Source organism: Micrococcoides hystricis, assembly GCF_042434215.1.
Lineage (GTDB): Bacteria > Actinomycetota > Actinomycetes > Actinomycetales > Micrococcaceae > Micrococcoides > Micrococcoides hystricis.
In genome coordinates this window covers 1-56,399 of sequence record NZ_JBHLUB010000003.1, presented here as the reverse complement: position 1 = coordinate 56,399, position 56,399 = coordinate 1, and the positions used below count along the sequence as shown (strand labels likewise).

Genomic DNA, 56,399 nt, shown 5'->3' with positions numbered 1-56,399 from the left:
CACTGAACCGTTCGACCGTTCGCACCAGCACGACCCAGCGTCCAAGACACCCCCTTCACACAACCCCGACCTAGGACCTCAGCACACTCAGCCTCTGCCACGCTATGGGGCACCCACCGAACAAGAGTCTGCATGGGGCCAACGCTCTGGCGAATACCAGTACGGTCACCACCAGCCAGAGACGGTTCAGCACCACCAATACCAGCAGAACCGCAATGGCGATTCACCACAGTCGGGCAAACGCTACGGGGTCGGCATGGTCGTCGGGTCCGCCTTGCTCGCAGGCCTGATCGGGGGCATCGGTGGTGCCGGTGTTGCGACTGTGATTTCGAATCAGAATGCTACCGGGTCCTTGGGGTCTCAGCCGCAGACCCTGAACATCAACAATCCGGAATCGGTGACTCCCGTTACCGCCGCTGCAGCCAAAGCTGCCCCGTCGGTCGTGACCATCTCCGTGGTGCAAGGACGCAACAGTGGCTCCGGTTCGGGGGTTGTGATCGATGACGAAGGCCACATCCTCACCAACAACCACGTCGTGACCTTGGGCGGTCAAGCAGACAGCCCTCAGATCCAAGTCAAAAGCGCCGACGGCAAGGTCTATAACGCCACTCTGATTGGCCGGGACTCGTACTCGGATCTTGCGGTTCTGAAAGTAGAAGATGCAGACCTACCTGCCATTGAAATGGCCGAATCTGCCAACCTGAACGTTGGTGACGGAGCCATCGCTATTGGTGCGCCACTAGGACTCGACGGAACGGTCACCGATGGCATCATTTCTCGACTGAACCGCACGATCAGCGTCCAGTCAGCAGCATTGCCGGGAGAAGATGGTTCCGATCCGGAAGAGTCCGGTCCGAACCACTTCGACTTCCGGATCCCTGGTGTGGAAACACCACATTCTCGAGGTTCGATCGCGATCAACGTTATTCAGACCGATGCCGCCATCAACCAAGGTAACTCCGGTGGTGCGCTCTTGGACGGGCAGGGCCGATTGATTGGCATCAACGTCGCGATTGCATCTTCCGGTCAGAGTGAGAGCGCCGGCAACATTGGCGTTGGCTTTGCGATCCCCATCGATTACGCCAAACGTATTGCAGAAGACATCATTCAGCACGGCGAAGCTTCCCACGGTCTGCTCGGCGTGACGGTGCGTCCGAAAGCGCCACAAAGCGCCGATACCTCTTCGCACTTCTCCGTGGGAGCGGAAGTGGTCCAATCGATTTCAGGTGGGCCGGCCGATAAGGCAGGTTTGCGCAGCGGCGATGTCATCACGGCGGTAGGGGACCGACGCGTCGAAGATGCGCTCACGTTGAACGCCGCGGTCCGCGAATATCGGGCCGGTGACGAAGCCGAAGTACGCTACCTGCGTAACGGACAAGAGCGAACGGCGAACGTGACACTGGCCGATCTAGCGGATCAATAAGCCAACAGGCGGAGCCTGTCCGGTTCGCGCCAGTTACGGGCGAACATCCGGATGAGCGCCGCTCCGATATGCTAGTAACCGAGCATTTTCATCTTCCATGAGGAGCGCGATTTTGCGTTTTGTAGTGTTAGTCAAATACGCCCCAGACACTCAACTGGACCGACACATTGACCCGGCGACGCGTCGGGTGGACCGTGCCGAATCCATCTTGTCTGAGTTGGACGAACACCCCATTGAAGCCGCCCTTGCGATGAGTGAGGCGCTCGGCGGGCCCAAGGCCGGGCACGAGGTCATTGCGTTGACCATGGGCCCGGACAAAGCCGTCAACGCCGTGAAAAAAGCTCTGCAAATCGGTGCCGACCGTGGCGTTCACTTGAGCGCCGAAGAGCTGCAAGGCGCGGATGTCACCATGACTGCTGCCGGCTTGTCCGCAGCGATCAACGCCATCGGCGGAGCAGATATGGTGTTGACCGCGATGAGCTCCACGGACGGACAGACATCCCTGCTGCCACCGGCGCTCGCGGCCACCATGGGCCTGCCGGTGTTGACCGAGGCCATCGAAGTCTCCATGCCGGATGAAGACCATGTCCAGATTGTCCGTGATGAGGACGGTTCTTTCCTGACTATCCGCGCGCAGCTGCCAGCTGTTGTGTCCGTGACGGACCGGGCCAATGAACCCCGCTACCCGGGCTTTAAACAGATCATTGCCGCCAAGCGCAAGAAAGTTCAGACCCTGGGTCTTGCCGATGTGGAACTGAGCCAGCAACAGGTGCCGGTGAGCGTTTCATTGGCGGCGCCCCGTCCGGAACGTACCGCCGGAGAGATTTTCCACGATGAGCAGGCCGGTATTGAGGCCGTGCTCACCGTACTGGAAAAAGAACAGTTGCTTTAGTAGAGAATTCGCGACGATAAGGCCGAAGAGAAACTTATGACATACGTGTGGCAACCGAGCAGCACCGATGTACTTGTGTACGTGCGCTGCCATGAAGATGGACGCTTGGAGAACGCTTCCCTCGGGACTCTGCAGAAAATCCAAAAACACGGGCTAGAACCGATCGTGATTTTGAATCGTCCCGTTGGTTCCACGGTTTCGTTGCCCGGCAACGTCAAAGCCGTCTACGCTCCGGATTCAGACATCAGCCAGAGCTTCCTCACCGGGGAACTTGCTTTGATCAAGCAGGTGCTGGCCGCACTGATCCCAGACATCACCCAGCTGGTCGTTTTTGCCAGCGGTAACACCAGCACCGACTTGGCCGCCATGTTGGCGGTGCAGCGGGGCGGGGCCGTGATCACCGGCGTGCAGAAGATCGCGTTCGAAAACAACGAACTGTTCCTGCGGAAATACGTGCTGGGCGGGACCTGGCAAACGGATTCATCGCCGCAAACCAACTTCGCGACCATCACGCTGCACGCCAAGCCGATTCCGGGCCAAGAGATGCACACCATGACGGTTTCAGCGATTCCTGTGACGCTCAACGGCGGCCCACAGATCATCGACCGGAAACCGCAGCCGGTCTCCGAGCGCCCCGAACTCACCGAGGCCGCCGTCGTGGTGACCGGTGGTCGAGGAACCAACGGGGACTTCAGTGTGGTGGAAGACCTCGCCGACTCGCTCGAGGCTGCCATCGGTGCCACCCGCGATGCAGTCGATGAAGGCTGGGCGGATCACAGCATGCAGGTCGGACAGACCGGAAAAACCGTGTCCCCGCAGGTCTACATTGCCGCAGGTGTATCCGGTGCCATCCACCAGCGCGTGGGAATGGACACTGCCGAGAACATCATCGCCATCAACTCCGATGAGGATGCACCCATCTTCGAGATTGCCACCGTCGGAATCGTCGGGGATCTCTTTGATGTTCTTCCTGAACTCACCGAACGGATCAACCAGCGGAAGACCTCTTAACCATGAGCAACATTCCACTCACTAGCGTTGCCGACTTTGTGGCCAAAACCCAGACAAAAAAGGTGCTGGTCATCGTCGCGCACCCGGACGATGCCGACTTCGGTTCAGGGGCCACCGTGGCCGCCTTGGTCGACGCGGGTGTGGAGGTGAGCTACTGCGTTGTTACCTCCGGGGACGCCGGGGGGTTCGAAGACGATGGACAAGATGTCATCGCGGAGCGGCGTGAGGCTGAGCAGCGAGCCGCCGCCGATGTGTATGGGGTCGGGAACATTCACTACCTGCGCGAGCGGGACGGCTTCGTAGTGCCGAGCTTCGAGCTGCAAAAACAGCTCATCCGGGTGATGCGCACCGAGCGCGCAGACACAATCGTGACCCAGCACCCCGAACATTCGTGGACCTCTTTCCAACGTTCACACCCGGATCACATGGCGGTGGGCAAAGCCGTGGTTCAGGCTGTCTACCCGGCAGTGGAGAACCCCTATGCTTTCCCGGAGCTTCGGTGGGACGAAGGACTCGAGCCCTACCGGGTTCACCAGCTGCTGATGATGGCGGCCCCAGACCATCTGGTCAATGTTGCATTCGAGGTCACGGACTACGTTGACGCGAAAATCAACGCCCTGCTCGAGCACGCCTCCCAGCACCCTGATGTGCCCAAGATGAAAGAGTTTGTCCGCAACAAGCTGCGCCAAACCTACGAAGACATGGGCGGCATCGAAGAAGGCGCCGCAGAGACCTTCCAGCGCGTCGTGGTGAATTCTCCCGAAACCATCGCCGGCTTCTAGCGCAACGGCCGGACGTGCTCCCGACAAACGCTCACTCTAGAGATTCATCAAGATCAGCACGACGGCAACAATTACCAGCAGCAGTGCTCCGATGATCGCCAGAGCTGTCTTGCCCTTGCGTCCGGAACCCTGCCGCGCTGGGGTTTCGGTCGGGCGATCGTCAACCTCTCCAGGATCAGGCTGACGACGGGCTGGCGGCTGCGGGGCCGGCTCGAGTTCAGCGATCTGCGCGGCAATATCCTCACGCAGGCTTACCGGCACATCGGCATACAAGTTCTTCACAGCGGTGGCTAGCGCGACAATGCCCTGCCGGTACCGGGCAGTGAATTGCTCCTTGGTTTCTGGATCGACCGAGGCAAGCGCGCGGTCCATGGCCTCGCGCTCGGTAGCGTTCAGTGCTCCGGTGGCCAACAATTCGGCCCACGGCAACAGCAAGCCATGGTTCAGGTCCTCAGCAAGATTCGCGCCGAACTGGCCTGAAGCCTGTGGTTTAGAATCATCGCGGGCGAAGTAGTGTTGCTGGACCTGTAGTGGGTCGTTGAGGACCTCGGGCTGCTCATCGATCAGGCGAATGACCATGATGCGCAAACGTGACTTGATGGTGCCCACGGAGGCGCCGGTCTTCTCCGCCATCTGGTAGTAATTCAGGCCCTGCAAGTACGCCAAATTGAAAGCCTCTTGGGCGGTGGCGGGCAGTGACTCTACGATCCCAGTCAGACCTTGCGGGACTGTCACCACCGGTGTGGGCGGACGTTCAGTCATATACGCGGAGGCCACCTGCGGAACTCGCGGTTCAGCCTGATCTTCCGCGTTGTATTGGGTGACAAGTTGTTGGTGGGCGTAGGCAAAGAACGCGGCTTCCCACTCGGCTTCAGTATCAACCGGCCAATCGTCGAGCTGGTGTGAATTCACCCAGAGGTTAGTAAAGACTTTCTTGAGGGCTTCTTCGGGGGTAGGACGGTCGAAGCCCGGCACATCTTCTTGTTGAACACTGGAACTAGACATGGTTTTAGCCAAGGCATAGATCGGTGCAGACGTGCGGGTGTAGAGCTCCATCAAAGCATTTGGGGCTTCCTCATGGCGTCGAACCAACATATGGCAGAGGACCGAGAAAGGTAGCTCGTGGGCTGAATCCAAAGTGCTCATAGTATTCACCCTAAAGCACCGGGACCACTAGAGCCGGTAAAGCCATGCTGACGCCACGCCTCATAGAGCACAATCGAGGCGGTGTTAGCTAAATTCAGGGATCTGCGAGCCGGTAACATGGGGACACGCACCAACTGGGTCACTTCAGGCCGGGTCTTGACCTCGGCGGGCAAACCGGTGGACTCTTGGCCGAAGAGCAGAACGTCCCCGGCACGGTACTGGATCTGGGTATAACTGGTCGTGCCTTCGGAGGTGAACGCGAACAACCGTGCCGGCAGCAGAGCAGCCAAAGCAGTGTCCAGATCCGGGTGAACCGTGACGACGGCGAGGTCGTGATAATCCAATCCGGCCCGGCGAAGGTGCGCGTGATCAAAGTTGAAACCCAGCGGCTCGACCAGATGCAATTTGGCGCCGGTGACGGCTGCCAACCGGATCGCATTTCCGGTGTTGCCGGGAATCTCCGGGGTGTGGAACAGGATGCGGAACGGGGCGGAAAGGTTTTGGCTCACGAGTCTTTATTCTATGCCCGCTAGTTGGGCGATCAGGCCGGTATCCAGGGTGTGCGGTTGCGGTCCCTCAGCAAGGAACAGAACCGCATCGGCGACCGCAGTCGCCAGATTGGCTGCGGAAACGAGTTCGTGACCCCGCCCAGCCGGGGCACTGACGGTAGGCCGCTGGGAGTCCAGCGCAGCGGTCACCGCGATGGCTCGGGCGATCGAGTTCAAGGATGGACAGGCTTTCTCGAAGGCTCGGCGGGCGGCAGCCATTTGCGGCAAAACGATCCGCCCACGCTCTGAAACTAGGGCGTGGTCCTGATAACGGTACCGGGCGTCGGGGACACTAATCGGGAAAAATAGTACCGCCCGATACCCACTGACCAACACCTGGGGGATCCGGTCTGTGCCGGGAAGCTTCACGGAATTGACCAACCGGGCTGCCGGCAGGGGGCGTGGGACCCGGTGGCTCAGCGCAGCAACGGTGAACCGTTCGACTTCGGCTTGTTCCTGACGGGATCGAGAGAACCCTCCGAAGAAACCTGGCTGATATGTCTCCCCGAAAGAAAATTCGTTCAGCAGTCCCGTCAGGAGTGCGGAGCCCACGATTGTCGGTTGGATGGTAGTCGGCTTCGTGGAGCGTTTGCCATCGGCGGCCCGCTTCCGGCTTGGTCGGGACGCAGGTTGCTGCGTCGGTTCAGAACCAGATGCGGTCTTGCGGGCGCGCTGCAGCGCCCCGTAGGCGGTCTTGACTGCGATGAATTCTCGGGCCGATCCGCCAGCATCGGGGTGGGCCCGACGCAGCGCTTGTCGGTAGGCTTTTTTGACTTGCGCGTCGTCAGCGCCGGGGCTCAGACCGAAAAATTCGTAGGCCTCAGCTTCCGTCACCGGCGCCGCCGGTAGCTCAAGAACAACATGTCATCGGCTTGTAAGATGCTATCGAGCCGAAGATTTCGGGGACCGTGGGTGAAGGGGTGATCCCCTGCATCGGCAATGCGACGCGGCCCTGACCCGACCAGCATCGGTGAGAAAGTCAGGCAGAGCTGATCAACCACGTCAGCGGCCACGAATCGAGCAAAAATGGATGGTCCGCCCTCAGAGTGGATAGCCCGATGTCCTGCCTTTTCGATAGTTGAGAGGACTTTGTGCGGGCTCAATTGCGGGGTCTGACCTTGGTGGACGACAGCCTTGCCCTCTAACGCGGCAAGATCTTCTTCGGCCGCCTGGGTGGTGGTGAAGACCATGGGCGGTACCGGGGACTTATCAAAGAACTGCGGGTATTCGTGGGCAATGGAAGCCGTCGTGGTAAGAACCGCGATCGCCGGGTGTGGGGACAAACCGCGTTCACGTCGCCACTGCACGCCAGCGTCGGAGATCAAGGACCCAACATATTCTTCGGCCATGATGGTTCCAGAGCCCAACAACAAAACGTCTGCGTTCCAGCGCAGCACCTGCAGCAGGCGCTTGTCGGCGTCTGAGCCGAGTCCGCTTGAATGTCCCCTGACGGTGGCCGCCCCGTCCGCAGAAGACACAAAATTGAAGCGGCACCAGCGACGGTCCGGGAATGTGTAGTGCTCTAACAATTGATTGTCAGAGAACGAATCGAGGGCTTTGATAGTCAGAGTGCTCATGTCACAAACTTTGCGTCGCCGGAATATTCTTCTCTTTCATATTGTGGCGTAAATAGCCTACTTTCCACCAGCCACGCACCGGAACCAAGAACATCGGTCTTCCGGTGAGGGCACTAGACTGGTAGCTGTGATGAAAGAGCCTCGCCAGACCTATCTAGATCATGCAGCAACCACCCCGCTGAGGCAGGTTGCTCAACAGGCGTGGCTAGAACATCAATCGACGGCCAACCCGTCCTCGCTACATTCGGCGGGGCGAACGGCCCGACATCACCTCGAGCAGGCACGTGAGCAAATCGCTGCCCTTGCAGGAGCAGAACCTGCCGAACTGATTTTTACCTCCGGCGGAACCGAGGCCGATAACTTGGCGTTGAAAGGTCTCTACCTTGCCCGTCGCACCACGGAACGCAACGCCATCCTCTTGACCGGGATTGAGCACCTCGCGGTGCTGGAGACATGTCAGTACCTTGAGACCCAGCACGGCGCGGAACTGGTCTTCGCCCCGGTGGATGCCGAAGGTGTTGTTGATCTTGAGGCATGGGAACGGTTACTCAGCCAGCACCGGGACTCCTTGGCCGCGGCCACACTCATGTGGGCTAACAACGAAGTCGGGACGATCCAGCCCGTCAAAGAAGCTGTCGCGCTCGCGGCTCAGCATCGGGTCCCGGTCCATGTCGATGCCGTTCAAGCGTTCGGTGCCATCCCCGTGAACTTCGCGGATTGTGGGGCCGCGACGATGGCCGTCTCGGGCCACAAGCTCGGCGCCCCGGTCGGGGTGGGCGGACTGTTTGTGCGCCGAGACATCACCCTGCACAGTGTCTCCCAGGGTGGGGGACAAGAGCGCAAGATCCGCTCCGGGACCATGAACGTGGCCGCCGCCGCAGCTTTCGCGGCAGCCGCTTCCGAGGCGGTGGCCAACATGAGCCAGACCGGTAAGAAACTGGTGGAGCTACGCAATCGACTCATCGAGGCGATTCAAGAAGCCGTCCCAGCGGCACGGCTCTGCGGTCCAGCCGATGAAGACGGCACCCAACGGCTCCCCAACAACGTGCACTTCATCTTCCCCAACTGTGAAGGGGACTCATTGCTGTTCATGTTGGACATGCAAAAGGTATACTCGTCTACCGGCTCAGCCTGTACCGCGGGGGTTCCGAAACCCTCACACGTGGTACTGGCGATGGGCAACTCAGAAGCCGATTCCAGAAGTGTGCAACGGTTCACACTTGGGCATGATTCGACCATTGCCGACGTTGAACATGTAGCGGCAGTCATCGGTAGCGCGTATGAACACGCCCGGCAAGCCGGCATGGCCGCACAAACCGCGCGCATCAAGACCGCATCAGATGGTTGGTAACCACTGTTCGCGGCAGCCAGAGAATTCCAAACTCGAAGGAGTACATCCGTGAAGGTACTAGCTGCAATGAGCGGCGGCGTCGACTCAGCAGTGGCGGCCGCCCGCGCCGTCGAAGCCGGGCACGAAGTCGTTGGCGTGCATCTGGCCCTCTCCCGCATGCCTGGAACTCTGCGGACCGGGTCCCGTGGCTGCTGCACCATTGAAGACTCCTCTGACGCGTGGCGGGCCTGTGAAAAATTGGGCATCCCGTACTACGTGTGGGACTTTTCGGACCGCTTCAAAGAAGACGTCGTTGACGACTTCATTTCCGAGTATGCGGCCGGTCGAACCCCCAACCCCTGCATGCGCTGCAACGAGAAAATCAAGTTCGCCGCACTGCTAGAAAAAGCCATCGCCCTCGGCTTCGACGCCGTCTGCACCGGCCACTATGCAACAATCACACGCGATGAACAGGGCAATCCTGAACTGCACCGTGCCGCTGCGTGGGCCAAAGACCAGTCTTACGTTCTTGGCGTCCTGACCAAAGAACAGCTCGAGCACTGCATGTTCCCGCTGGGGGATACCCCGTCCAAGGACCAGATCCGTGCTGAGGCTGAGCAGCGTAGGTTGAGTGTCGCAAACAAACCCGACTCGCACGACATCTGTTTCATCCCTGACGGGGACACCCGCGGCTGGCTGGCCGAACACGTTGATTTGCAAGACGGGACCATTTTGGATCAGGACGAAAACCCGATCGGCATGCATCGCGGTGCTCAAGCCTTCACCGTGGGCCAGCGCAAAGGGCTGAACCTGAATCGACCGGCGCCCGATGGGAAGCCACGCTTCGTGCTCGAGGTCCGGCCGAAGGACAACACGGTCGTGGTGGGGCCGGAAGCCCTCCTGTCGATCGATCAGATCCGAGGCATCAAGGTTTCCTGGGCAGGAGTACCGCTGCCAGAAGTCGAGACCGGTGAATCGTTCGCCTGCCACGTGCAGGTCCGTGCCCATGGGGACCCCGTCCCGGCACATGCCCACGTTGAACTCGATGAGAAGCAACGCCAGATTTTGGTTGTTACCCTTGATGAAAAGATGCGTGGCGTCGCTCCCGGTCAGACCGCGGTGATCTATCAGGGGACCCGTGTCCTCGGCCAGGCGACGATCGACTCGGCCCGGTCCTCAGCTTGGCAGGGTGCTCGCTCCGGCAGCGCTTCATAACGAAAGAGACGTTCAGATGACAACAAACCCGCACCCGAACTACGATCCTCGAGCCACCTCGCTGGCGGATGTAGACCCGGAGATCATTGAACAGCTTTACGCCATCCGCGGCTCCATCGACAACATTGATGCGGCCCTTGTGTTCATGTTGGCTGAGCGTTTCAAAGCGACCCAGCGGGTTGGGCTGCTCAAAGCCAAGCACGCGCTTCCCCCAGCTGACCCGGCTCGAGAAGACGAGCAGATCGCACGCTTGAAACAGCTGGCAGAGAAAGCTGATCTGGACCCTGAATTTGCCGCGAAGTTCCTGAACTTCATTATCGAAGAGGTCATTCGACACCATCAGGCGATCGCGGATGGCACCCCATGAGCCAAACGCAGTTCATCCATCACGGCCTGTTTCCGGGCACCGAACCGGACGGATACTACCGTGAACAACTGGAAACGTGTGAGAGCGCACCGCTGACGCTGGTGACCCAGCCAGAACGAGGCCCCGGCTCCGACATGGTCGGACGCTCGCTGGCATGGCTACGCGGACTACCAGTAGAACTGCAACCCTACGGATGGCGCCTGTCCCAGAAAGCTGGAATCGACCAACGTCGTATTGACGCGGCTTTGCACACCGACCTCGGGGCCCTCGCCGACGTTCTATCCGCAACCGGTGCCGAGAAGTTGGGCGCGCTAAAAGTGCAGAGCTTCGGGCCGTTCAGTTTGGCAGCCAGTGTGCACCTGCCCTCAGGTGAGAAGGCCATCAGTGACAGCGGTGCGGTGGACGAAATCGCTACCGAGCAAGCCCACGTCACAGCAGAGCAGCTGTACAAGCTGGCTAGGGAGTATGGGGTGACAGAGCTCTACCTAGAGATCTTTGAACACCAGATCGGCAACGTGCTCACCGGTGCGATTCCGACTGCCTCCGGGTTCGAACGGTACCGCGCACTGGATGCAGAACTTGTTGATCGACACTGGAGCACCTTCAACCAGGTGCTCACAGCAAGCGTGGAATCGGATCAGGGACTGCAAATCAAGACCGTGCTTAACCTTGCCGGTTCCAGTTCGTGGACAAAGCGGGTGAGCATGCTGCCGCAGAAACCTGCCGAAACCGGGTGGCGCTTCGACGCTGCCACGGGGGCGAGATTTGCAGAGCTCACCAAGCTTGCCGACCAAGCAGGATTTTCCGGGATCTACGTGCCGCATCAATTGTCGCCGCAAGACTGGGAACACATTGCCCAGTGGCTCGAAGCAGACAAGCATGTGCTCCTAGGTGCCCCCATTGGCCCAACTAGCACGGACATTTCCTCCGTGGCTACAGAGTTGACTGAACGTTGGCGCCAACAGGGCTTGCCCGCGTCAAGACTCGGCCAGGCGCACGTGGCCAGCATGGCTGAAATGCAGAACCTTAACCACGCGGCGCACCAGTCGGTGATCCGCAACGTGATCAACCTGACTGATGCGCTGCAACAGCTAAGCGCTGACGGGTTCTAGCGCTGACCCGCACCCGGGGGAGGATAATGCCCTGATTGGTGGGCGATGATCTGGCCCGGCACATAATCATCAAAGGCCTCTTGCGCCTGCACATCACCGGCGATCGCTCGTTGGAGCAGCGGATCGGAGAAGCTCCGCTCGGCCAACTGTAGGTGGAGCCCTTCTTTGCGGAAGCGCAGATCCAAATACATGTTGTTGAAAGCCAAGAACATGAACAGCGCGATGATCGTGCTCAAAAAGGTCTGCGCCATGGTCAACACAATCTGCAAGATGGCGTAGTTCAGGCTCCACGCAGAGCTAACTTCAGCACTGGTGGATGTGAATTCTGTCTCCAACCCCGCACTCGGGATTGAAAACACCAAGCTGATCAGCTGGGTGGCAAATGACACGATGACCGTCAACAGCAGATACGTGCCAAAAACCGGCCAATAGCGACCGCGAATCAGAGTCCACGACCGCTTCAAAGCGGCAAACGGACCCATGCCTTCAAGCACAATGGCCTGAATGACGAAAATGAACCGAACCACAATGAACAGTGACAGGAACGAAACAAGGATGATGAGGACGATCCACATGATCACGGCGACCGCGAAGGTCGCGATTGCCCCACCAACCTCACCTGTGGCCAAGTCTTGGGTAACTGCGAGATTGATGGCTTCGCCAATGATCAGTGCCAGCGAGGCAAAGAATAGTCCCAACAGAATCGTGCTGAGGACCCAGTAAAACAGGGCCAGCAGAGTCAACCGACCCAGTGCTGGTTTCAGGAAGCGGAACCCTTGGGCGAACGTGGTGCGTAGCCCCATGGCATGTCGCGAGCTCACCGCAACGGTCGCGGCTTGGGCCAAGATCTGGAACACGACCAGTGGCAGCAAGATGACCACGCTGATGAGTCCGATAATCAGGATCATCCAATTGACAAAGCCCAGCTCAACAAGATCCGCCTCGTCGTTGACATTGCTGAACTGACCGAAGAACGCCCAATTGTTGGCCCCATCGATCATGATCACCACAGCAATGAGAGCCGCCATCAACAGGAAACCAAAAATGCTGATCACCGCGGGCAAACCAACGGCAGAACCGAAATTCTTCGTGATGTTTTGCCAACTGGCTGAAAAGACTTGGCCTAGGCCAAAGGGCGCCAACGGCACTGATCCCGGCTGTGGAGGCGGGGGCGGAAGCTGATATGAGGGGTACGGCTGCTGACCGGGGTTCTGTCCGTAGGGGTTGGGCTGAGGTTGGTAGTGACTCACTGGAATCTCCGATCTGAGCTGATCGTTCCTGGGACGAAGGTGGCGGTCGTCTGCAATGCGCGCGGGTCACCGTTGCGGGCGGACGCCAAGGTTGGTTCATTCAAAGCCAGCGGCATCAACTCGTTTAGCAGACCCTCCTTGCGGAAGCGGTTGTCAGCGTAGAGCAACGTGGTTACCGGCAACAGCGGAGTTGTCGTCAACCACGACACAGCTGCGCTGAGCCACACCACGACCCCCGTCGCAATGCTGATAGGTCCAAAAAGTTCGGTTGGCTCCGAGACCGCAAACCAGCTGCCCACAAACATCATGAGCACCAGAATGATGACAGCCACCAGAATGCCGACGATGACACTGAGGACCAGGCTGGCCAAGTACAGGGTGCCCAACACCTGCCAATAGCGTCCGGTAATCAGACGCCACGATCGGCCCATGGCGGCGAACAAATTTTTGCTTTCCAACACCATGCTGGGCAACACGTGAATGAAACGGACCAGCAGAAGAATGAGCGCGATCTCCAGGGCATACGCACCGAAGGTGAACAGTGTACTCGCGAACGCGGTGGTGGTTGAATAAGCGGCGGCGCTAGCGGGATCAGTGAACTCGGTGGAAAGTGTCAGTTCAATAAACCATTGCGAGGCCCACGCAGTGATAATCACTGCGGCGACCCCGACAACCCAAGACAACAAACCTGCCAACAGAACGCGGGGCAGATGAGGTTTAGCCAGTTTCCACGCATCTGAAGCCTTCGTTGGGAGTCCTAAGATCCCGCGCATGGTCGGCGCCACCGTGAGAGTTGCGCCGATGAGTACGCACATGGTGTGGACCAGCAGACCGATTGAAAACCAGATCACCATGTCTTGCAGGCCCCACGCCAAAAGCGCATCGGCCTCGGAAGCCGTGATGTCCCTCGTTGGGTCCGGGCCGATCACGTACGCGGAAAAACCATCGAGGAAACGTTTCATCCAAAAGCCGATGCTGACGGCCAGCGCGATGCTGCCGATCATGAACCACAGGTTCGGCAACCAAAACATAGCCACCGGGCTTTTGGTCATGGTGCGCCACCCGCCGGCATAAACGGTAGACAAAGACTGAAAAGTCAGAGGGATGGTGCCAACTTTAGGAGCAGGTGGGGGAGCAACGTGCGGGGGAGGGACCGACATATGAACTGTTCCTTGCTGATCGTAGCGATTAAGGCTGTCCTGTTATGCCAATCCTATGCATTGGCTCGCCGGTACAGACAACGAAGAACAGAACAGTGAATGTATAGACTAGAGAAAGATCTGCACTGCGCAGAACTATTACACACTCGTTTCACAGGAGGTCCGCGCGAGCGTGAAGGACAAGATTCTGGTCGTCGACGACGACGAAGCTCTAGCAGAAATGATCGGCATTGTGTTGAACAATGACGGATTCGAGCCAGTATTTTGTTACACCGGCTCCGAGGCCTTGGAAACGTTTCGCGCCTCCAGACCAGACTTGGTTCTGCTTGACCTGATGCTCCCGGGCATGGACGGCATCGAAGTGTGCCGGTTGATCCGTCAAGAATCAGACGTCCCGGTGATCATGTTGACCGCCAAATCAGATACGGCAGATGTTGTACGCGGTCTTGAATCTGGGGCCGACGACTACATTCCCAAACCTTTCAAGCCTGCCGAACTGGTGGCCCGTGTCCGGGCCCGCCTGCGTGAAGGCGATCAGAAATCGACCGAGGTGCTCTCGGTCCGGGACATCAACATTGACGTCGCAGCCCACCGGGTCACACGCGGGGAAACAAACATCCCACTCACCCCGTTGGAATTCGACCTGTTGGTGACACTGGCGCGCAAACCGTGGCAAGCCTTCTCCCGGGAAACACTGCTCAAAGAAGTCTGGGGCTATGACGACGAGGCCGACTCCCGACTGGTCAATGTCCACGTTCAGCGGCTCCGGGCGAAAGTCGAAAAAGACCCAGATTCGCCCGAAATTGTTCTCACCGTCCGCGGAGTAGGGTACAAAGCTGGACAATCCTGATCATCCCAAGGAACTGAAACGGGACCGTAGCCGACGCTCGGAGCGGTCCCTTCAGCGTGCCGAACGCTCGCGGACAGGGGGAAGCACTCAACGCGTCCGCCTGTTCCGACGGCGGCGGAGCCTGGAGTCTGATCCCTTCACCGAAACCATCACGATCCCGAAAATTCAGTCGGATCCCATCACCGGCCAACAGGTCATTCAACTGCCCGCTGATGCTGTCATCGTCGAACCTCAGCAACAGCAAGAACTGACCGGCTGGCCACGGGTCAAGCACTTCATCAGCCAGTGCGCAAAGAACATCGTGACCGGACGAATCGCCGGCGTGATGGTGGAACGGTGGAATACCTCACTGCGGTTCCGCACGGTGTTGACTACCACGGTCTTGATGCTCACTGGTATCGCCTCCCTGATGATCTTCTTGTCCAACCAGATTGCCGGTGGACTCTTCAACGAGCGTTTCGAGCAGCATCAAATTGAGGCGACCCGGGGACTGTCCCAAGTCGCGAACACTTTCTCTTCGGCTGCGGTGACGGACCGGGCTACGACCACGGCGTTGGCGACAGACACGTTGTTGCGGCTTGAAGGCGATGGCGCCTCGATCAGACGCGACTTCATTCTCAGTCCCTTGCCCGGCGCCCAGAATCTGTATGTGGGCACGCTCGCTTCCTCCGGGCTGACCACCAAAGCAATTCCGTTCGAACTGGCTGAAAAAGTCCAGAACGGCGACGGGGTCTACTGGCAGTCGATCGGCATCACCCGAGACACCCAGACCGTGCCCGGCCTAGCCTTCGGCACCAAAGTCACATTGCCGCCAGGCAACGTCTACGCCTTATATCTGATCTACGATCTGTCCTCGCTGCAGAAGACCATGGACTTCATCAACTCTGTGATGTGGTTGGGAACCATCGTCTTCATGGTCATGACGATCGCGATCTTCTCCTACGTCACACGATCGGTCATCAAACCCGTCTCGGTGGCCGCAAACGTGTCTGAAGAATTGGCCGCCGGGAACCTAGACCAACGTATCCCGGTGACCGGCACGGACGAGTTGGCCCGACTTGGGACCTCCTTTAACAAGATGGCCAACTCCCTGCAGCAGCAGATTAACCAGCTGGCCACGCTCTCAGCCATGCAGCAACGTTTCGTCTCTGATGTCTCCCATGAGTTGCGCACACCGCTGACCACGGTTCGGATGGCTGCGCAGGTGCTCTATGACTCGCGGGACGAGTTTGATCCGATCAACGAACGCTCCGCAGAGCTGCTGTTTAACCAAGTCGAACGCTTCCAACAACTGTTGGCCGACCTGCTGGAGATCTCTCGCTTCGACGCCGGTGCGGCTTTCCTCCACGTGGAACCCCGCGACATGCGGGAAATCGTGGTCGAGGTGCTCAACCACGCCGAAATCCTTGCCAGCGCAAACAAGTGCAAACTCTCGTTGATCACCCAAGGCGATGACTTCGCCGCTGAGCTGGATGACCGACGTGTCGAACGAATCACCCGCAACCTCATCAACAACGCCATCGAGCACGCCGAAGGCAACCCTGTTGACGTCATTCTTGGGGCCACCGACACCAACATCACCCTTGCCGTCCGCGACTACGGACTGGGGATGGACGAAGAAACCATGGCCCACGTCTTTGATCGATTCTGGCGGGCGGACCCGGCACGGGCTCGGACCACCGGTGGCTCTGGACTCGGTTTGGCGATCGCCAAAGAAGACACGCAACTGCATCAGGGACGCCTGGATGTCTGGGCCGAACCAAGCTACGGTGCGTGCTTCCGACTGGTCCTGCCACGCAGCCAAGATGTTCCCGCCGGGGCTCCCGCCTTGGAACTGCCACCAAACTATCGGTTGATGGACCGCCAGCAGTCGGACACGTGGGAGATCTCGCTCACCGAACTAGAAGAATCCCTCAGAGAAGCGGGGGAGGACGATGACCAAGCGTAACGTCGGCGGGCTGCTCAGCCTCATCCTCGCTTTGGCGTTGATCCTGACCGGATGCGGCAAGATCCCTACCTCCGGACCGGTCGGCCAATCCGACTCAGGCACTGCGGGCAGGGACGTCAGCGCCTACAACTTCAACCCAGATCCGCCGGCAGAGGGCGCAAGCGCCGAGGAAATCGTGCGCGGCTTCCTCACCGCGGGCACCGGTCCGGCCGAAGACTACCGGGTCGCACGCGAATATCTCACCACGGATTTGGCCACCGAATGGAACCCCGTCGAGCAAACCTTCGTGTTCAAAGGTGAACCGAGCATCACACCTAGCGCGGAAGAAGGCGAGTTCAACATCCAGCTTGAGCTGGACTCCCTCGTTGATGCCAACGGCATCATGACCAAGGTCCCGGAAGAATCAACGCGCGCACTATCTTTCAAGGTCGATGAAGTCGAAGGCGAGCAGCGCATCGTTGACGCGCCGGATGGCACCATGATCCACATCAACCAGTTCCCGGTGCTGTTTTCCTCCCAAAAGCTGTACTTCTTCGACCCGACCTACGAATACTTGGTCCCGGACGTCCGCTGGTTCGTTAACCGAACCGGTATCGCGGCCGCCGTGGTCGGTGCCTTGCTGAACGGGCCCGCCCCATACCTCAGCTCGGCCGTAACTTCCGCGTTCCCGGACGGAACAGAGCTCTCGCGCTCGTCCATCCCGGTGGAGGCCGGGGTAGCGGCGGTGGACTTTGACCCGGCCCTTTTTGAGAACACCTCCGCCCAGACCCGGCAACGCATGCAGCAACAGTTGTTGGCTTCGCTGAACCAGCTCACCTCGATCCAAGACGTCGTCTTGATGTCCGATCAACGCGAGGTTGGCTTGGGCCGGGACGGCACCAGCGAACAGCTGGCCGAGCAAGACCNAGCCGGTGCCGATCGCGGGAATGCCAAATGTTCGACACACCAACCCCCGCTACCCGGCCATGGATGTGCGCGGAACGGTGTTCGCGTTCCTGAACCGGGAACGAACCCAGCTGTACACCATCAACGAAAACCGCAGTCTTGCCGCTGCCGTAACCGGACAAGAACTCACGTGGCCGACCATTGATAACTCCGGCTGGGTGTGGACCGTCAGCAACGCAGCCAGCACGCCCTTGATCAGTGCCGTGCCGGTCCACGAGGTTGACGGGGTCACCCGAAACGTCAACGCCAGCTGGCTGGCCGACCGCAACGTGCTCTCCTTCAAGATCTCAGCCGACGGCGCCCGAGCCGCAATCGTGGCTAGCGACGAAGACGGCAACAACCTCTACATCGCCGGTGTGATTCGGGACTCTGAAGGGGTGCCGAGGGGGTTGACGAACCCGACCACGTTGCAAACAGAAGGTGACGTCAACTTCGTCAACTGGGCCTCCGAAACCAAAGTGGTTGCCGCCGATGTGGGCGGTGCCGAGCGGGTTACTGCTGAAATCGTGGGACTTGACGGCAAGAACGAAGCCCTGCGCCCGCTGCTGGGTATGACCAACCTGTCAACTGGCCCAGGCGAAGACTCGGTCTACGCCGAAACAGACGAAACGGTTTACCTGCGCGTCGGCTCGTCGTGGCGAGCCCAAGAAACCGAAGTCTCAGACCTCAACTACCCTGGATAGTTGCACACCGCTCCACAGTAGCGGGCGATCAGAGACCGTCTCGCGACTGACAACACCCCACACTGGGCAAATGAAGAGCTGCGGAATCCTGCTCCGACGTTGGATAGCTGAAACATTGGATCTGCTCTTGCCAACCGAGTGCGCAGGCTGTGAACAACCCGAAACCACTTTGTGTTTGGCCTGCCAAGACCTCATAGAGCAGATGCTGGCCGAACCCAGCGAGGTCAGCGACCACGCCACCGCACTACCGGTCCTTCCTTTTGCGCCCACAGCCTCCGATGACCTCCAGGAACCTCCCGTCTTGCCGGTCTACGCCGCGGGCACATATACCGATGAACTGGCAGGGATCATTTGGGCCATCAAGGAGCGTTCCCGACCTCGATTGTGCCGCTACTTTGGCCCCGGATTTGGCAGAGCCATCACGGCAGCACTCCAACACGAAACAGCACCCCAACATGAAACAGCACAGCAACGATGCATCCTGGTACCAATACCCACTGAAGCCAGCTCGCTGCACAAAAGAGGGTTTTGGCCGCTAGCTCAGTTCCTCAAACATGTTGACCTGTCCGGGCCTGCCTACCACTTGCTGGAGATTTCCCAATCCCCCAAAACCCGTCGAAGCGGTGCGCAAAAGCTGCGTAACAAGAGCGCCAGAGCCAGCACCCTCCGGGGACGCTTCCAGATCAATGACGTCCTGGCCGACAGCTTGAGAGCACGTCCGGTAGTGCTCGTCGATGACGTCCTCACAACCGGTGCCACGTTGGCGGAAGGCTACCGGGTTTTGACGGCAGCAGGCTTCAGCGTCAGCGCAGCGGCTGTGGTCGTAGCAACACCAGCTGGTGGTAGAACACCAGTGTTACCGAGAAATCAGCTAACGGGTGAATCACCGTAAAATGTGCCCCTACTCAGAGCAAAACAATACAGAAATCCTTGGCGTTTCGATAAAGTAAAAGTACAGCCGGTACCAGAGAGTACCGGCAAGGTCTTCGGCGACTGAGAGGAGGAATCTTTTCAGTCGCTGTTGTGTATTCCGACCCAAGGAGGAACCATGACCATGGATGTCAGCTTCATTGGCCGCAACATCACGATTTCCGATCGCTTCCGCGAATACGCTGAGGACAAGTTCGACAAAGTCGAGCAGCTCAGCAACCGCGCTCAACGGCTGGATATCAAGGTCACCAAGGAAGCCCACGCTCGGGTGGCATCGACCGCCATCACGGTGGAGCTCACGGTTGTCGGCCGCGGCAAGGTCATTCGGGCTGAAGCACAAGCTGAAGATAAATTTGCTGCATTCGATCTGGCCTTCGGCAAGTTCATGGAGAGACTGCGTCGGGCCCGTGACAAGCGCAAAGATCATCAGGCACGCGGACGCGGTAACTCTGTAGCAGAAGCAACGGCATCCCTACCGGTCGTCGACACCTCCGTCCCACTGAGCGAAGCGCTTAAGAGCGAGGACGATGGTCAGGACACCGAGTTCTACGATGATGTAGCCCCGGTGCAGATCCGCCGCAAGGTGTTCCCAGCTCAGCCTATGACCGTAACTCAAGCGGTTGACGCCATGGAATTGGTCGGTCACGATTTCTTCCTCTTCGTCGATGCCGAAACGAATCGGCCATCGGCTGTCTACCGCCGTAAGGGCTGGAGCTACGGCGCAATCAGCCTTGACCCGGATCACCCAGATGCACAAGTGGTGGAAGAAGAAGTCGCTTACCAGACTAACTAACTGAGTCATAGCCAACAGGGGCCACCGCCACCGGTGGTCCCTGTTGTGTGTCTATTCAAGAAACAAACTAGACTTGTGTTTTGCGCACAGACCCGACATTCAGGATGGGAGCCAACAGGTGGCATCTTTTATCGAACGTATCCTCCGCACCGGTGAAAAACGGATTCTCAAGCGGCTACGGGGATACGCGGACGCCATCAACAACTTGGAGCCCGAATTCCAGAAGCTCAGCGACGCAGAACTCCGCGCGGAAACGGATAAATTCCGTGAACGCATCAACAACGGGGAGAGCCTCGATTCCCTGTTGCCAGAAGCATTCGCCACCGTACGCGAAGCCTCCGTTCGAACCCTCGGCCAGCGCCACTACGACGTCCAGCTCATGGGTGGAGCGGCCCTCCACCTCGGCAACATCGCCGAAATGAAGACCGGTGAAGGTAAGACTCTGGTCGCTACCGCGCCGTCCTACCTGAACGCACTCTCCGGTAAGGGCGTCCACGTCGTCACCGTGAACGACTACTTGGCCGAATACCAGTCCGAACTCATGGGCCGTATTTTCCGGTTCCTAGGAATGTCGACCGGCGTCATCCTCGCCAATCAGGATCCGGCCACCCGACGTGAACAGTACCTGGCCGATGTCACCTACGGCACCAACAACGAATTCGGGTTCGATTACCTGCGCGACAACATGGCTTGGTCGCTGGATGAGATGGTTCAGCGCGGACACAACTTCGCCATCGTCGATGAGGTCGACTCCATCCTCATCGATGAGGCCCGTACACCGCTGATCATCTCTGGCCAGGCTGACGGGAAGATTAACCGCTGGTACCCAGAGTTCGCCAAACTCGTCAAGCTCCTCGTCAAGGACGAAGACTACGAAGTCGACGAGAAGAAAAAGACCGTCGGCGTTCTAGAATCCGGTATCGAAAAGACCGAAGACTACCTCGGCATCGACAACCTGTACGAGACCGCGAACACCCCGCTGGTCCAGTTCTTGAACAACGCCATCAAGGCTAAAGAACTCTTCGCCCGTGACGATGACTACGTGGTCATGAACGGCGAGGTCATGATCGTGGACGAGCACACCGGTCGTGTGCTGGCTGGCCGTCGTTACAACGAAGGCATGCACCAAGCGATCGAAGCCAAAGAAGGCGTCGAAATCAAGGCCGAAAACCAGACCTTGGCCACCATCACGCTGCAGAACTACTTCCGTCTGTATGACACTCTCTCCGGGATGACCGGTACAGCCGAAACCGAAGCGGCTGAATTCATGAGCACCTACAATCTTGGTGTTGTGCCCATCCCGACGAACAAACCCATGGCACGCGTGGATCAAGCTGACCTAGTCTACAAGAACGAAATCGCCAAATTCGATGCGGTCGTTCAAGACATCGCTGAACGTCACGCCACCGGTCAACCAATCTTGGTGGGTACGACCTCGGTCGAAAAGTCCGAGTACCTGTCCAAGAAGTTGGCCAAAGAAGGCATCCGGCACGAAGTTCTGAACGCTAAGAACCACGCGCGTGAAGCCGCGATCGTCGCCCAGGCCGGGCGCAAGGGCGCCGTCACGGTCGCGACCAACATGGCCGGTCGAGGTACCGACATCATGCTCGGCGGTAACGCAGAGTTCAACGCGGTTGATGAGATGAACCGCCGGGGCTTGGACCCAGAAGAACATGCCGAAGAGTACGAGGCACTGTGGCCGGAAGTCCTCGAGGCTGCGGAGAAAGCGGTTCAAGCAGAACACGAAGAAGTACTGGAACTGGGCGGCCTGTACGTGTTGGGTACCGAGCGCCACGAATCACGCCGTATCGACAACCAGTTGCGCGGTCGTGCCGGACGTCAGGGCGACCCTGGCGAGTCCCGCTTCTACCTGTCACTGACAGATGACTTGATGCGTCTCTTCAACCCCGGCGCGGCCCAGCGGATCATGAACTCACCGGGCATCCCGGATGACATGGCACTTGAATCAAAGCTGGTGACCAACGCGATCCAACGTGCCCAAGCGCAGGTGGAGGCGCGCAACACCGAGCAGCGTAAGAACGTGCTCAAATACGATGACGTCATGAACCGGCAGCGCGAAGCCATCTACGGGGACCGCCGGCACATCCTTGAAGGCGATGACCTGAAGGAAAAAGTCGAGTTCTTCATCGAAGACTCGATCAGCGCCATGGTCAACCAGTACACCCAAGTTTCCAAGAACCCTGAAGAGTGGCACCTAGACACACTCTTCACGAACTTGGAGCAGTTGTACCCGGTTTCCATTACTAAAGAAGAGCTCATCGAAGAAGCTGGCGGCACCAACCGACTGTCGGCGGACTTCATCAAGAATGAGCTGCTATCCGACGCCAAGATCGCGTACCAAAACCGTGAAGAATACTTGGGTGAGGAAGCCTTACGCGAGCTGGAACGCCGGGTAGTGCTGTCCGTCATCGGTCGACGCTGGCAGGACCACCTGTACGAGATGGACTATCTGAAAGAAGGCATCGGTCTTCGCGCCATGGCCCAACGCGACCCGCTGGTGGAATACCAGCGCGAAGGGTACCTGCTCTTCGAATCCATGATGGAAGGAATCCGTGAAGAGTCGGTCGGCTACTTGTTCAACTTGGACGTGAAGCCAGCCGAACAACAGGCGACCTCGTTGCCCGGTGTCACTGATGCCCGCGGCTCAACCATGAACCAACCACTGAACGTGGAAGGCCTAGAGGCCCCAACCCAGCGTGGCTCGTTACGATTGAGCGGCCCGTCCGACAGTAGCGATGGCCCCGAGGTTCGTGTGGAGAAAGCTGATCAAGGTACTGAGCCGAGCCCAAGCAACAAGACGGCTCAGCGCCAGCAACCTCGCAAGAAATCTGCGAAGAAGCGTCGCCGGTAGCGTCAACCGATTTCAAGTTCGGTAATTTGCCATCGACGCCGTGAGTTGAGCTTCAACTGCATGGCGACGGCCCGCACTCGAGTGGCGTCCCTCATCACTACGCTTAACTCGATGCAACGGGCGTGGATATGGCATTGATGTACTGAGATGACGCTGGCTCGCCGATAGGCAAGTGATTCTTTGCCTTGGCGTTCTTGGCGGTGACGGTGCCGAGTGATGATGCCGTAGCGATGCATGAACTCTTCGTAACCGTCAAGATCAAACCATGAGCATAGCTGGGCGACCGGACGTTCACCCGCCAAAATCTGAAACAGCGCGAGTGTGAAAGTCCGGCCCAGCTTGTCTACCTCTGCGTGCATTTGCTCGGTGGTTGGCACCGCGGTGAGCCGTACAGAAGGTGATACTTTCTGGCTGGGTTGGGACAAACAGAAATCAGTCATGGGATTGACGTTAGCTAGAAGTCGTTCGTCTAAGCCTGCATGATGTTTGACCGGTGTAAGCGACATGGAATCGTCCTTTAGCTAGTTTCGGGTGTTTGTAGCACCATGCCGGGCATGATGAGATTCGGGTTTGGGCCAATAGCTTTCCTGTTGACGTGGTACCACTGCTGCCAACGCGCTTGAATGCGTGCTTCCGTGGCATCAGGTCCAAGCTCTTCTTGCGCAATCGACCACAGGGATTGGCCCTGCACCACGACGTGGGTGGTCTCCGACTGAGCACGACGTGGCTGCTCGGGATGCGGCGCACCTGGCGGGGATGGTCTGCGCGGACTCGGTGCAGACTTAGCGGAGTCCGGAGAAGGAACGGGACGAGGAGCTGCGGATCTGGATTCCTCAGGCCGCGGTTCTGCCCGAGTAAGCTTCTTGGCTGACTCTGTCTGGGACGGTGTTGGCGTCAGAGTTGTTACCGGACTTGGGGCAGGCTGCGGCAGCCGGTCCGACTCTGGAGTCGACTGCCGTGAAGGAGCAGCACTCGGCTCTGCGGGAGAAGGCTCTGCCACATGCGCATCTGATGGATCCGGTGAAGGTTCATGCGCAACAGAGTCTGCGGGCTCCTTAGCAGGTGTATTTTCAACCGGTGCCGAGCTGGCGGGCGGAGCTTCCGCGCTATCAGAGAAGCCCAGATCCACTGCTTGAGCCGGACCGGCCAGCAGCGTACAACCAACAACAGCCGCGACCAATCTTCGAACAAATGCTGGACTGAGACCGGCGATGGCCGTTCCGGCCTTGTTCAGACCGATCCACTTCAGTGCATGAGAAGCGGCAGCCAGAACGATCGATGCTAAGAGCCAGACACATATCAGAGCGCCCAGCAGGCCGAACACGAGGCCAAGCAGATGGAAAATTTGATGATGGGTGGATTGGGCCGCTGAATAGGTTCCGATGAAGTACAGGCCCGAGAAACCGAACAACAAGCCCACCGTCGTGCCAGACAGGAGCAGAAGTCCATCCTTCAGTGCTTGTCTCATGTAATCCCACTTTGTACTGTTTGACGCTGTTTGATAATGTTTAATCAAATTTAGATGTGATCGACATCATTTGTCTAGGGTTGCTGGCTCAGCTGTGGAAAGTGGGTTAGAAGTTACACATGCGTTGGGAACGACTATTCGCTGATTTGGAAGCTCAAGAGGCCGGCCAAGCGCTACGCCAGCAAGAGTCGAACATTGCCGAAATGTCTCGACTCTTAGCTTCCGAAGGAACGCTGCAAGAAAACCTGCTGGACCAGGTGGGGCAACGAGCTCATGTGCACGTGGCCGGACGGGCCGGCGTGCAGCACCTAGAGGTGACCGGGGTAGGTAAAGACTGGTTCTCCGGCAGAGAAAATGGGCGCGAGGTTCTCGTGCAGAACCGCCATCTGGTTTCTGTTGAGCCGAGCGCCGAGAGTAAAGGGAATGCAGGTAGAGATCCGCGGGTGTTGACCGTTGGTTTTCGTTCGACCTTGCGTGAGCTTGCTCGACAACGAGTCATTGTCGAGGTTTCCACGCTCGTGCCGGAAGTTCTTTTCACCGGCACGATCGATCGAGTCGGTTTAGATTTCTGCGTGCTATCACAGCACGATCCGGACGAATTCAGACGCGCCAGGGCCATCCGGGCGGTTCAGTGGTTAGCGCTAAGCCACATCACGCAAGTGAGTTCGTGGCGATGATGCCGCTTCTAAAGCTCCGTCTGCTGGTGTTCTTGAGCTAGCAGCTGAGCCTGTTCTTGGTGCTTACGTTCAATAAAGTCTAAGAAGCGTGATTCTTCAACGCGCCACTGGCCACGTCCACCAATTTGAAACGCCTCAAGCTCACCGCTGCGAACCAAGGCATAAGCCTGGTGAGAGCTGATCTGCAGCTGCTCGGCTATATCGGCCAAGGTGTAGAAGCGGGGCATGGGTCGCTCTTTTCGTGCTGTTTGGGTTCATTTAGTGGTGTTGGAACTCATTCTTCCACATTGGACATCGCCGTGGCGGATTGCTCCACAGGGTAGCTAGATATCCACACACTTCGTAAACAGTGTGCAATCGTTCTCAAGAGCTGGTTAGTGTATCTCTCAGATCAACTTTTCTTGAAGTGAGAGCCGATGAACCGACGTGCAAACCAGCCTTCCAATAGGGCAACCATGTCCGCGCAACGGATGCGTAAGCCATCGTGGAAAGACCCCCGTTTTCTTGGTGGGGTCCTCTTGGTGTTGCTCTCAATCGTCGGTGTGATGGCGTTGGTCGCACAAATGGATAAAACCACGGGAGTGTACGCGGCAAAACGCGACCTAGCCTACGGTGAGTCCGTCTCGGCAGAGGACTTCAAAGTCATCCAAGTCAATCTAGGTGAAGCGGATGAGCACTACTGGCATTCGGAGGAAGAACTCCCGCAGCCGCTGCTAGCGACGAGACCGATCAAGACCGACGAACTCGTTTCTAAAGGATTTCTAGCGGATGCTGCGCCGGCAGGAGAGCAATCTCTGGTCCTCATGTTGCCGCCGGAGCATACAAGCGGGCTACGCTCTGGTGACGAGATCGAAGTCTGGGTAGCCGCTCGCTCTGGGCCGCAGGAATACGAAGAACCCGTCAAAGTGGTAGACCGTGCGGTCCTGGCGGACATCAACGCCGAACAGAGTGCGCTGGCAGCCTCCCGAGAGGCCGAAGTCCGGATCTGGGTTGGAGCCGAAGATGTGCCAGCTCTTCTTAAGGCCCAATCGACACAGTCCCAGATATATTTGCTGGGCCGGGTCGCGCAAGAATAACGAGACACTATGCAGCATTATCGGATCGCTCTCACCGGAACAGGTGCCGAAACTGTCGTTGTGGCCCTCGAACAGCTCCACGGACAGATCACTGTCATGCAGCTGTGTCTTGACGCAGCGGAGTTAGCGGCCGTAGCCGCTAGCGGCAGCATCGATGCTGGGATCATTGTCACGGATACAGCAGATGTCACCCTGTCATTGCTCGAACGCTTCCATGAAGCTGAGGTGGCCACCGTGGTACTCAGCGATGTCGCAACGGAGCGAGAACGCTGTTTCTACTTGGGCGCAGAGGTTGCCGCCACTGATATCACCGCCGAGCAGCTTGCAAACCTGATCGTGCGTCGCTGCGACGCAGGAAACTTTGGTCCCAAGACTCACAAAGACGTCAGTTTCACAGATGCGGACATGGACCGGTTCTTCGAGCCACTCCCGCCGGTCGAGGAAGCCCCGCTCAACTCTGAGGCGGAAGAAGCTGATGTTCCGGAAGGACGGGTGATCACGTTCTGGGGGCCGTCTGGGGCGCCTGGCACCACGACGCTTGCAGTCAACGCCGCAGCAGAATACGCACTTGCCGGCAAACGGACTTTATTGGTTGACGCAGACAGCTATGCGTCAAGTGTGGCGGCTATGCTCGGACTCCTCGCCGAGAGCTCGGGCCTATCCCAGTTGTGTCGTTTGGCTGAATTGGGCAATCTCAATACCGAAACTTTTGGCCAGGCAATAGAGCAGGTTCGTTTCAAAGCGCATCATCTTGACGTACTCAGTGGCATCCCGCATCCCAGCCGTTGGCCAGAACTTCGAGCGACTGCCTTACAACAGGTGTTTGATATGGCAAGAGAACTCTATGACGTGATTGTGATCGATACGGCATCATCCTTAGAACAGGATGAAGAGCTGAGCTTTGATGTCGTGGTGCCGCAACGAAATGCTGCCACCCTACGGTCGATCGAGGTCGCTGACACACTCATTGCGGTCGGGGCGGCAGATGCCATCCAGTTACCGCGCATGCTTAAACACAGCACCGATCTGCTTGAACTGGTCCATGACGAGACCGAGGTCAAGTTCGTGCTGAACAAGGTGCAGGCAGCAAGCGTCGGCGGGCAGCCCGAAGAACAGCTTCGGTACAGTTGGGCACGTTTCGGTCCAGGGGACCACCCTGATATCACTTTGTTTCCAGCTGCAGACAAGACGCTGCACTATGCGCTCCTGACCGGTCAAACTTTGGCTGAGGCCGGACCCGACCATGCGCTACGAGCTGCCCTTCAAAAACTCTTGGGCCTGCCAGCCACAACCGCCAAGTCACGGTGGCGGCGTCGGTTCACCGGAACAGAAACAGACCAAACACAACGAACACCGGGCCGGGCTAAACGGCGGGGTAGGCGAGCGAAGCATTAGGCTGGGAAGAGGACAACTTAGGTCTTAGACGAAAGAAGTAACGTCAATGCCCTTCTCAGCCGCTGATGACATCCTCGCCGCCTTGCCGGTGCGCCAACGCGAATGGTTAGAACTCGTGTTGTCTGATTGGCAGCTGGTCGCCGATTTGGCATTTGCAGATTTGCTGCTGTGGGCACCGGACCACGACAGCAATTCTCAGGAGACTGTGCGGTTGGTGCCAATTGCACAGGCTCGGCCCTCCACCACCCAATCACTGTTTCAAGGCGAGCCCAGCCGGGAGGATTTTGACCGAACGGTCCTGAACCTTATTTCCTCCAGTTGGCACAATCAGAAGAGTCATCGGACTTTTCAGCGTGTCGAACCGGGCAGCGGAATACAGGTGGAAGCAGTCCCGATTATGCATGAGGGCCAGCCTATGGGTGTCATGACGATGCATCTAGACCTGGCTGGCAACAGGCTGCCATCGAAGCTGGAAATGATTTACCGGCAAACAGCGACGGATCTGATGCTCATGGCCGCGCAGGGACTGTGGCCCTCTGAACAACCGCATGCCTCCGATACACGGATGCAGCCCCGTGTCGGGGACGGACTGGTCAGACTCAACGTGGCCGGCGAAATCGACTACGCCTCGCCAAATGGGGTTTCCGCATTCCGGCGTATCGGCCAAGACGATGGGGTAGTGGGCCGCAAACTGAGCGATATTTTTTCAGGATTGCGTGGCGGCGGGCTTCCCTCCGTAGGACTGGAGTCCCATGTACTAGCGGGCACGATTTCTGACCGTATTGAAATTGAGCATCGCGGGGTGACCCTCATGGTTCGTTCGTTGCCGTTGTGGAACGAAAATAAGAGGCTCGGAGCGATCGTGCTCGTCCGCGATATCAGTGAGCTGCGGCGCCGAGAACTGCAGTTGGTCTCCAAAGATGCAACCATCCGCGAGATCCACCACCGGGTGAAGAACAACTTACAGACCGTGGCGGCCCTGTTGCGGATGCAGTCCCGACGCATGAACTCCGAGGAAGCCCGCAAAGGACTTGAAGAGGCCATGCGGCGGGTGGAAACGATCGCGCAAGTTCACCACAGCCTCTCGCAGGGATTGAGCCAGACGGTTGACTTCGATGAGCTGATGACTCGCCAATTTCGGATGGCCGTGGAAGTGGCCACCCAAAACCAGAAGGTGCGTGCACTCAAGGCCGGAACCTTCGGTCACCTTGATAGTGAGAAAGCAACGCCACTAGCGCTTGTCATCACTGAACTGGCAGCCAACGCGGTAGAACACGGGTTAGGGAAGAATGACGGAACCGTTAAGTTGACGGCCAAGCATTCCACCACCGAAGACGGCCGGGTGCTCGAGGTGATGGTCAGCGATGATGGCTGCGGTTTACCGGAAGACTTTGAAACTGATACCGGGCTTGGGCTACAAATCGTGCGCACTTTGGTCAAGAGCGAATTGCAGGGCAAGATCAGTTGGCAGAATCGAGAGGGCGGCGGCACAAAGGTGCTGGTGACTGTTCCGGTGAAGTCCCGGCCTGCCTCGGCCTAAATGAGAGTATCAAGCAGATGAAAACGGGGTCCCATCAATTCGATGGGACCCCGTTTTCAGAAAGACAGATTATTTTGCGCGGCGGGCTCGAGCGGCGCGACGTTTCAAGGCGCGGCGTTCGTCTTCACTCATACCACCCCACACTCCAGCGTCCTGACCGGATTCGATAGCCCACTTCAGGCAGGTTTCCATGACTTCGCAGCTACGGCACACGTTCTTGGCCTCTTCAATCTGAAGCAGAGCAGGGCCGGTGTTACCGACAGGGAAGAAAAGCTCTGGATCTTTATCGAGGCAGGCCGCGCGGCTACGCCAATCCATGCAATCACTAACTCCTTTAGGGGCATTACAAGTTGGGACCGAGACTCGGTCCACGTAGGAAAAGTTTACTCACAAGTAAGGGGCATTCTTGATGCCCCGTTTGATGTACTGAAACAAGGTTTTCACGTTATGTTCGTACATACAAGACTTTTAGGTCACCCAATAGCGCTCAACGGATGAGCGATTAGTCACAGTGATCTGGCTCGGTATGATGATCGCTGTACTGACTCACCACCCTCACCAAGGAGAGACGCTATGGCGCCGCGACCACTACCTATCATTCTTGCTGCCACCTGTGTTGGTCTGCAAGGGTTGGGCATCCTTGGTCTCACGATCTGGACGGCGGTGCAGTTCTTCAGCTTCGGCCAGGCGCAATTGCCGATGAGTGTGCAGATAGCGATGCTGGTGATTTATCTCATCTTCGCTGGACTGTATTTCTTGGTGGCCATTTCTATGTTCCGCGGCAAAGGGTGGACCCGCTCGGCTGCGGTGGCGATCGAAATGATCGTCTTGATTCTGGCCTTCAGCTTCTTCAGCGTCAATAATCCGTTGGCCACCACGCTTGGTGTCGCGATGCTGCTCTCCGGGGTCGTGGTCATCGGTTCGCTGTTCACTCAGCAGGCAGCCCGTTTCTTGGGCAAAGACCGCCAAGGTGGTCGAGCTGCCGCCTGAGCGTTCCGCCGGTGATTAGTTGACGGGGCCGGTAAATTTCTCTCCTGGGCCCTGACCTGGTGGGTCCGGGATGACACTGGCCTCGCGGAAAGCAAGTTGTAGCTGACGCAGACCATCCCGCAATGGGCCGGCGTGCTGAGAGCCGACTTCCGGGGCTGCGGCAGTTACGAGACCAGCTAGCGCGATGATCAGCTTCCGTGCCTCATCAAGGTCTTTCAGTTCTTCGGCGTCATCGCCTTCGGCCAAGCCACATTTGACGGCGGCTGCGCTCATCAGGTGAACTGCTGTGGTGGTGATGACTTCAACGGCAGGGACTTCGGCAATGTCACGGACCTGCTCTTGGACAGCTTCGTTGAGCTGTTCGTCTTCATAGTTTTCCATGTGGATTAGATTCCCACAGATCCCGGGGAAATTTGAAACCCTAGATCTGGTGTATACTGGATGATGAACTTTCAAGTGGAGGCCTTACTCCCACCCGCGATAGCAAGGTAATAAGAAGCCAACGAGCTTCCCGAGTTGCCGGGTTTACAGACACAGCGTGCTGAAGTTCCTAGATCTCTAGATCTTCGGTGCGCATCTTTCTGTGTGAGGCCTTCCGAGACGTCGGGAGGCTTTTTTAGTTTCCTGCTTGTCTCGGCCACGCCGCCCACGCTAAAGGGCGGACCCAACCTAAAACAGGAGTTTCTAATTAGCGCTGAGCCAAGAATCAATGATCGCATCCGAGTCCCAGAAGTACGCCTTGTTGGCCCCAATGGGGAACAGGTTGGCGTCGTCAAGATTGAAGACGCATTGCGTCTAGCAACCGAAGCGGACTTGGACCTGGTGGAGGTCGCCCCTAACGCCAAACCACCAGTGTGCAAACTCATGGACTTTGGTAAGTGGAAATACGAAGCTGCTGTAAAGGCTCGTGAGACCCGCCGGAAACAGTCCAACACTGTTTTGAAGGAAGTCCGTTTCCGTCTGAAGATTGACACGCATGACTACGAAACTAAGGTTTCCCATGCGCGCCGCTTCCTCTCAGCCGGTGACAAGGTCAAGGCGATGATCCAGTTCCGCGGACGCGAACAGCAGCGCCCGGAGATGGGCATTCGTTTGCTTGAAAAGTTCGCCGAAGATCTTGGTGATGTCGGAGCGATTGAATCGAATCCGCGCATCGATGGTCGCAACATGGTGATGGTTCTGGGGCCAACCCGGACGAAGGCTGAAGCTCGTGCGGAAGCCCGTAAGAACCAGGACGAGGCCAAGGCGCGTACCAACACCCGCCGCCAGCAGCGCCAGGAGAAGCGTGACACTTCAGCTCCACAGGAGTCCGAAGGTCAGAAGCTTGGCGCAGCAATGCCAGAAGAACTGAAGAAAATGGCGGCCCAAAGCTCTGCAGCGGAGGAAACTGCTGCCAAGCCAACACCGCAGGCACCAAAGCCTGGGCCACGTCAGTAACGAGCCCGGCCACCGGTTCGCCCCGGATTATTGTTCAAAAGGAGAAATGGCACCATGCCAAAAATGAAGACCCACAGTGGCGCTAAGAAGCGTTTCCGCGTCTCTGGTTCTGGAAAAATCATCCACCAGCGCGCTAACCGCCGCCACTACTTGGAGCACAAGCCAAGCCGTCGTACTCGCCGCCTGAAGCCGAACACCGTGCTGTCCGCCGGCAAGGTGAAGGTCGTCAAGCGCATGCTGGGCCTGAGCTAATTCAAAGAATTTTTCCAACTTTTACCTACTAGAGGAGTACGCACGTGGCACGTGTGAAACGGGCAGTTAACGCCCAGAAGAAACGCCGTACAGTTTTGGATCGCGCATCCGGTTACCGCGGTCAGCGGTCCCGCCTGTACCGCAAAGCTAAAGAGCAGTTGCTGCACTCGTTCGTGTACAACTACCAGCACCGCAAGAAGCGCAAGGGTGACTTTCGTCGGCTCTGGATCCAGCGCATCAACGCTGCAGCTCGCGCCAACGGCATGACCTACAACCGCTTCATGCAGGGCCTGAAGCTGGCTGAAGTCCAGGTGGACCGCCGCATGCTGGCAGAGATCGCCGTCTCTGACGCCGCAACCTTCACCGCGCTGGTCGGCGTTGCTAAGGATGCACTGCCATCGGATGTGAACGCCCCGAAGGCAGCTGAAGCCCCAAAAGCAAATAAGCCAGCCGCAAAAACTGCCGCTGGCGCCACCTCCGCCACCAGCTCCGCATCTGCTGACATCGCCGAAGGCGAGGGCGTCATCAAGGCTGACGGCCAGGACGCCCCAGAAGGCTATGTCATTAAGGGCAATGCTGGATCCAAGAAGTACCACGTCCCAGGCTCCACTTGGTACGAGCAGACTGAAGCTGAATACTGGTTCAACTCGGTCGAGGCTGCCAAGAACGCTGGTTTCGAACCAGCAGGTGGCGAAGCCCGTCAGAAGTTCGAAGGCTAATCACCTCCAGAACGAACCTGTGATGGTATCTTCAGGATCATGACATCCTACGCAGAGCGCCCCACTGTCGAGATGACGAACCCCCGGGCAGACCGGGTCAAGTCCGTCGCCCGGCTGTCGGGGCGCTCCGCGCGTTTAAAGACCGGGAAGTTCCGCGTTGAAGGACCGCAAGCTGTCCGGGAGGCGCTGCGCTCTGGACTTGAGGGCAAGCACAACGTCGGCGCCGTTCAAGAGCTCTACTATCAGCCTGAGACTCTTCAACGCCACCCAGATATAGCCGAGCTGGTCGACAACCTCGATCCTGCGGATGTCTTCGTCCGCAGCTGCACCGCTGAGGTCATCGCCGCCATGAGTGATGCACAAACACCCCAAGGCTTGGTGGCCGTCTGCACACTGGTGGGGCGGACAGAAGACAACGAACCCACAGGGCGCTACGTTGCCTTGTTGTGTGGGCTGCAAGATCCGGGCAATGTCGGAACGATCATTAGGGCAGCAGACGCGGCCGGGGCCACGGCAACAATCCTGTCCAGCGGCTCCGTGGATGTCCACAATCCAAAAGTGGTGCGCTCAACGGTCGGTTCCCTCTTTCATTTGCCGATCTACCAGAATCAAGATGTTTCCGCCGTCGTGCAGGCATATAGGTCCGCTGGCTGGCAGATTTTCGCCGCAGACGGCTACGGTGACGTAGATCTAGATCAGCTCCAAAATGAGGCCCTGCAGAATGGTTCTCGTCAGCCAGCGTCTCAGGAGCCAGATTTGCGGAAAAACACCATTTGGTTGTTCGGCAATGAAGCCAAAGGTCTCTCCGAAGCAGAGCTTGAACTGGCCGATGCCCGCGTAGCGGTACCCCTGTATGGCCAGGCAGAATCCCTCAACGTGGCAACAGCAGCTACGCTATGTCTTTACGCCAGTGCACGTGCCCATCGGTCGAAAGCTGAGACGAGCAGCAGCGACGCAACAAAGAATGACTGAGTCTGAATGAACTATCCCCAGCAACCCACCCCGCAGCCGGGCCAACCGGCCTATCCGCCGGCTTCGTACGCCGGGACGTCCAACCCCTACGCCAATCCAGCAGGGCACGGTATGCCGCCACCGGTACCGTATTATCCTGCCCCCAAACGCGGAATGAGCATTGCCTCTTTGGTGTTGGGGCTCATCGCTTTGGTGTTTGGGATTAGCATCATCGTCCAAATAGTGGGTTTAATCCTCGGCTTTGTGGCTCTAGGTAAGGAGCCTGAAGCGCGTGGTATCGCCATCACGGGCTTGGTCCTGAACGGGATCACGTTTATCGGGTGGATCGTTTTCATCATCGTTATTGTGCTCGCGGCGGCCGTGAGCGCTGGAGCGGCCGGAGCTCTGGCCTAAGAGCAATAGTCAGACAAAAAGCTGGGGCAGTAGTTGTCAAAACTACTGCCCCAGCTTTTTAGCGATTTAGATGAAAGCGATGAGCCTTCGTACCTAGACCTTAGGCGCGACGCTTACCGGAGATGAACTGCCAGATCAAGGTGACAATCACACCACCGAGAATCGCGAAGATCCAGGTTGGTAGGTCAAAGAAGCTCTCATTGACGTTGATGTTAAAGAGTGCGGAGGCGATCCAGCCACCCAGCAGGGCGCCCAGAATACCGATGATCAGAGCGGCCAGCCAGCCACCCTGGTTACCTGGAACGATTGCCTTAGCAATTGCGCCAGCAATCAGACCGAGAATAATCCATGCAATGATACCCATTGTTGTTCTCCTATCATCTTGGTGCGGAGTGCCCAGCGATTGGGAAGTAGTACTAAGCACTCATATAAATTTCATAGTACACCCGTGAAGCTAAGCTTTCATATCAATCGGGCCAACAAAACAAAAAAACTTAGGTTTTCTTGGTTGTCCGTGCGATTGCCAATCCTTGAACCACACGGAAGAGTGTTCTTATCGATAAAGCTAAATGTGATTTGAATCGCTCTTAATTTTTCCTGTCTAAAAGGAGAGTCTGCCGCGCGACTTGGCTCCACCCCCAGACACTCTTAGTCTGTGTTGTGGCCAGCATAAAAACACTCGGGCAAGATTGGTAGACATGATCAAGAAAATTGTCGGCGGTGCAATCGTTGATTCTTTGACCGCTCCGCAGCAGGTTCTCCTTGCGCGACGGACAAGCCCGCACCAGTTTGCGGGCATGTATGAGTTTCCAGGCGGCAAGGTCGAGCCCGGTGAAACCTGCGAGGCTGCTTTGCATCGCGAAATTCTCGAGGAACTCGGCGTGCAGATTCGACTCGGTGCAGAAGTCCCTGGGCCGGGGGAGTACGGTTGGCCGCTGAACGAGACAGCACAGATGCGCGTTTGGCTAGCTGAAGTCAGCACTGGCGAACCCGAACCGCTGGAGGACCACGACGAATTACGGTGGGTGCCGCTGGAGGATCCGGAATTGTTGAAATTGAACTGGATTCCGGCTGACTTGCCGATCGTGGAAGAGATTCTACGCACGTTACGCCCAAGTGCCACTGTCTAAATGGGGTCCTAGCGCCGGCCTGCACTAAGATGAGAGAGATTATCTTTCCATCCACCTATCTGAAGAGGATGCATTCCGCATGTCCGACGTGCCCTCACCTTTGGATGAGGCAGCACTTGAAGGCGTCATCAATGACGCTTTAGCTGCCTTTGACGCCGCCACCGATCTTGAACAGCTCAAGGCTGCACGGTTGGCCCACACCGGGGAAAAGGCCCCCCTCACCTTGGCCAACCGTATGATCGGCAAACTCGACAAGGCTGACAAAGCCACTGCCGGGAAGAACATGGGGCGGGCACGTGGCAGAGTGAATGCAGCGCTGGCCGAGCGCACCGAGGTGCTGGAAGCTGAGAACGCGGCCCGCATCCTGCGCGAAGAAACCGTTGACATCACGGCCGCGCCGCGGCGCCGCCGGTTAGGCGCACGGCATCCATTGACCGTGACTCAAGACCGGGTTTCGGACATCTTCGTGGGCATGGGATGGGAAATCGCCGAAGGGCCCGAACTGGAATCCGAGTGGTTCAACTTCGACGCGTTGAACTTCGACCCGGACCACCCGGCACGAGAAATGCAAGACACCTTCTTCGTGGAGCCCGCCGGCGCCCATTTGGTGATGCGTACCCACACCTCACCGGTGCAGATCCGCGCCATGCTGGAACGTGACCTGCCGTTGTACGTGCTGGCCCCAGGGCGGACTTTCCGCACCGACGAATTGGACGCCACGCATACACCGGTCTTTCACCAATTTGAGGGATTAGCCGTTGATAAGGGCCTGACCATGGCTGATTTGCGCGGCACACTGGAACACTTTGCCCGACAAATGTTCGGACCCGACGCCAAGATTCGACTGCGCCCATCTTTCTTCCCCTTCACGGAGCCAAGCGCCGAACTTGATATCTGGCATCCGCAAGCTAAAGGTGGGCCGCAATGGATCGAGTGGGGTGGCTCCGGCATGGTGCACCCCAACGTCCTTCGCTCGGCCGGAATCGACCCGAGCGTCTACTCCGGTTTCGCCTTCGGCATGGGTATCGAGCGGACACTGATGTTCCGCAATGAAGTCCCTGATATGCACGACATCATTGAGGGCGATATTCGTTTCAGCAACCAGTTCGGGATGGAGATCTAAAGTTGCGTATTCCATTGTCATGGCTGCGTGAGTACGCCGCCGTTCCAGCCGATGCCAGCGCTGAAGATGTCATGGCTGACCTGGTCCGTGTTGGTCTTGAAGAAGAGGCCGTGCATCGGCCTGCCGACCACATCAAGGGACCCATCGTGGTCGGTGAAGTGCTCTCGGTCGAGCCAGAGCCACAGAAAAACGGCAAGGTCATCAACTGGTGCCAGGTCCGGGTGGCTGAAGAAGGACAGGCACTCGATGGCGACGGGATCAGCCCGGACGGTGTGCAAGGCATTATTTGTGGTGCCCACAACTTCACAGCTGGCGACAAGGTCGCGGTAACTCTTCCGGGCGCAGTGCTGCCAGGGGATTTCCGGATCTCAGCCCGCAAGACTTACGGACACATCTCCGCGGGGATGATCGCCTCTGCACGGGAACTGGGCTTGGGCGAGGACCACGAGGGCATCATCGTGCTTTCCGAATGGGGGATCGATCTGCCTGTCGGAACCGATTTGATGCCGGTCTTCGGTCTGGACGATCAAGCCGCAGAAATCTCCATCACCCCGGACCGCGGCTATTGCTTCTCCATCCGCGGTGTCGCCCGAGAATATGCGCTCGCAACCAAGACCGAATTCACCGATCCCGCCGCAAACGTGGAACCAGCGCCGGCCACCGACGCAGGTTTCCCGGTGGAACTGGCGGATCAACAACCCATCCGCGGCAACGACGGTTGTGACCGCTTTGTGGCTCGCAAGGTCACGAACATCGATCCGACGCGTCCGACCCCGCAGTGGATGGCCTCGCGCCTACGGCTCGCCGGGATGCGTTCCATCTCGCTGGTTGTCGACATCTCCAACTACGTCATGTGGGAACTAGGCCAACCGCTGCACTTCTACGATGCCGCCAAGCTGACGGACAAGATTGTGGTCCGCCGGGCCGAAGCCGGCGAAACGCTCACGACCTTGGACGGCAAAGAACGCAAGCTCGATGCCGAAGACCTGCTCATCACCGACGGCTCCGGACCCATTGGTCTGGCAGGGGTGATGGGTGGTCTTGATACCGAAGTCACCGATGAAACGACCGAAGTGCTGATTGAAGCGGCACACTTCGATCCAGTGTCGATGGGCCGGACCCGGCGGCGTCACAAACTTCCCTCCGAAGCGTCCAAACGCAACGAACGCGGTGTCGATCCGAACATGGCGCCGGTGGCCGCTCAGCGTGCGGCCGAGCTGTTGGTGGAATTGGCTGGGGGCACCATTGACCCCGAGGTCACCGACGCGAATAAGATCGGCGCGCCGACTACCATTGACTTGCCGGCAAGCTTCGCCAGCGAACTCATGGGTGTGGACTACACCGAGGAGCAGGTCCGGGAAGCCATCTTGGGCTTTGGCGGCAGCATCGAAGAACTCCGGGACGCTGACGGGGAGCTGCTGAGCTTCAACGTCACCATCCCAAGCTGGCGCTCTGACATGACGCTCGCTGAAGACGTTGTCGAAGAAGTCGGACGTCTGATCGGATTCGAGCACATTCCAGCCACCTTGCCGGTGCCACCACCGGGCCGTGGACTGACGGTTGAACAGCGCAAGCGCCGCCAACTGCTCACCGGTCTGGCCGCAGCAGGCCTGACCGAGGTGTTGAACTACCCGTTCGTGAGTGCAGAAGAGAACGAGCGTTTTGCCGGGGCCACCCCTGCCTCCGCGGACACCCAGGTCGCGTTGGCCAACCCCATCGCCCAGCAGACCAAATACTTGCGCCAGTCCCTGCTGCCGGGTTTGATCGGCGCCGCCAAACGCAATATTTCCCGAGGTTTCCGCGATCTAGCGCTCTACGAGTCCGGACTGGTGTTCATCGCCAAGGACCGTACCGGCTCGACGGAACTGCCGGCAATGGCGGTGAAACCAAGTGACGCCGAATTGAACGACTTGGAAGCAGGAATTCCGGCTCAACCTCGCCACCTGGCCGCACTGCTAGTCGGGCACGATCACAGCCCCACCGCAGGTGCTAGCCCACGGGCGTGGGACTACGCCGACGCCATCGACGTGGCACATGTGGCCGCGCAGCTGGTCGGTGCCACCATTCAGGTATCCCAGGGAGAACATCCGGCGTTCCACCCGGGCCGCTGCGCGCAGCTGCGTACTGAGTCAGGTCAACTCGTCGGGTACGCCGGTGAACTTCACCCGGCATGGTTGGAAGCAGAAGACCTACCGGCCCGCACGCAAGCGGTGGAATTGAACGTGGATCAGTTGATCGACAGCGCCCGGGAAGTGGTGGTTGCTGAAGCGATCACGACCTTCCCCGCCTCGAATCAGGATGTGGCGTTGATTGTCTCCAAAGACATCCCGGCTGCCGACATTGAAGCGAGCCTGCGTGCAGGAGCTGGCGAACTGCTGGAGGATCTCTGGTTGTTCGACACCTACGCCGGGGCTGGTATTGACGAGGACAAGAAATCTCTTGCCTTCGGTATGCGCTTCCGTGCCGCCGACCGAACCCTGACCGCCGATGAAGTCTCGGCACAGCGTGAAGCCGCAGTCGCACTCGCTGCCGAACGCCATGGAGCCGTTCTTCGCGGCTAGAAAAGGAGCAAGAACGAGGATGCAACCGGACTTTAGTCAGTTCGAAGAACCAGCCGAGCTGTTCAAAAAGCTGGCCTCGCCTGTGCGCCTAGCTTTGATCAACGAGCTGGCCAAAGGCGAACGTTGCGTACACGAACTCGTCGACGAATTGCTACTGGCCCAGCCACTGGTCTCCCAACACCTACGCATTCTGCGCGATGCCCGCATCGTCAAAAGCGGTCGTCGTGGTCGAGAGATGGTGTACCAGTTGGCGGATGATCACATCACCACGATCCTGCGGGATGGATTGCTTCACAGCCAAGAACGCGTACACCATCAGGACCCGGAAACCGAGACTGAGCTGGACGTTGACTGCGAACGCGAGCAAGCAGGATAACTGATCGCCAAAAGCACTGAGGGTGAGGTTCCCATACTAGGAACCTCACCCTCAGACTTTTAGGGCCCGAGCGTTATGACTGGAAGGTCAGGACCAGTTTGCCGGTGGTCTTCCGCCCCTCAAGGTCCCGGTGTGCCTGGGCCGCATCTTGGACGTTGTACCGTTGGCCAATGTGGATCTTGAGCTCTCCGGAAGCAATCGACTCCATGAGCTCGTTGGCGCGCCACGTAAGCTCCTGCCGGTCACGGACATAGTGGGCCAGCATCGGACGGGTGAGATACAACCCACCAAGAGCATTCAAGCGTTGTGGGTCCAAAGGTGGCACCTGCCCCGACGCGCCACCGAAGAGGACCAGCATGCCCCGCACGGCCAGGGAGTTGAGGGATTCCTCGAAGGTGTCTTTTCCGACACCGTCATAGACCACGTCCACGCCTTTGCCGTTGGTCAGCTCGCGGACCTGCTGCGCCACATTGTCGTATCCGAGCACGTGGTCAGCACCTGCGCTCTTGGCCAACTCAATCTTCTCCGGGGTTGAAGCTGTCGTAATGACGGTCGCGCCCTTAGCCTTCAGCAGCTGGGTCAGCACCAGACCTACGCCGCCGGCGCCGGCGTAGCTGAGCACAGTCATGCCCGGCTCAACTTTGAACGTGGAGTTGATCAGATAGTGCGCGGTCATCCCTTGGAGGGGGAAAGCGGCGGCCGTGACTGGGTCGAGGTCCGAGCGCGCAGCGAAGACCTTGTCCGCCTCTGCAACCGCGTACTGACCGTAACCGTTGACCCCATTGGCGGTGGCAACATAGTCGCCGATTGAGAACTCGGACACTGCCGCACCCACTGCAGCTACGTGACCGGAGACTTCCTGCCCGGGGGTGAAAGGGTAGTCCACCTTGTAGACCCCGGAGCGCTGGTACGTATCAATGAAGTTCACACCCGCAGCGGCAGTCTTGATCAACACTTCGGTATCGGACAGCGTTGGCACATCCCGGGTGCCCCAATACATGTCATCTGCTCCGCCGGGTGCATCAATCAAAATGGCTTCGGCTATGTTCGGCAGCTGAGGGGATGAATCTGGTGCCATCATGACTCCTAAAGATGTGGGAAGAGTTCTCTTACACTGTTCTCGAGTCTATCGACCACTTCTTCTTTCGATCCCATCTTTTACATAATATTTGGTGGAGCGAATAAATATTGAATCCGCTAGGTTCTTCGGCATAGACTGAGTGCTATGACTATTCGTGTAGCTGTTTCAGGTGCCTCCGGTTATGCCGGCGGGGAAGTCTTACGCCTGCTGTCTAACCATCCAGAAGTCGAGATTGGTGCCATCACGGCACATTCAAATGCAGGCCAGCGTCTCGGGGCTCTGCAACCACACCTAACGTCCCTGGCCGATCGAGAACTGGTTGATACCACCGTAGAGAACCTCAGCGGTCACGACGTGGTCTTCTTGGCCCTGCCGCACGGTGCGTCCGCCAAGATCGCGGCAGAGTTGCCCAAAGATACTCTCGTGATCGATGCCGGTGCGGACCACCGCCTTGAATCCGCACAGGAATGGGAAAAGTTTTACGGCAGCGAACATGCTGGCACGTGGCCTTATGGGCTGCCCGAGCTACCCGGTCAGCGCCAGAAACTACTCGGTGCCCGGCGAATCGCCGTGCCTGGCTGCTACCCGACCAGCTCCCTGCTGGCTCTGGCTCCAGGTTTCGCGGCCGGAGCGCTCGAGCCCGAAGACGTAGTCATCGTTTCTGCCTCTGGAACCTCAGGAGCCGGCAAGACCCTGAAACCACACTTGCTGGGTGGAGAAGTCATGGGCGGCATGAGCCCGTATGGTGTGGGCGGTATGCACCGGCACACCCCGGAGATCGAACAGGGCCTAGCCCAATTGTCCGGTGAACCAGTCCGGGTGAGCTTCACCCCGACGCTGGCTCCGATGCCACGCGGTATCCTCACCACCGCGACTGCTCGTGTCAAAGAAGGCTTCGAACCAACAGCGTTGCGTGGCATCTGGGAGAAGGCCTACGCCCACGAAGCGTTTGTTCAAGTTCTGCCGGAAGGGCAGTGGCCACACACCAAGTCGGTGCTCGGTTCGAACTACGCGCAGATGCAGCTGGCGTTCGACCAGCGCACCGGCCGATTGATCGTCACCTCCGTCATTGACAACCTGACCAAGGGTACCGCCGGCGGTGCCATCCAATCGATGAACATTGCTCTAGGCATGTCCGAACGCACTGGCTTGCAAGCCCTAGGAGTAGCACCGTGAGTGTGACCACACCTCAAGGATTCGTCGCGGCCGGAATCGCCAGCGGCATCAAGACCAACGGCAACAAGGACCTCGCTTTGGTCGTGAACCAAGGCCCAGACCTGTCAGCGGCTGCCGTCTTCACCGCCAACCGGGTCGCAGCTGCCCCCGTGCACTACTCACGCACTGTCATCGCTGACGGTCAGGCCAAGGCCGTGGTGCTGAACTCCGGCGGGGCAAACGCCTGCACAGGGAAGGCCGGATACGCCGATACTGTTGCCACCGCAGAGCGCGTCGCCGACCGTTTGGGGACCCAGGCCTCCGACGTGCTGGTCTGCTCTACCGGGTTGATCGGTGAACGACTGCCAATGCAGACATTGCTGACCGGGGTTGACCGGATCAACGAACAACTCACCACAGACGGTGGCACCGATGCCGCTGAAGCGATCATGACCACCGACACGGTGGCTAAGACCGCCAGCGCATCCGGGACCGGATACAGCATCGGTGGGATGGCCAAAGGGGCGGGCATGTTGGCCCCGGAACTAGCCACCATGCTTGTTGTGCTGACCACCGACGCCAAGCTCAGTTCTGCACAAGCGGAAGAATTCCTGAACCAAGCCATGCGCGTCTCCTTCAACCGGGTGGACGCTGACGGTTGTATGTCCACCAACGACACCGTCGTGTTGATGGCCTCCGGAGCCAGCAGCGTAGAACCGGATGCCGACGAGTTCCAAGAGCTGTTGGATCAGGTGACCGTTGACTTGGCCAAGCAGTTGGTTGCCGACGCCGAAGGCGCCTCTCACGAAATTGAGATCACCGTGGTCAACGCCGCCAGCGAAGAAGACGCAGAGATGGTTGCCCGCACCGTCTCCCGCTCAGCGCTGTTCAAGACCGCAATCTTCGGCAACGACCCCAACTGGGGTAGGGTCGTCTCCGCAGTCGGAACCACCAGCGCCGAATTCGATCCAGACATGCTCGACGTCACGATTAACGGCGTCCAAGTCTGCCGTGGCTGTGCCATCGGTGAGCCTCGCGAAAACGTGGATCTGAGCGGGCGTGAAGTCTCCGTTGAGATTGATCTGCACGCCGGAGACCACAGCGCAACCCTGTGGACGATCGACCTCACCCACGATTACGTCGAAGAAAACTCCGCCTACTCCAGCTAGTAGGTACTCAAAGAAGCGAAACACCCATGGATCAAGACTTCCACCCACCGACGGCCACCTTGCGGGTCATTGAACCGGACACGGTAGACCCGGTACGCCAAGCTGAGGCCAAAGCCGCAGTGTTGATCGAGGCCCTGCCCTGGATCCAGCGCTTTACCGGTTCGATCATGGTCATCAAATACGGTGGCAACGCCATGTTCAACGACGAGCTGCGCAAAGCGTTCGCCGAAGACATCGTCTTCCTGCACCATGCAGGCATTAAACCGGTGGTGGTGCACGGCGGCGGACCACAGATCAATGCCATGCTTTCCCGGCTCGGAATCGAATCCGAATTCCGTGGCGGGTTCCGGGTGACAACCGAAGAAACCATGGACGTGGTCCGCATGGTGCTCACCGGACAAGTCAGCCGAGAACTGGTCAACCTCATCAACTCCCACGGCCCCTACGCGGTCGGACTTTCCGGTGAGGACGCAGCCTTGCTCGAAGCGCACCGCATGAAAGCCACGGTCGACGGTGAGAAAGTGGACATCGGCCATGTCGGGGAAGTCGTTTCGGTTAACCCGGCGGCGATCGAGGACATCCTCGAAGGTGGCCGTATCCCAGTCATCTCCACCATCGCCCCAGAGTTCGATGAGGACAACCTCCCCACCGGCCAAGTACTGAACATCAACGCGGACATTGCCGCCGCGGCGCTGGCGACAAAACTCAATGCCGCCAAACTGGTGATCCTGACCGATGTGGAAGGCCTGTACGGAAACTGGCCCGATAAGTCCTCGCTCATTTCCTCGCTCCCGGTCAGCGAGCTGGAAGAAATGATGCCGAATCTCGAGTCGGGCATGATCCCGAAAATGACTGCGTGCCTATCTGCCGTCAAGAACGGTGTAGACCGCGCCCACATTGTCGATGGGCGGCAACCGCACTCAATGCTGCTCGAAGTCTTTACTACTGCCGGTGTCGGCACCCAAGTCGTCCCAGATGGAGATGAACACTAACCCTATGCAAACACAAAACCCTGGTCTCACCTCGGAACTGGCCACCGGTCAGAGCCAAGAAACACTGCTGCAGCGTTACCAAGACGCCATTTTGGGCATCTTTGGTTCCCCGAGCCGCACCTTGGTCAAAGGGGAAGGCAGCCGTGTATGGGACGCCAACGGCAAGAGCTATCTGGATCTGCTAGCCGGGATTTCGGTGAATGCGCTCGGACACTGCCACCCAAAGTGGGTCAAAGCGATTGCCGACCAAGCCAGCACCTTGGGACACATCTCCAATCTGTTCACCTCGCCGACCCAGATCGCACTGGCTGAAAAGCTCCTCGGACTGGCTCAGGCACCGGAGGGCTCCAAGGTGTTCTTCGCCAACTCGGGGACCGAGGCGAACGAAGCCGCCTTCAAGCTGGCACGCCGCCACGGAAATGCCGACCCAAGCGGTCAGCGACGCCGGATCTTGGCTCTGGAACGGGGTTTCCACGGTCGGACGATCGGGGCGCTGGCCATGACTGCCAAGACCCAGTACCGGACTCCCTTTGAGCCCATGCCTGCAGGCGTTGAACACATTCCCTTCGGAGACATCGCTGCGCTGGAGCAGCACATTGATGAGACGGTGGCTGCCGTCATCATGGAACCGATTCAAGGCGAAGCCGGCGTGTACGGCTTGAGTCGCGAATACCTGCAAAAGGCTCGCGCTCTCACCCGCGAACACGGGGCCCTACTCATCTATGACGAAGTGCAGTCAGGTATGGGCCGGACCGGCAGCTGGTTCGCCCACCAAGGGGTCGAGGCAGAACTTGGCTCGGTACAGCCTGACGCCATGACCCTAGCCAAGGGGCTGGGGGCCGGGTTCCCGATTGGTGCCATGTTGACCTTCGGAACTGAGGCCTCCGAACTGTTGCAGCCTGGCCAGCACGGAACCACATTCGGTGGCAACCCGCTAGCGACAGCCGCCGCGCTCGCGACAATCTCCGTCATGGAGGAAGAGCAGCTGTTGAGCCACGCCAAACAAAAGGGGCGGCAGACTGCCGCCACCTTGGAAGGGCTCGACTGCGTGGCTGAGGTTCGTGAACATGGCCTGCTGATCGGCGTTGATCTGAAACCTGTTGAGAACTCCTCAGGCATTGGCGCCGCCGTGGTCGCAGCAGGATTGGAAGCAGGATTCATCCTCAACGCCACCGGCCCGAACACGCTCCGCATCGCTCCACCACTGGTGATCACCGAAGCCGAACTCGATGAGTTCTGCCAGGCACTGCCTGAGCTCTATGCGGCTGCGCAGCAGAAAGGGTAGTGCAAGATGAGTACGCTTCGACACTTTCTCGTCGACACAGATCTCACCCAAGAAGAACAGCGTGAGGTCCTAGAACTTGCCGCGCGCATGAAGAAAGACCGGTACGGGTACAAGCCGTTTGCTGGGCCACAGACCGTCGCGGTCATCTTCGACAAGACCTCCACCCGAACCCGGTTCTCGTTTGCGGCCGGCATCGCTGAGCTGGGTGGCAACCCGCTGATCATCAACCCGGGTGAAGCCCAGATCGGGCACAAAGAATCGGTCTCTGACACGGCCAAGGTCATCACCCGGATGGTGTCGACAATCGTCTGGCGAACCTACGCGCAGCAGGGGCTCGAAGAAATGGCTGCCCACGCTACCGTTCCGGTCATCAATGCGCTGTCGGATGAGTACCATCCGTGCCAGATCCTGGCCGACCTGCAGACGGTGCGGGAGCACAAGGGCAAGACAGAAGGCTTGAGCCTTGCCTACCTAGGAGATGCGGCCAACAACATGGCCAACTCCTACCTTTTGGGATGTGTCACGGCTGGGATGCACGTCCGTATCGCTGGCCCGGAGGGCTACCTGCCGGACCCAGCCGTCGTAGCGGCAGCCGAAACCCGTGCCCAAGAAACCGGCGGTTCGGTCCTCGTCACCACCAGCGCGGACGAAGCGCTGGCGAGAGCGGACGTGGTGGCCACCGACACCTGGGTGTCGATGGGCCAAGAAGACGAAAAGGAAGCCCGGCTCAAACTCTTCCGCGACTACACGGTAGACACCGCAGCCATGGCCAAGGCGGCCGATGACGCGATTGTTCTGCACTGCTTGCCGGCCTATCGCGGATATGAAATCACCGCTGACGTGATAGACGGCCCAGCCTCCGTCGTCTTTGACGAGGCCGAGAACCGGCTTCACGCCCAGAAAGCCTTGATGCACTGGCTCATGGTGCAAAACGGATTGGCGGCCGAGAACCGACGATGAGCCAGGCCTCCAACGAGCAGCGACAAGAGTTCATGCCGAGCACCAAAGCAGCCCGGCATGCGCAGATCCGTGCGATCATTGCCACCGAGCAAATCCGATCGCAGACCGAGCTGCGGCAAGCTCTAGCAGAGGCAGGAATCCAAACAACCCAAGGCACGCTCTCGCGAGATCTTTTGGACTTAGGCGCGTTGCGAGTCCGCAGCGAGCAGGGCGAACTCATTTACGCGATCAGTGATGAAACTGGCGAAGCCGCTACAGGCCAGTACCGTGCCTCCAGCGAGAACCGGCTCAATGCATTGTGCCGTGAACTACTCGTCTCGGTAGCGCACGCACAACATACCGTAGTGCTGCGCACCCCACCCGGGGCCGCACAATTCTTAGCCTCAGCGATCGATCAAGCACGTTTGGAAGGTGTGCTTGGCACGATTGCCGGCGACGATTCAATCTTGCTGATAACGACAAATGGCCAGCAAGCCGCAGCTTTGGCTGCTGACCTGCTGGCCATGACACGTTAAGAGAACTTAGCGCAGAAACTTAGTTAGCTGGCTTCACCAGTGCCAGTTCGATTTCCAAGTCAACCTTGTCGGAGACCACGACGCCGCCGGTTTCCATAGCGGCATTGAAGCTCACGCCGTATTCGGAGCGCTTGATGGAGGTCTTGCCTTCCAGGCCAACACGCTGCAGGCCGTATGGGTCAACGAGGACGCCACCAACTTCCATATCCAAGGTGACTGGCTTGGTGGTTTCGCGGATGGTCAATTCACCGGAGACCTTGACGGTGTCTTCATCCACTGGGGTCACGTCAGTGGTCACAAAGCGGATCTGTGGGAACTGTTCAGAACCAAAGAAGTCTTCCTGCTTCAGGTGGGTGTCGCGATCGGCGTTACCGGTATCGACAGATTCAGCTTCAATGGTGACCTCAACCTGCGGCTTAGCGTTCTGAGCGAAGTTCGCGGTGACGGAGTAGTCATTGAATTCACCGCGCACCTTGGAAACCATCATGTGGCGGACCGAGAAGCCAATGCGGGAGTGAGCTGGATCGGCGGAGAAAGTACCTTCGAGATTCTGCAGAGCGGTCATATTTGTTCCTTTCAGAAGCGTTGTGAACATTTCACGCTTGTTGTTGATATGTCACTTACCTTAGCCCAAATGTATGTGACGTGTCAACTAGGATATGATTAAGGCATGACTAAGGGGAGTGTAATGGAAGACGTCCAGTGGCTTAATGCCTCCGAAGAGGTGGCATGGCGTGAGTGGATTTCCTTAATATCTAAATTTCCAACCGTCCTGAACCGTCAGCTCATGGAGGATTCAGATCTAACCTTGCCGGACTACGAGGTGTTGGTTCGGTTGAGTGAGGATGCTCAAGGCCGAATGCGCGTTGTGGCGCTTGCGGAAGCGATGAGCTGGGAGCGCTCGCGCCTGTCGCACCAAGTTGCGCGGATGGCCAAGCGTGGACTTGTTGAAAAGCGGCTCTGCTCCGAAGATGGGCGCGGAGCCTGGGTGCACATCTCGGCAGCAGGCAGGGCCGCCATCGAAAAAGCTGCGCCCGGACACGTTCAGGCCGTCCGTGAACTGTTCTTTGACGAGATCGACGATGACGAGCTGGAGGTATTCGGCTCCGTCCTGCGAAAAATCTCTACCCGCGTTAACGAGCGCCTCAGCGGCTAGGGGATTCACACTCAGGCCACGACAGCGGCAAGGACGCCGCGTGCCTGGCTGGAGGTGCCGGTGGCCTATTTTTTCTGCGCCAGCAGGTTTTGAATTTCTTCGGTTCCGAACATCTGTGCAACTTGGGTTGCCGACTGTTCGCCGGCATCCGGGTCGGCGCCAGCGTTGAGGAGCAGCTGAATCAGCGGAATGTTCTGCTTAAAGACAGCACAGGTCAGCGCGGTCTGGCCGCGCTGATTTGCCCAGTTCACGTCGGCTTGCTTGTTCAGCAGAGTCTGGGCGAGGGAGGTGTGGTCGTTGTACGCAGCCAAAATCAAGAATGAGTCACCATTCTCATTGGTCAGGTTCGCTGGCAGGCCCTGCTGAAGCAGCATGAGGAGTTTGGCTTCATCCCCGCCGCGAGTCATGTCGAACGCGCGCTCTAAGAACTCGCGAGCCTGCGGAGAAAGCTCGGCTGGCTGATCGCTGTCGGACTGTGTTGGTTCCTGATCTGGGGTGTGAGTCATGCAACTTAAGCTACCGCAGATGCTGCGGGGGCGAAAATGCTGCAACAGCTGGCTGTCTCAGTAGACTGTATGTAACGGAATGTTCCGGTGTGCATAATTATGTAGACTGATGCATAACAACAAATTCTTTTTGAGGAGTCATGGTGAAAGAACGCATTGTTCTTGCCTATTCAGGCGGTCTGGATACCTCCGTGGCAATCGGCTGGATCGCCGAAGCCACCGGTGCTGAAGTCATTGCGGTCGCAGTGGATGTTGGACAGGGCGGCGAGTCGCTCGAGACTGTTCGCCAGCGCGCGCTCGACTGTGGTGCCGTTGAAGCCTACGTTGCTGACGCTCGGGACGAGTTCGCGAACGAGTACTGCATGCCAACCCTGCAGGCCAACGCGCTCTACATGGATCGTTACCCACTGGTCTCCGCCATTTCTCGCCCGGTGATCTCTCGCCACCTTGTTGCTGCAGCGAAGCAGTTCGGCGCCTCCACCGTGGCTCACGGTTGCACCGGTAAGGGTAACGACCAGGTCCGTTTCGAAGTTTCCATTCAGACTCTGGGCCCGGACTTGAAGTGCATTGCACCGGTGCGTGACCTTGCCCTGACCCGTGACAAGGCCATCGAATACGCCGAGTCTCACAACCTGCCGATCGAGACCACCAAGAAGAACCCGTTCTCGATCGACCAGAACGTGTGGGGTCGCGCCGTCGAGACCGGTTTCCTTGAAGACATTTGGAACGGTCCGACCAAGGACGTGTACGACTACACCGAAGATCCTGCTTTCCCGCCGGCGCCAGACGTGGTCACCATTACCTTTGACCAGGGCATCCCAACCAAGTTGGACGGCCGTCCAGTCACCCCGCTGCAGGCGATCGAGGAACTCAACCGCCGTGCCGGCGCCCAAGGTATTGGCCGGATCGACATGGTGGAAGACCGCCTTGTGGGCATCAAGTCCCGCGAAATTTACGAAGCTCCCGGCGCGATGGCTCTGATCACCGCCCACCAGGAACTGGAGAACGTGACCTTGGAGCGCGAACAGGCTCGCTTCAAGCGCACCGTCGGTCAGCGCTGGACCGAGCTGGTCTACGACGGCCAGTGGTACTCCCCGCTGAAGCAGAACTTGGACACCTTCATCCAGGACACCCAGAAGTACGTTTCCGGTGAAATCCGCATGGAACTGCACGGTGGCCGCGCTACCATCCAGGGCCGTCGCTCCGACACGTCGCTGTACGACTTCGGTTTGGCCACCTACGACACTGGTGACACGTTTGACCAGTCGTCGGCCCGAGGCTTCATCGACATCTTCGGGCTCTCCGCCAAGGTCGCCTCCGGCCGTGACATCCGTGTCAAGGGTGCCGTTGACGATCTCTCCGACGTTGCAGAACTCAGCAACGACTAACACCAACTACTGAAGCTGAAGCTGGTCCGCCGTAAAGGAGTGCAATGACCAACCCAACTAACCATGCGTCTAATTCATCGGAAAATCTTGCCGGTGGAACGAACGAAGGGGCCCTGTGGGGTGGTCGCTTTGCGGCAGGACCAGCTGATGCGCTCGCCGCGTTGAGCAAATCAACGCATTTTGACTGGCGCTTGGCCCGCTATGACATCGCCGGTTCCAAAGCCCACGCAAAGGTCCTCCACAGTGCGGGGCTGCTGGATGAACAAGAACTGACAGACATGCTTGCGGCCCTAGAGCAGCTGGATCAGGACGTGCAATCCGGCGCTTACGTGGCTGCCGAGTCAGACGAGGACGTCCATGGTTCGCTCGAGCGTGGTCTGTTAGAGCGCGCCGGTGAACAGCTCGGCGGTAAGCTCCGGGCGGGCCGTTCGCGAAACGACCAGATCGCCACGTTGGGACGGATGTTCCTCCGGGACCATGCCCGGCTTATTGCCGCAGGCGTCATCGAAACCATCGACGCGCTGATCATGCAAGCCGAGGCGCATCCCAATGCTGCCATGCCTGGCCGCACCCACTTACAGCACGCCCAACCGGTGCTGCTATCCCACCACCTGCTGGCGCACGCGTGGCCGCTGCTGCGCAACGTCCAACGTTTCATGGACTGGGACAAACGCGCTGCGGTGTCCCCATACGGTTCTGGTGCCTTAGCGGGATCCTCGCTGGGGCTCAATCCGGAGGCGGTGGCCGCGGACTTGGGCTTTGACTCTGCTTGCCACAACTCCATCGACGGAACCGCGGCCCGCGATGTTTTTGCTGAATTCGCGTGGGTCGCCGCGCAAATCGGTGTCGACTTATCCCGGATCAGCGAAGAGATCATTTTCTGGGCCACCAAGGAAGCGTCCTTCATCACCCTGCACGATGCCTATTCAACCGGCTCGTCGATCATGCCGCAGAAGAAGAACCCGGACGTGGCCGAACTCGCACGCGGAAAAGCCGGACGTCTGATCGGCGATCTGACCGGACTGTTGGCCACGCTGAAAGGTCTGCCGCTGGCCTACAACCGGGACCTGCAGGAAGACAAAGAACCAGTTTTCGACGCTGCGGACACCCTGGAGCTCTTGCTTCCAGCCGTCTCCGGGATGATCGCCACACTGACCTTCCACACCGAACGGATGGCCGAATTGGCTCCGCAAGGATTCGCGCTGGCGACCGATGTTGCCGAATGGCTTGTACGCCAAGGCGTGCCATTCCGCGTCGCTCATGAACTCTCCGGGGAAGCCGTTCAAAAGGCTGAAGCCAAAGGCGGGGACTTGTGGGACCTGACTGATGAGGAGTTCGCAGAGATTTCCGAACATCTGACACCGCAGGTGCGCGGCGTGCTGACCACCGAAGGCTCGCTGAACTCTCGTTCCGCCCAAGGCGGCACCGCACCCTCCGCCGTGGCCCAACAGCTTCAAGAACTCAAGAAACAACTGGAGCAAGCTCGCGCCTACGCCCAACCTTCAGAGCTATTGTCATGATCGTTGCATTTTCCGTCGCCCCATCCACCGACCGACCCGACGCGTCTGTACACGAGGCGGTCGCCGAGGCCATCGCTGTGGTCCGTGCCTCCGGATTGCCCAACCGTACCAGCTCCATGTTTACCGAGATCGAGGGTGAATGGGACGAAGTGATGGCGGTCGTCAAAGAGGCAACGATGGTGTGCGCGAAATATGGCTCCCGGGTCTCGCTGGTTTTGAAAGCGGACATCAGACCAGGTCATGATGGCGAGCTTGACGGGAAAGTCGACCGGGTCGAGAAATACCTTGCTGACCGGGGCACAGGGGTGTAACCTAGGTCACATAAGTTGTTCTTCTGCCGGCGTAGGCAGAAAACGGCCTTCCTTGAATAACGAGGACCACCGCCTTAGCCCAACGGCGAACCTGACGGGAAACGACCAGTTGGATCGTGACGGTGGTCCTTCGTTGTGTCTGGGACTGTATGCCCGCATTGGGACGCTGAGGGGCTAGGCGAAAAGCTCAGCGAAGTGTTCTAACGAGTTTGACTCCAGCGCTTGGCGCCACACCACCGCGGCGATGATGGCAACAATCACCGCCTGCAGGGTCAACGCGCTACCGAGTAATCCCACCATCGAGAACCAGATGCTGGACTCCAACGAAAGATCCCGCAAGAAGGTCGTGTAGGCGATCAGCGCGCACAGCCCGACGCCCAGACCAATACCAACCATGCCCCCGACTAGAGTCTGGGATAGACAGTATCGGATAAACGTCCAGCGCCGGCCCAGTTTCGACAGGGATGCCTCAGTGGCGACCTTGCGTATCTGGCGAGCCAGAACCAAGATGTACAAACCGAAAGCCACCGCCACAACCCACGGCAGGACGCGGCTGAAAATTTCGGTGCCAATCGACAGGGATTCCTCTTGGGCGTTCAGCCCGAGGGCAAAGATATCGTCGATGGTGGCTGCACTATCAACTTGCGGCTTGAGGACGACATGGAAGGGGCCAATGGTTTGGTCGATGAAGTCGACTTGTTTCACTAGAGCGGGTGAAGCAAGCACGGTTTCCGGCGGCAGGGACGACCATCCTTGATCAAAGACCCCCACGATCTTCACGGGCAGGACATGTGTTTCAGATCGCCCCTCATCGTCGTATTCGATGAGCGAGAGCTCAACTTCTGAACCGGACAAATGAGCCAGGTTCTGATCTCCAATGGATCGCGGCACCAGTAGGGCTGGCTCAGCAGCGAAGTCCGCTGCCGTTGCGGTGGGGACCGAAACGACGTGAGGCCTGAACGATTCGACTCGCACGTCCACACCCTGCTGGCGAAGGCTACCTTCGAGATGCATCAGTGGAATAATTTCTTCGACATCAGGATGCTGGCGCAGTTCAGGAAGCGCCGTTTTCATGACTGCGGGATCTTCACCGGGGTAAACAGTTAACACGGACTGAGATTCATCCATGTTCAACTTGCTGACGCTGATCACCCACGGCAATCCCAGCACTGTCACCGAAAAGAAGGCCAGCGCAGTGATGATCAGGAGCCGATACCGCATAGACCTATCTTAGGGGTCTGCACGCCGAATTCTCTGCGCGGGTGCCGCCCGTTATATGATTGTTGGTCAGAAAAGCCCATCGGACAGTAGGAGTTCCCCGCGTTGAAAAGCACGGCTGTTGACGCTACGCACGAGCACAGCACTGAACGCGCTGAGCGCGAGATCTATCAACAGGAACTCGCGCGAGAACAGGCCCATGTTGATCGATGCTACAACCGGTTGGATGAACTCCACGCGGAGAAGCAACAACAACTAGCCCAACTACGCCGTGGCGGAGCGCAAGGTTCGCTGCAAAACGTGTCCGAGCGGGACTCTTTCGCAACCCTGTACGAGGACCGGATCGCCCAACTTGAAGCGGTCGATGAGCGACTCGTGTTTGGTCGGCTGGATTTAGAAGACGGTCCCATCACAACCCGGTATATCGGCCGGTTGGGGCTCTCCGAGACGGACCAAACCCGGCTCCTTGTCGATTGGCGCGCACCTGAAGCGTCCTCTTTCTACCAGGCCACGGCCGCTGACCCTCTTGGGGTGCGCCGCCGCCGGCACCTGATGCTGGCAGGACGCAAGGTTCGTGGCATCGAGGACGACGTCCTAGACCCGGAGCTGCTCAACGAAGATCAGACTCTCCAAGGCCAAGGCGCTCTGCTGGCTGCATTGACCGCTCACCGGACCGGGCAGATGGGGGACATCGTTGCCACAATTCAGTCCGAACAAGATGCCATCATCCGTGCGCCGATCAACCAAGCCTTGGTGGTCCAAGGCGGTCCCGGAACGGGTAAGACTGCCGTGGCGCTGCACCGGGCAGCATACCTGCTGTACACGCACCGTGACCGGCTAGAGAATTCCGGTGTGCTGCTGATCGGCCCCTCTGATGCTTTCCTGCATTACATTGAACGTGTCTTACCAGCGCTAGGTGAAACCGGTGTCAGCCTCAGATCCCTGCAAACCATGTTGCCCGGGGTCCAGGTCACAGCAGAGGAAGTGAATCCACGTGCCCGATACCTCAAAGGGCAACAGTTCATGGCTGACGTGGTACACAATGCCGTCAGTCTCAGGCAGCGCCGAATTGCTGAAAACCGAACCCTCCGGGTAGGCGGACATGACCTGACCCTGAAGACATCGACAATTTCCAAGGCACTGGAGACAGCCCGCAATAGCGAGAAGCCGCACAATCAGGCGCGCGAAGTCTTCGTCAAAACCGTGTTGCGGCGTCTGTTGGAGCAGTACCAAAAGGTCTTGGCCAAGGCGATGCCAGGTAAGCATCAGGATGAAGCCATCATGATGGACGAGCTACGCAACAGCCGTGACGTCAAAGTGGCACTCAACCTTTGCTGGATGCCCCTGGATGCCCATCAACTGATCAGCGAATTGTTCAGCAAACCGGACTATTTGGCTGACGCTGCTTTCTTCCTCTCCGAAGCTGATCGGTCGGTACTGCTGCGAGATGCAGAGCACGGGGTGACTGAAGACGATCTGCCATTGTTAGATTTGGCCATGGATCTGTTGGGTCCGTTGCCGGTCCGGGGCGCCAAAGGCTCGAACGGCCAAGCCCAACGTGACTTAGAAAATGCACAGCAAGCGGTAGAAAACGTTCGTTCCCAGATGGCTGAAATGGGCATCGACGGATTCTTGGACGCTGACAAGTTGGCTGCACTCAATAGCGAAGGCGGTCCAAGCCTGTCAGACGTTGAACGCTTGGAACGGGAGCGTCAATGGACCTACGGCCATATTGTGATTGATGAGGCACAAGAACTCTCGCCCATGCAGTGGCAGTTCTTGGCGAAACGCTGCCCGGTGAAATCTTTCACGATCGTCGGGGATATTGCGCAAGCCTCGGCCCCAGCTTCGGCACGAAGCTGGGCAGAGGCGATGGCCCCAGTCGTCGAGGACCGCTATCGGGAAGCTGCCCTGACGGTGAATTATCGTACGCCCGAGCAGATCATGGATCTGGCCCACTCGTGGGCTGCCGCACAGCAGCTGCCGTATACCCACACCTCGGCGGTACGGGTCGGGGAGTTCGCGCCGGAACGGATCTACACGACCGCAGCAGACTTGGCCGAAACGGTAAACGAACTAGTCCAACGTCTACTACCGGAACAGGGGATGATGGCGATCATCGTTCCGGCTGACCTGAAGGAAAACCTGCAAGGGCCACTCTCGAGCTCGTTTGCTGAACGACTGGGAACTGGTGCCGGAACGGTGGAACGGAACCTCGTGGTGCTCACAGCCACCGAAGCTAAAGGCCTGGAGTTCGACGTTGTGGCGCTCGTTGAACCGCTGCGTATTGCGGCTGATCAAGGTAGTGGCGATTTGTTTGTTGCCATGACGCGCGCAACAAACCAGCTGGCTGTCATCAGCACCGAGCAACTACCGCAGTCTCTGCTTTGATTGGTATCTTGAAAACGTGGAATCCGGCCCACACTAAACGCCGGCATTTTAGAAACATCAAGTGAGTCTAGAAAACGTGAACGCTACGAAAGCAACTCCTGCTCTTCAGTCGAACGACCCAAGCTTTGCCAATATCTGGCAAGAACTTAAATGGCGCGGGTTGGTCCATGTCTCCACTGACGAGGAAGCCCTCGAAGAGGTATTAGCGGGAGAGCCGATCACGTACTATTGCGGCTTTGACCCGACAGCCCCCTCACTGCACTTAGGTAACCTTGTGCAGATTCTCGTGCTGCGCAGACTGCAACTTGCCGGGCACAAACCCCTCGGGCTTGTTGGTGGCTCCACTGGTTTGATCGGGGATCCACGTCAGACCGGTGAACGCACGCTAAACCCGACCGAGGTCGTCGAAGAGTGGGTCGGACGGTTGCGCTCGCAGATCGAACGCTTCCTGTCCTTCGAAGGGGACAACGCCGCCCGCATGGTCAACAACCTTGACTGGACGGCGGGAATCTCGGCGCTGGAGTTCCTGCGCAACATCGGAAAGTACTTCCGTGTTGGCACCATGATCAAGAAAGAAACCGTCGCCAAACGGCTTGCTTCGGATGAAGGCATTTCCTACACCGAATTCTCGTACCAAGTACTGCAAGGCTACGACTACCTGGAGTTGTACCGTCAGTACGATTGTGTGCTGCAGACCGGTGGTTCCGATCAGTGGGGCAACCTGACGACCGGCACCGACCTGATTCGACGAGTGGAAGGCAAGAGCGTGCACGCGTTCGGCACCCCGCTCATCACCAACTCCGATGGTTCCAAGTTCGGTAAGTCGGAAGGTAACGCCATCTGGCTGGATGGCGAGATGTGCTCGCCGTACACCTTCTACCAATTCTGGTTGAACACCGCAGATGCTGACGTGATCGACCGACTCAAGGTCTTCACCTTCCTGACCCGTGCTGAAATTGAAGAACTGGCAAAGGAAGTCGAAGAACGTCCTTTCGCACGGGCTGCTCAGCGCAAGTTGGCATGGGAAGTCACAGCCATGGTGCACGGAGAAGAAAACACGCAGAAAGTGATCGACGCTTCTGCAGCTCTCTTCGGCCAAGGTGACTTGGGCGAAATTGATCTTGCAACCTTGAAATCGGTCACTGGAGAACTCCAGGTGACCGAGGTTGAAGAACAGACCTCTATCGTTGAGGCCTTTGTCGCATCCGGTTTGGTTTCCTCAAACTCGGAGGCACGCCGCACTATTCGAGATGGCGGCGCTTACATCAATAACCAGAAGATCAGTGATGGTGAACAGGTCATCGGGGACTACTTCCTACATGACAGCTTGGCCATCTTGCGTCGTGGCAAGCGAAATCTTGCTGCAGCAGCCAAAAAATAGGCTCACAATGGTTATGTGAGCCACATCCCATAGATTCATTTACCCCCGTATTTTCAAGGAAGTACGGGGGTAAATAGTTTCTCGACATGGGTGGCGAGGCGGAGATTTTGCAAAGCCCCAAAATCTCTGTATAGTTGTTTCTCGTGCTCAGGGAGCAGCCCACGAGATCCGCAAGGAGATCAGGGAAGCGAACAGAGTCACAGCTCAAGAACTGAACAGAATTTCCGGTTGACAGGCCGAAACGCCGATTTGACAGGAAAGAAAACAGTCAGTAAACTTGAGGAGCTGCCACTCACCGCTTCAGGTGAGAATCAAAAGCAGTAAAACAAATTTTCGTTGTTTGATATCTCAATAGTGTGTCATGTTTGTTGATACCGATTTTTTTTGATTGGTATGGCCTGTGCATCCTTTTCTCGTTTGGGGTGTGT

The 56,399-nt window shown here is 58.3% G+C and carries 57 protein-coding genes (1 of these 57 running past the window's edge); 41 read left to right on the top strand and 16 right to left on the bottom strand.

The features are described from left to right. The 4 genes from ACFFFR_RS02950 to ACFFFR_RS02935 all read left to right on the top strand — a co-directional run. Window positions 1-1,423, top strand: partial view of a S1C family serine protease gene (locus tag ACFFFR_RS02950; protein ID WP_377458037.1) — the 3' portion only. The gene continues 23 nt to the left of window position 1, outside the view; the window shows 1,423 of its 1,446 coding nt (coding positions 24-1,446); its start codon lies off the left edge, out of view; it ends in the stop codon at window positions 1,421-1,423. 112 nt (window positions 1,424-1,535) lie between these two features. After that, on the top strand, window positions 1,536-2,315 hold the full coding sequence (locus tag ACFFFR_RS02945; protein WP_377458036.1) for an electron transfer flavoprotein subunit beta/FixA family protein: 780 nt from the start codon (window positions 1,536-1,538) through the stop codon (window positions 2,313-2,315). 36 nt (window positions 2,316-2,351) lie between these two features. Next, the gene (locus ACFFFR_RS02940) at window positions 2,352-3,326 is read left to right on the top strand and encodes an electron transfer flavoprotein subunit alpha/FixB family protein (RefSeq protein WP_377458035.1); all 975 of its coding nucleotides are present in this window, start codon (window positions 2,352-2,354) and stop codon (window positions 3,324-3,326) included. 2 nt (window positions 3,327-3,328) lie between these two features. Further along, a complete protein-coding gene (locus tag ACFFFR_RS02935) occupies window positions 3,329-4,108 on the top strand; it encodes a PIG-L deacetylase family protein (protein ID WP_377458034.1) in 780 nt (259 codons plus the stop codon). A gap of 36 nt (window positions 4,109-4,144) precedes the next feature. Here ACFFFR_RS02935 and ACFFFR_RS02930 read toward each other — a convergent pair whose 3' ends face one another. Genes ACFFFR_RS02930 through ACFFFR_RS02915 form a run of 4 tightly spaced genes read right to left on the bottom strand, consistent with a single transcriptional unit; the run spans window position 4,145 to window position 7,379 of the window. Next, a complete protein-coding gene (locus tag ACFFFR_RS02930; RefSeq protein WP_377458033.1) occupies window positions 4,145-5,254 on the bottom strand; it encodes an RNA polymerase sigma factor in 1,110 nt (369 codons plus the stop codon). 5 nt (window positions 5,255-5,259) lie between these two features. Further along, complete coding sequence (locus ACFFFR_RS02925; RefSeq protein ID WP_377458032.1) at window positions 5,260-5,763, bottom strand: tRNA (cytidine(34)-2'-O)-methyltransferase; 504 nt, start codon at window positions 5,761-5,763, stop codon at window positions 5,260-5,262. A 6-nt stretch (window positions 5,764-5,769) separates the two neighbouring features. Next, window positions 5,770-6,636 (bottom strand): DnaJ domain-containing protein, encoded by an 867-nt coding sequence (locus ACFFFR_RS02920; protein WP_377458031.1) that lies wholly within the window; start codon window positions 6,634-6,636, stop codon window positions 5,770-5,772. After that, on the bottom strand, window positions 6,633-7,379 hold the full coding sequence (locus tag ACFFFR_RS02915; RefSeq protein ID WP_377458030.1) for a dihydrofolate reductase family protein: 747 nt from the start codon (window positions 7,377-7,379) through the stop codon (window positions 6,633-6,635). The genes ACFFFR_RS02920 and ACFFFR_RS02915 overlap by 4 nt, the downstream gene beginning before the upstream one ends. Window positions 7,380-7,509: 130 nt before the next feature. On the opposite strand from ACFFFR_RS02915, the gene ACFFFR_RS02910 reads away from it, so the two are divergent. The 4 genes from ACFFFR_RS02910 to ACFFFR_RS02895 are packed head-to-tail and all read left to right on the top strand — an operon-like array spanning window position 7,510 to window position 11,403. Beyond that, window positions 7,510-8,730, top strand: coding sequence for a cysteine desulfurase family protein (locus ACFFFR_RS02910; RefSeq protein WP_377458029.1), 1,221 nt, complete (start codon window positions 7,510-7,512; stop codon window positions 8,728-8,730). Window positions 8,731-8,778: 48 nt separating this feature from the next. Further along, entirely contained in the window at window positions 8,779-9,924 is a 1,146-nt protein-coding gene (gene mnmA, locus ACFFFR_RS02905) for a tRNA 2-thiouridine(34) synthase MnmA (protein WP_377458028.1), read from the top strand. Window positions 9,925-9,940: 16 nt separating this feature from the next. Beyond that, window positions 9,941-10,291 carry a chorismate mutase gene (locus tag ACFFFR_RS02900; protein ID WP_377458027.1) on the top strand — a complete coding sequence of 117 codons (351 nt, stop codon included), beginning with the start codon at window positions 9,941-9,943 and terminating at the stop codon, window positions 10,289-10,291. Further along, a complete protein-coding gene (locus ACFFFR_RS02895) occupies window positions 10,288-11,403 on the top strand; it encodes a hypothetical protein (protein WP_377458026.1) in 1,116 nt (371 codons plus the stop codon). The genes ACFFFR_RS02900 and ACFFFR_RS02895 overlap by 4 nt, the downstream gene beginning before the upstream one ends. Here the strand turns inward: ACFFFR_RS02895 and ACFFFR_RS02890 are convergent. After that, window positions 11,400-12,653, bottom strand: a complete 1,254-nt coding sequence (locus ACFFFR_RS02890) for a DUF7847 domain-containing protein (protein WP_377458025.1) — start codon at window positions 12,651-12,653, stop codon at window positions 11,400-11,402. The genes ACFFFR_RS02895 and ACFFFR_RS02890 overlap by 4 nt on opposite strands. Continuing rightward, the gene (locus ACFFFR_RS02885) at window positions 12,650-13,705 is read right to left on the bottom strand and encodes a glycerophosphoryl diester phosphodiesterase membrane domain-containing protein (RefSeq protein WP_377458024.1); all 1,056 of its coding nucleotides are present in this window, start codon (window positions 13,703-13,705) and stop codon (window positions 12,650-12,652) included. Before ACFFFR_RS02885 ends, ACFFFR_RS02890 begins: the two co-directional genes overlap by 4 nt. A 280-nt stretch (window positions 13,706-13,985) precedes the next feature. On the opposite strand from ACFFFR_RS02885, the gene mtrA reads away from it, so the two are divergent. The 7 genes from mtrA (at window position 13,986) to secA (ending at window position 22,834) form a co-directional block, all read left to right on the top strand. Next, window positions 13,986-14,663 (top strand): MtrAB system response regulator MtrA, encoded by a 678-nt coding sequence (mtrA, locus tag ACFFFR_RS02880; RefSeq protein WP_377458023.1) that lies wholly within the window; start codon window positions 13,986-13,988, stop codon window positions 14,661-14,663. A 301-nt stretch (window positions 14,664-14,964) separates the two neighbouring features. Then, entirely contained in the window at window positions 14,965-16,611 is a 1,647-nt protein-coding gene (gene mtrB / locus ACFFFR_RS02875) for an MtrAB system histidine kinase MtrB (RefSeq protein ID WP_377458022.1), read from the top strand. Then, window positions 16,598-17,701, top strand: a complete 1,104-nt coding sequence (locus tag ACFFFR_RS02870; RefSeq protein WP_377458021.1) for an LpqB family beta-propeller domain-containing protein — start codon at window positions 16,598-16,600, stop codon at window positions 17,699-17,701. The genes mtrB and ACFFFR_RS02870 overlap by 14 nt, the downstream gene beginning before the upstream one ends. Continuing rightward, window positions 17,583-18,239 carry an LpqB family beta-propeller domain-containing protein gene (locus ACFFFR_RS02865; protein WP_377458020.1) on the top strand — a complete coding sequence of 219 codons (657 nt, stop codon included), beginning with the start codon at window positions 17,583-17,585 and terminating at the stop codon, window positions 18,237-18,239. Before ACFFFR_RS02870 ends, ACFFFR_RS02865 begins: the two co-directional genes overlap by 119 nt. Window positions 18,240-18,441: 202 nt before the next feature. Then, entirely contained in the window at window positions 18,442-19,131 is a 690-nt protein-coding gene (locus ACFFFR_RS02860) for a ComF family protein (protein ID WP_377458019.1), read from the top strand. Window positions 19,132-19,293: 162 nt separating this feature from the next. Further along, entirely contained in the window at window positions 19,294-19,962 is a 669-nt protein-coding gene (gene hpf, locus ACFFFR_RS02855; RefSeq protein WP_377458116.1) for a ribosome hibernation-promoting factor, HPF/YfiA family, read from the top strand. A 118-nt stretch (window positions 19,963-20,080) separates the two neighbouring features. Further along, a complete protein-coding gene (gene secA, locus ACFFFR_RS02850; RefSeq protein WP_377458018.1) occupies window positions 20,081-22,834 on the top strand; it encodes a preprotein translocase subunit SecA in 2,754 nt (917 codons plus the stop codon). Window positions 22,835-22,836: 2 nt separating this feature from the next. Here secA and ACFFFR_RS02845 read toward each other — a convergent pair whose 3' ends face one another. Together ACFFFR_RS02845 and ACFFFR_RS02840 are read right to left on the bottom strand one after the other, a co-directional pair. Beyond that, window positions 22,837-23,340 (bottom strand): Rv3235 family protein, encoded by a 504-nt coding sequence (locus tag ACFFFR_RS02845; protein ID WP_377458017.1) that lies wholly within the window; start codon window positions 23,338-23,340, stop codon window positions 22,837-22,839. An 11-nt stretch (window positions 23,341-23,351) separates the two neighbouring features. Further along, window positions 23,352-24,302: a LysM peptidoglycan-binding domain-containing protein gene (locus ACFFFR_RS02840; RefSeq protein ID WP_377458016.1), complete on the bottom strand. Its 951-nt coding sequence runs from the start codon at window positions 24,300-24,302 to the stop codon at window positions 23,352-23,354. A gap of 119 nt (window positions 24,303-24,421) precedes the next feature. Between ACFFFR_RS02840 and ACFFFR_RS02835 the strand changes: the two genes are divergently transcribed. Beyond that, window positions 24,422-24,979 (top strand): hypothetical protein, encoded by a 558-nt coding sequence (locus ACFFFR_RS02835; protein WP_377458015.1) that lies wholly within the window; start codon window positions 24,422-24,424, stop codon window positions 24,977-24,979. A gap of 8 nt (window positions 24,980-24,987) precedes the next feature. On the opposite strand, the gene ACFFFR_RS02830 is transcribed toward ACFFFR_RS02835, so the two are convergent. After that, window positions 24,988-25,206, bottom strand: coding sequence for a helix-turn-helix domain-containing protein (locus ACFFFR_RS02830; protein WP_377458014.1), 219 nt, complete (start codon window positions 25,204-25,206; stop codon window positions 24,988-24,990). Between the two features lie 189 nt (window positions 25,207-25,395). Between ACFFFR_RS02830 and ACFFFR_RS02825 the strand changes: the two genes are divergently transcribed. Genes ACFFFR_RS02825 through ACFFFR_RS02815 form a run of 3 tightly spaced genes read left to right on the top strand, consistent with a single transcriptional unit; the run spans window position 25,396 to window position 28,990 of the window. Beyond that, window positions 25,396-26,055, top strand: coding sequence for an SAF domain-containing protein (locus ACFFFR_RS02825; RefSeq protein ID WP_377458013.1), 660 nt, complete (start codon window positions 25,396-25,398; stop codon window positions 26,053-26,055). A gap of 9 nt (window positions 26,056-26,064) precedes the next feature. Beyond that, the gene (locus ACFFFR_RS02820; RefSeq protein WP_377458012.1) at window positions 26,065-27,450 is read left to right on the top strand and encodes a CpaE/TadZ family protein; all 1,386 of its coding nucleotides are present in this window, start codon (window positions 26,065-26,067) and stop codon (window positions 27,448-27,450) included. A gap of 46 nt (window positions 27,451-27,496) precedes the next feature. Continuing rightward, complete coding sequence (locus ACFFFR_RS02815) at window positions 27,497-28,990, top strand: sensor histidine kinase (protein ID WP_377458011.1); 1,494 nt, start codon at window positions 27,497-27,499, stop codon at window positions 28,988-28,990. A 69-nt stretch (window positions 28,991-29,059) separates the two neighbouring features. Here ACFFFR_RS02815 and ACFFFR_RS02810 read toward each other — a convergent pair whose 3' ends face one another. Beyond that, on the bottom strand, window positions 29,060-29,308 hold the full coding sequence (locus ACFFFR_RS02810) for a WhiB family transcriptional regulator (protein ID WP_377458010.1): 249 nt from the start codon (window positions 29,306-29,308) through the stop codon (window positions 29,060-29,062). 255 nt (window positions 29,309-29,563) lie between these two features. On the opposite strand from ACFFFR_RS02810, the gene ACFFFR_RS02805 reads away from it, so the two are divergent. Then, window positions 29,564-29,980 carry a hypothetical protein gene (locus tag ACFFFR_RS02805; RefSeq protein ID WP_377458009.1) on the top strand — a complete coding sequence of 139 codons (417 nt, stop codon included), beginning with the start codon at window positions 29,564-29,566 and terminating at the stop codon, window positions 29,978-29,980. 15 nt (window positions 29,981-29,995) lie between these two features. Here the strand turns inward: ACFFFR_RS02805 and ACFFFR_RS02800 are convergent, their stop codons facing one another. Continuing rightward, window positions 29,996-30,361 carry a DUF1844 domain-containing protein gene (locus ACFFFR_RS02800; protein WP_377458008.1) on the bottom strand — a complete coding sequence of 122 codons (366 nt, stop codon included), beginning with the start codon at window positions 30,359-30,361 and terminating at the stop codon, window positions 29,996-29,998. Window positions 30,362-30,604: 243 nt separating this feature from the next. On the opposite strand from ACFFFR_RS02800, the gene infC reads away from it, so the two are divergent. The 5 genes from infC to ACFFFR_RS02775 are packed head-to-tail and all read left to right on the top strand — an operon-like array spanning window position 30,605 to window position 33,753. Beyond that, window positions 30,605-31,417 carry a translation initiation factor IF-3 gene (gene infC, locus ACFFFR_RS02795; protein ID WP_377458115.1) on the top strand — a complete coding sequence of 271 codons (813 nt, stop codon included), beginning with the start codon at window positions 30,605-30,607 and terminating at the stop codon, window positions 31,415-31,417. A gap of 54 nt (window positions 31,418-31,471) precedes the next feature. After that, window positions 31,472-31,669 (top strand): 50S ribosomal protein L35, encoded by a 198-nt coding sequence (rpmI, locus tag ACFFFR_RS02790; RefSeq protein ID WP_377458007.1) that lies wholly within the window; start codon window positions 31,472-31,474, stop codon window positions 31,667-31,669. Window positions 31,670-31,713: 44 nt separating this feature from the next. After that, window positions 31,714-32,388 (top strand): 50S ribosomal protein L20, sunset domain variant, encoded by a 675-nt coding sequence (gene rplT, locus ACFFFR_RS11905; protein ID WP_446686091.1) that lies wholly within the window; start codon window positions 31,714-31,716, stop codon window positions 32,386-32,388. A gap of 39 nt (window positions 32,389-32,427) precedes the next feature. Further along, window positions 32,428-33,360 carry a TrmH family RNA methyltransferase gene (locus ACFFFR_RS02780; RefSeq protein ID WP_377458006.1) on the top strand — a complete coding sequence of 311 codons (933 nt, stop codon included), beginning with the start codon at window positions 32,428-32,430 and terminating at the stop codon, window positions 33,358-33,360. Window positions 33,361-33,366: 6 nt separating this feature from the next. Then, window positions 33,367-33,753 carry a DUF4190 domain-containing protein gene (locus tag ACFFFR_RS02775; RefSeq protein WP_377458005.1) on the top strand — a complete coding sequence of 129 codons (387 nt, stop codon included), beginning with the start codon at window positions 33,367-33,369 and terminating at the stop codon, window positions 33,751-33,753. 100 nt (window positions 33,754-33,853) lie between these two features. Here ACFFFR_RS02775 and ACFFFR_RS02770 read toward each other — a convergent pair whose 3' ends face one another. Beyond that, window positions 33,854-34,117: a GlsB/YeaQ/YmgE family stress response membrane protein gene (locus tag ACFFFR_RS02770; protein ID WP_377458004.1), complete on the bottom strand. Its 264-nt coding sequence runs from the start codon at window positions 34,115-34,117 to the stop codon at window positions 33,854-33,856. A 334-nt stretch (window positions 34,118-34,451) separates the two neighbouring features. Here ACFFFR_RS02770 and ACFFFR_RS02765 point away from each other — a divergent pair, with 334 nt between their 5' ends. The 4 genes from ACFFFR_RS02765 (at window position 34,452) to ACFFFR_RS02750 (ending at window position 38,943) form a co-directional block, all read left to right on the top strand. Then, window positions 34,452-34,883, top strand: coding sequence for a (deoxy)nucleoside triphosphate pyrophosphohydrolase (locus ACFFFR_RS02765; protein WP_377458003.1), 432 nt, complete (start codon window positions 34,452-34,454; stop codon window positions 34,881-34,883). Between the two features lie 79 nt (window positions 34,884-34,962). Next, window positions 34,963-36,006: a phenylalanine--tRNA ligase subunit alpha gene (gene pheS, locus ACFFFR_RS02760; protein WP_377458002.1), complete on the top strand. Its 1,044-nt coding sequence runs from the start codon at window positions 34,963-34,965 to the stop codon at window positions 36,004-36,006. Between the two features lie 2 nt (window positions 36,007-36,008). After that, entirely contained in the window at window positions 36,009-38,567 is a 2,559-nt protein-coding gene (pheT, locus tag ACFFFR_RS02755; RefSeq protein ID WP_377458001.1) for a phenylalanine--tRNA ligase subunit beta, read from the top strand. Window positions 38,568-38,586: 19 nt separating this feature from the next. Beyond that, window positions 38,587-38,943: an ArsR/SmtB family transcription factor gene (locus ACFFFR_RS02750; RefSeq protein ID WP_377458000.1), complete on the top strand. Its 357-nt coding sequence runs from the start codon at window positions 38,587-38,589 to the stop codon at window positions 38,941-38,943. A 73-nt stretch (window positions 38,944-39,016) separates the two neighbouring features. Here the strand turns inward: ACFFFR_RS02750 and ACFFFR_RS02745 are convergent, their stop codons facing one another. After that, the gene (locus ACFFFR_RS02745) at window positions 39,017-40,021 is read right to left on the bottom strand and encodes a quinone oxidoreductase family protein (RefSeq protein ID WP_377458114.1); all 1,005 of its coding nucleotides are present in this window, start codon (window positions 40,019-40,021) and stop codon (window positions 39,017-39,019) included. 147 nt (window positions 40,022-40,168) lie between these two features. On the opposite strand from ACFFFR_RS02745, the gene argC reads away from it, so the two are divergent. Genes argC through argR form a run of 6 tightly spaced genes read left to right on the top strand, consistent with a single transcriptional unit; the run spans window position 40,169 to window position 46,100 of the window. Then, the gene (argC, locus tag ACFFFR_RS02740) at window positions 40,169-41,200 is read left to right on the top strand and encodes an N-acetyl-gamma-glutamyl-phosphate reductase (protein WP_377457999.1); all 1,032 of its coding nucleotides are present in this window, start codon (window positions 40,169-40,171) and stop codon (window positions 41,198-41,200) included. Next, window positions 41,197-42,348 carry a bifunctional glutamate N-acetyltransferase/amino-acid acetyltransferase ArgJ gene (gene argJ, locus ACFFFR_RS02735; RefSeq protein ID WP_377457998.1) on the top strand — a complete coding sequence of 384 codons (1,152 nt, stop codon included), beginning with the start codon at window positions 41,197-41,199 and terminating at the stop codon, window positions 42,346-42,348. Before argC ends, argJ begins: the two co-directional genes overlap by 4 nt. 26 nt (window positions 42,349-42,374) lie before the next feature. After that, window positions 42,375-43,340, top strand: coding sequence for an acetylglutamate kinase (gene argB, locus ACFFFR_RS02730; protein WP_377457997.1), 966 nt, complete (start codon window positions 42,375-42,377; stop codon window positions 43,338-43,340). 4 nt (window positions 43,341-43,344) lie between these two features. Then, on the top strand, window positions 43,345-44,625 hold the full coding sequence (locus ACFFFR_RS02725) for an acetylornithine transaminase (protein WP_377457996.1): 1,281 nt from the start codon (window positions 43,345-43,347) through the stop codon (window positions 44,623-44,625). A gap of 6 nt (window positions 44,626-44,631) precedes the next feature. Continuing rightward, window positions 44,632-45,585 (top strand): ornithine carbamoyltransferase, encoded by a 954-nt coding sequence (gene argF, locus ACFFFR_RS02720; RefSeq protein WP_377457995.1) that lies wholly within the window; start codon window positions 44,632-44,634, stop codon window positions 45,583-45,585. Next, entirely contained in the window at window positions 45,582-46,100 is a 519-nt protein-coding gene (gene argR, locus ACFFFR_RS02715; RefSeq protein ID WP_377457994.1) for an arginine repressor, read from the top strand. The genes argF and argR overlap by 4 nt, the downstream gene beginning before the upstream one ends. Window positions 46,101-46,119: 19 nt before the next feature. Here argR and ACFFFR_RS02710 read toward each other — a convergent pair whose 3' ends face one another. Continuing rightward, window positions 46,120-46,665 (bottom strand): YceI family protein, encoded by a 546-nt coding sequence (locus ACFFFR_RS02710; RefSeq protein WP_377457993.1) that lies wholly within the window; start codon window positions 46,663-46,665, stop codon window positions 46,120-46,122. A 105-nt stretch (window positions 46,666-46,770) separates the two neighbouring features. Between ACFFFR_RS02710 and ACFFFR_RS02705 the strand changes: the two genes are divergently transcribed. Beyond that, entirely contained in the window at window positions 46,771-47,256 is a 486-nt protein-coding gene (locus tag ACFFFR_RS02705; protein ID WP_377457992.1) for a MarR family winged helix-turn-helix transcriptional regulator, read from the top strand. 65 nt (window positions 47,257-47,321) lie between these two features. On the opposite strand, the gene ACFFFR_RS02700 is transcribed toward ACFFFR_RS02705, so the two are convergent. Next, a complete protein-coding gene (locus tag ACFFFR_RS02700; RefSeq protein WP_377457991.1) occupies window positions 47,322-47,762 on the bottom strand; it encodes an ankyrin repeat domain-containing protein in 441 nt (146 codons plus the stop codon). A 143-nt stretch (window positions 47,763-47,905) separates the two neighbouring features. Here ACFFFR_RS02700 and ACFFFR_RS02695 point away from each other — a divergent pair, with 143 nt between their 5' ends. The 3 genes from ACFFFR_RS02695 to ACFFFR_RS02685 are packed head-to-tail and all read left to right on the top strand — an operon-like array spanning window position 47,906 to window position 50,981. After that, entirely contained in the window at window positions 47,906-49,150 is a 1,245-nt protein-coding gene (locus ACFFFR_RS02695; RefSeq protein WP_377458113.1) for an argininosuccinate synthase, read from the top strand. 44 nt (window positions 49,151-49,194) lie between these two features. After that, window positions 49,195-50,670, top strand: a complete 1,476-nt coding sequence (gene argH / locus ACFFFR_RS02690; protein WP_377457990.1) for an argininosuccinate lyase — start codon at window positions 49,195-49,197, stop codon at window positions 50,668-50,670. Continuing rightward, window positions 50,667-50,981 carry a thiamine-binding protein gene (locus tag ACFFFR_RS02685; RefSeq protein WP_377457989.1) on the top strand — a complete coding sequence of 105 codons (315 nt, stop codon included), beginning with the start codon at window positions 50,667-50,669 and terminating at the stop codon, window positions 50,979-50,981. Before argH ends, ACFFFR_RS02685 begins: the two co-directional genes overlap by 4 nt. Window positions 50,982-51,155: 174 nt before the next feature. Here the strand turns inward: ACFFFR_RS02685 and ACFFFR_RS02680 are convergent, their stop codons facing one another. Further along, the gene (locus ACFFFR_RS02680) at window positions 51,156-52,202 is read right to left on the bottom strand and encodes a hypothetical protein (RefSeq protein ID WP_377457988.1); all 1,047 of its coding nucleotides are present in this window, start codon (window positions 52,200-52,202) and stop codon (window positions 51,156-51,158) included. A 102-nt stretch (window positions 52,203-52,304) separates the two neighbouring features. Here ACFFFR_RS02680 and ACFFFR_RS02675 point away from each other — a divergent pair, with 102 nt between their 5' ends. After that, on the top strand, window positions 52,305-54,590 hold the full coding sequence (locus ACFFFR_RS02675) for a UvrD-helicase domain-containing protein (RefSeq protein ID WP_377457987.1): 2,286 nt from the start codon (window positions 52,305-52,307) through the stop codon (window positions 54,588-54,590). A 76-nt stretch (window positions 54,591-54,666) separates the two neighbouring features. Beyond that, window positions 54,667-55,971, top strand: a complete 1,305-nt coding sequence (gene tyrS, locus ACFFFR_RS02670; protein ID WP_377457986.1) for a tyrosine--tRNA ligase — start codon at window positions 54,667-54,669, stop codon at window positions 55,969-55,971. Window positions 55,972-56,399 lie beyond the last annotated feature (428 nt).

Excerpts from the sequence above, each read along its gene's own strand:
- ACFFFR_RS02940 (WP_377458035.1), top strand. The coding sequence starts at position 2,352 with ATGACATACGTGTGGCAACCGAGCAGCACCGATGTACTTGTGTACGTG.
- ACFFFR_RS02935 (WP_377458034.1), top strand. The coding sequence starts at position 3,329 with ATGAGCAACATTCCACTCACTAGCGTTGCCGACTTTGTGGCCAAAACC.
- ACFFFR_RS02930 (WP_377458033.1), bottom strand. The coding sequence starts at position 5,254 with ATGAGCACTTTGGATTCAGCCCACGAGCTACCTTTCTCGGTCCTCTGC.
- ACFFFR_RS02915 (WP_377458030.1), bottom strand. The coding sequence starts at position 7,379 with ATGAGCACTCTGACTATCAAAGCCCTCGATTCGTTCTCTGACAATCAA.
- ACFFFR_RS02910 (WP_377458029.1), top strand. The coding sequence starts at position 7,510 with ATGAAAGAGCCTCGCCAGACCTATCTAGATCATGCAGCAACCACCCCG.
- ACFFFR_RS02900 (WP_377458027.1), top strand. The coding sequence starts at position 9,941 with ATGACAACAAACCCGCACCCGAACTACGATCCTCGAGCCACCTCGCTG.
- ACFFFR_RS02895 (WP_377458026.1), top strand. The coding sequence starts at position 10,288 with ATGAGCCAAACGCAGTTCATCCATCACGGCCTGTTTCCGGGCACCGAA.
- ACFFFR_RS02885 (WP_377458024.1), bottom strand. The coding sequence starts at position 13,705 with ATGACCAAAAGCCCGGTGGCTATGTTTTGGTTGCCGAACCTGTGGTTC.
- ACFFFR_RS02860 (WP_377458019.1), top strand. The coding sequence starts at position 18,442 with ATGCTGGCCGAACCCAGCGAGGTCAGCGACCACGCCACCGCACTACCG.
- hpf (WP_377458116.1), top strand. The coding sequence starts at position 19,294 with ATGGATGTCAGCTTCATTGGCCGCAACATCACGATTTCCGATCGCTTC.
- ACFFFR_RS02845 (WP_377458017.1), bottom strand. The coding sequence starts at position 23,340 with ATGTCGCTTACACCGGTCAAACATCATGCAGGCTTAGACGAACGACTT.
- ACFFFR_RS02840 (WP_377458016.1), bottom strand. The coding sequence starts at position 24,302 with ATGAGACAAGCACTGAAGGATGGACTTCTGCTCCTGTCTGGCACGACG.
- ACFFFR_RS02835 (WP_377458015.1), top strand. The coding sequence starts at position 24,422 with ATGCGTTGGGAACGACTATTCGCTGATTTGGAAGCTCAAGAGGCCGGC.
- ACFFFR_RS02830 (WP_377458014.1), bottom strand. The coding sequence starts at position 25,206 with ATGCCCCGCTTCTACACCTTGGCCGATATAGCCGAGCAGCTGCAGATC.
- ACFFFR_RS02825 (WP_377458013.1), top strand. The coding sequence starts at position 25,396 with ATGAACCGACGTGCAAACCAGCCTTCCAATAGGGCAACCATGTCCGCG.
- ACFFFR_RS02820 (WP_377458012.1), top strand. The coding sequence starts at position 26,065 with ATGCAGCATTATCGGATCGCTCTCACCGGAACAGGTGCCGAAACTGTC.
- ACFFFR_RS02815 (WP_377458011.1), top strand. The coding sequence starts at position 27,497 with ATGCCCTTCTCAGCCGCTGATGACATCCTCGCCGCCTTGCCGGTGCGC.
- ACFFFR_RS02810 (WP_377458010.1), bottom strand. The coding sequence starts at position 29,308 with ATGGATTGGCGTAGCCGCGCGGCCTGCCTCGATAAAGATCCAGAGCTT.
- ACFFFR_RS02805 (WP_377458009.1), top strand. The coding sequence starts at position 29,564 with ATGGCGCCGCGACCACTACCTATCATTCTTGCTGCCACCTGTGTTGGT.
- ACFFFR_RS02800 (WP_377458008.1), bottom strand. The coding sequence starts at position 30,361 with ATGGAAAACTATGAAGACGAACAGCTCAACGAAGCTGTCCAAGAGCAG.
- rpmI (WP_377458007.1), top strand. The coding sequence starts at position 31,472 with ATGCCAAAAATGAAGACCCACAGTGGCGCTAAGAAGCGTTTCCGCGTC.
- ACFFFR_RS02780 (WP_377458006.1), top strand. The coding sequence starts at position 32,428 with ATGACATCCTACGCAGAGCGCCCCACTGTCGAGATGACGAACCCCCGG.
- ACFFFR_RS02775 (WP_377458005.1), top strand. The coding sequence starts at position 33,367 with ATGAACTATCCCCAGCAACCCACCCCGCAGCCGGGCCAACCGGCCTAT.
- ACFFFR_RS02770 (WP_377458004.1), bottom strand. The coding sequence starts at position 34,117 with ATGGGTATCATTGCATGGATTATTCTCGGTCTGATTGCTGGCGCAATT.
- ACFFFR_RS02765 (WP_377458003.1), top strand. The coding sequence starts at position 34,452 with ATGATCAAGAAAATTGTCGGCGGTGCAATCGTTGATTCTTTGACCGCT.
- pheS (WP_377458002.1), top strand. The coding sequence starts at position 34,963 with ATGTCCGACGTGCCCTCACCTTTGGATGAGGCAGCACTTGAAGGCGTC.
- ACFFFR_RS02750 (WP_377458000.1), top strand. The coding sequence starts at position 38,587 with ATGCAACCGGACTTTAGTCAGTTCGAAGAACCAGCCGAGCTGTTCAAA.
- ACFFFR_RS02745 (WP_377458114.1), bottom strand. The coding sequence starts at position 40,021 with ATGGCACCAGATTCATCCCCTCAGCTGCCGAACATAGCCGAAGCCATT.
- argC (WP_377457999.1), top strand. The coding sequence starts at position 40,169 with ATGACTATTCGTGTAGCTGTTTCAGGTGCCTCCGGTTATGCCGGCGGG.
- argB (WP_377457997.1), top strand. The coding sequence starts at position 42,375 with ATGGATCAAGACTTCCACCCACCGACGGCCACCTTGCGGGTCATTGAA.
- ACFFFR_RS02725 (WP_377457996.1), top strand. The coding sequence starts at position 43,345 with ATGCAAACACAAAACCCTGGTCTCACCTCGGAACTGGCCACCGGTCAG.
- argF (WP_377457995.1), top strand. The coding sequence starts at position 44,632 with ATGAGTACGCTTCGACACTTTCTCGTCGACACAGATCTCACCCAAGAA.
- argR (WP_377457994.1), top strand. The coding sequence starts at position 45,582 with ATGAGCCAGGCCTCCAACGAGCAGCGACAAGAGTTCATGCCGAGCACC.
- ACFFFR_RS02710 (WP_377457993.1), bottom strand. The coding sequence starts at position 46,665 with ATGACCGCTCTGCAGAATCTCGAAGGTACTTTCTCCGCCGATCCAGCT.
- ACFFFR_RS02705 (WP_377457992.1), top strand. The coding sequence starts at position 46,771 with ATGACTAAGGGGAGTGTAATGGAAGACGTCCAGTGGCTTAATGCCTCC.
- ACFFFR_RS02700 (WP_377457991.1), bottom strand. The coding sequence starts at position 47,762 with ATGACTCACACCCCAGATCAGGAACCAACACAGTCCGACAGCGATCAG.
- argH (WP_377457990.1), top strand. The coding sequence starts at position 49,195 with ATGACCAACCCAACTAACCATGCGTCTAATTCATCGGAAAATCTTGCC.
- ACFFFR_RS02685 (WP_377457989.1), top strand. The coding sequence starts at position 50,667 with ATGATCGTTGCATTTTCCGTCGCCCCATCCACCGACCGACCCGACGCG.
- ACFFFR_RS02680 (WP_377457988.1), bottom strand. The coding sequence starts at position 52,202 with ATGCGGTATCGGCTCCTGATCATCACTGCGCTGGCCTTCTTTTCGGTG.